Here is a 57,671-nt window from a genome sequence, read left to right on the forward strand (position 1 = left end):
TTTGTAGCCTGGTAAGCTTTCTTTCTCTACTAATTTGTACTTTCCTACAGATAAGTCTGAGATTTTTGCTTTACCATTTTTATCTGTTTTTACTTCCGTTACTACTTTGCCTTGTTCGTCTTGTACTTCGAAGACTACGCCTTCTAATACTTTTTGACTATCTTTATCTACTTTTGTGATTTCTACTGAGCCTTTGTCTACTAGTTCATTCTCTACTTTTAGTGATAAGACTTCTGTCATACCTTTTTTGATTTCGAATGATACTGGTTTCGCTAGTTTTTTATATCCTGGTAAGCTTTCTACCTCTACTAGCTTATATTTTCCTACTGATAAATCTGAAATTGTTGTTTTTCCTTCTTTATCTGTTGTTACTTTCGTTACTACTTTATCTTTTTCATCTTGCACTTCGAATGTTACGCCCGCTAATACTGCGCCACTTTCTTTGTCCACTTTTGTAATCTCTACTGAACCTTTGTCTAACTGTTCGTTCTCTACTTTCAATGATAAAACTTTCGTCATACCTTTTTTAATTTCAAACGATACTGGTTCTGTTAATTTTTTGTAGCCTGGTAAGCTTTCTTTTTCTACTAATTTATACTTTCCTACTGATAAATCTGAAATTGTTGCTTTTCCTTCTTTATCTGTCGTTACTTCTGTTACTACTTTGCCTTGTTCGTCTTGTACTTCGAAGACTACACCTGCTAATACTTTTTGACTATCTTTATCTACTTTTGTGATTTCTACATTTCCCTTGTCTAACATTTCATTTTCTACTGTTAAAGCAAGAGATTTTGTCATGCCTTTTTCAATTTGGAAAGTAATCGGATCTACTAATTGTTTATATCCTTTTGGTGCTTTTACTTCTACTAACTTGTATGTGCCAACTGATAAATTAGTAGCTTGTGCTTGTCCTTTTTTATCTGTCGTTATTTTAGCGACTACTTGTCCTGCTTCATCTTGAATTTCAAAGACTGCATCAGCTAAAGCATCTTTCGTTTCTTTGTCTACTTTTGTAATTTCTACATTTCCTGTATCCACTAATTCATTTTCTACTGTTAGCTTTAGCGCTGTTACTCTACCCTTTTCAATTTCGAATGAAATTGGCTTTTCTAGTGGTTTGTATCCTGCCGGTGTTTCTACTTCTACCAACTCATACTTCCCGATAGATAAATCTGAAACGTTTGCTTTTCCTTCTTTATCCGTTTTTACTTTCGCAACTACTTTTCCTTTTAAATCACGTACTTCAAATACAACATTTTCTAATGGAGCTTTACTATCTTTATCTATTTTTGTTATCTCTACATTCCCTGTATCCACCATTTCATTTTCTACTTTTAATGATAGGACTTCGGTCATGCCTTTTTTTATTTCAAATGATATTGGTTTTTCTAACTTTTTATAACCAGGTAAACTTTCTACCTCTACTAATTCATACTTTCCTACAGGTAAATCTGAAACATTTGCTTTTCCATCTTTATCTGTCGTTACTTTTGTAACTTCATTACCCTTTTCATCTTGGACGATGAATGTTACTCCCGCTAACGGTGCTTTATTATCTTTATCTATCTTTGTAATTTCTATATTTCCCGTATCTACCATTTCATTTTCTATTTTTAATGATAGAACTTCGGTCATGCCTTTTTTTATTTCAAATGATACTGGATCTGTTAATTTCTTATAGCCTGGTAAACTTTCTTTCTCTACTAATTTGTACTTTCCTACTGATAGATCTGAGATTTTTGCTTTACCATCTTTATCTGTTTTTACTTCCTTTACTACTGTTCCAGCTTCATCTTGCACTTCAAAGACTACGCCTTTTAATACTTTTTTGCTGTCTTTATCTACTTTTGTAATTTCTACTGAACCTTTATCTAACTGTTCATTTTCTACTTTCAACGATAGGACCGTTGTCATACCTTTTGTAATTTCGAATGATACTGAATCTGTTAGCTTTTTGTAGCCTGGTAAACTTTTCGTCTCTACTAATTTGTACTTCCCTACTGATAAATCAGAGATTTTTGCTTTACCATCTTTATCTGTTTTTACTTCTGTTACTACTTTGCCTTGCTCATCTTGCACTTCGAAGACTACGCCTTCTAATACTTTTTGACTATCTTTATCTATTTTTGTAATTTCTACTGAGCCTTTGTCTAACTGCTCATTTTCTACTTTTATTGCTAAAGCTTTTGTCATACCTTTTTTTATTTCAAATGGTACTGGTTCTGTTAGCTTTTTATAACCCGGTAAGCTTTTCGTCTCTACTAATTTGTACTTTCCTACTGATAAATCTGAAACGTTTGCTTTTCCATCTTTATCTGTTACTACTTTTCTTACTACTCCATCTTTCTCATCTTGGACTTCAAATTCGACACCCGCTAATACTGCCCCGTTTTCTTTGTCCACTTTTGTAATTTCTATATTACCTTTGTCTACCATTGCATTTTCCACTTGTATTGGAAATATGCCGTCCCCTGTTACATTTACTTCGAACTCTATTTCTTTTAATTGGTAGCCTTCAGGCGCTTTCGTTTCTTTTAAAATATATTTTCCTAGTGCTAACGGTTTAGAAGTTGCCTTACCATCTTTATCTGTAACAATATGTTCGACTACTACACCGTCTTTTACTATATCAAACTCTGCATTTGCTAATGGTTTTTCACCATTTTCCGAATCAATTTTCTTTACTTCAATTTGACCCTTTTGCATAGTATTTTTAATTTCAATTGTTTTTGTTTCTCCAGCTTGAAGTGTAACCTCTACTGGGCTTGTTAATTTTTGATATCCTTCTGGTGCTACTGTTTCATAAACTTTATACGTCCCAGGAGCTAAAGTTTGAGGTACTGAAAAACCTTTTTCGTCCGTTTTCAGTTTTGCAACAACTTCATTTGCACTATTTCGAACTTCAAATTCGGCACCTTTTAACCCTTTGTTCGGATTCTCAGAATCTATTTTATGAATCGATACTGTACCATCTTTTGGAGCTTCAGGCGGCGTAATAGTTACTTCTTTTGATGTTAATGTTTTATCATCAAAATGTAATTCCGCTTTATTAGGAATCTTCTTATCTACGTAAGAAGATAAGTCTGCATCATTTTTAATTTTCGCCTTGATACTGAGATTAATTATCTGGTCTTCATATGACTTATAGTCAAAATTCTCACCAAACGTAAATGTTACTTCACTTCTTTGTTTATCTATATTTAACGTTCCTTTAGATGTAATATCTTGGCCATTTTGATCATACACTTTTGCCTCTAATACTTCTAAAACATCTTCTAAATCATCACTAATTACCATTGATGTGTATTTAAGAGGATCTTTTGGTATATGTGTACCAACTTGGTATTGAATAACTTGATCCATTTGTGTTAGCTGCTCATTCTCTACAAGCTTGCCATTCTCATCAACTATATTTTTTTCAATACTAGGTGGATTATCGTCACCTGAACCGGATCCTCCCCCACCACTTACAAATACTTGTCCTACTTTTTCTTCAGTTACAATATTTTTACCTTCTAATTTCACAGTATTTTTATGAGGCTTTGCAGCAGGATTTGTAACCTTTGTTTTATATCTCAAAATATAGCCTTTTGAACTGTCTGGAAATTCAATTGTAAATCCAGTCTTTGTTGCATTAATTTTAATGTTAGATAAATCTGCTGGCTTAATATTTGTTGGTGCATAACCATCTTCAAATACAGCCTCTTCTAATACTACGCTGTCTGTAATTAACTCATGCCCAGGTCCTAATGTATCTGTTAATTTAAGATCTTGCATTTCTGTTCCAGTTGCATTTACATATACAAGCCAATCAGCAATTGAAGGATCTTCTTGATTATAAGAACCCCATTTCAATAAATTTTCCGTATTGGGCTGTGGCTTCGGTCTCTCTGTCGTATTATTTACACTTACTTCTTTATTGACGATTTGACCATCAACGTTAAATTCTAATGGAATTTCTTTAACACCATCATATGCTTCTAGACCAAAGTAGAATTCTACGAATAAAGAACCTTTAATGTTATTCTTTCCTTCTACGTAATCACCCATAGTACATGTTAATAAACCCTTTTTCATCTCACATGTACCAACTGTTTTTCCTTCAGCATCTTTTAAGGGAAAACTCATATTCATAAGGTCTTTTCGAAACTCTTTTGGCATATCAATTGTGAACTGATCTCCACTTTTTATTTTTTCTTTAGCTGACCACTTCACTTCTACTTTCATTCCATCTGAGGCTTGATACGGTTCAGATGTCGTGCCATCAGTACGGGAAATATTAATTTCGTCCACTGGACTTTTCATCACAGCAGCTTGAATAACTGGAGCCCATACATTCAGCACTGAAAATAATACTAGAAAAACTAATGAAACCATTGAAATGTGCCTTTTAGTACTTTTCATTTGCATAGTTCCCTCCTAAATTTTTATATTTATATAACAAAAAAAGATCGTCCGGTTGCATCAAAAATGTGCAACCAGACGATCTTAGTAACCAATATGTATTACCGTAGACTCTAAGCTTTGCGGCCTATCCTTTCGAATAGTGTGCTAAAAATATCTTTTATTCTTTTTTTGTTTCATTTTCCTCTTAAACCAAATATTACTATACCGTCTGGACGGTTATAATTCAATACTCTATAAAATTGTTCTATTTTTCTAATAAAAAAAATAATTCACCACTACATTAAAGAAGCAATGGTGAATTATTTTAAAATTATATAGTTCGTATATTCTATTTATATGAATTACTAATAAGAGCTTGAATCACTTTTTCTCTTAACTCTGGCCTTAGTCTTCCAACCCCTAAATATTCCGAATACCATAATCCATCTGCTGCTAATCTAATAATTGTTGCACAAACTGAATCTATCTCATCATTTTCTATATTCTTTTGCAGTTGCTGAAATGATTGTTGTAACGGCTCAAGTAATTCAGGTTTTAACATGAGTGCTGCCATCATACTGCTAGACAACTCTTCTGTTCTTCTCTCATTACTTAATCTTTCCTCTACAAAAGAGCGAACCCATCTCCCTTTCCTCTCTGAGTCTTCCGCTACTTTATTGTAAATGGCCCCTTCATAATCCTCTACCCCTCTGACTATCATACCTTCTATTAAAGCTTCTTTATTTGAAAAGTGATACAATAATCCACCTTTACTTAAACCCGCCTCTTTTGCCACTGCTTCTAAGGTTAATTTAGCAACCCCTTTACATTGTACAATTTGAGAAGCAGCTGCTAAAATCTTTTGCCGCGTTATGCTTATACTCATTCCTTTTTAAAACCCCATTTCTACTAAATTTATATAAATACGAATCTTATTTTTAATATTGTTGATTACTACTAAGTATTTTCTTTATACAACAAAAGCTGCATTACCTTTGAATTTTTAGTTACTTATTCTATTAAAAATTTCCATATCATTCAATATGATAACATTAAATACACAAAGTTGACTATACATCTATACTTTTGTATTTATCGAAAATATATCCATTAATAAAATTTACCGATTTAGTCCTTCTTATTACTTTAAGACGGCAGTAATTCTTTCAGCACTAAATAAAAAATGTTATTACCCCCATTGAATTGAGTAATAACATTTTACTTAACAAATTCGCTGCCAACTAGCATCCTTCACTAGTCGGTTTTCTAACTGATCCAATAAAACATTCCTCGCAAGCACCATATGCAATAAAATTTTTCTGTGCTTGCCTTAACGAGACTTCATTTGCCCCACCTTCATAGTCATGATTTTCAAATTGAACCGGATCATCTTCCCAATAACATATATTACAAATTTCATATGTACCTGGTGGTTCTTCTTCTAATGTTTTACCCCGCATTAACGGGCAGTAAAACTCCCACCTCAAAATTCAGCTAGAACAAAGGAGTTAGGCGGGGGCGGGCTGCCCATAAATGCCCGATTGGTGAGAACTAATAATTAGTAGGGAATGAACAAAATCCCCACTGATTAAAGTTTCACTTTATATCCGCAACATAGATAAGTATATTTCATTTCTGTTACTCCTTTTATTTTTCCTAAAAAGAATTATACCTATTTATTAGACGAATTCCTCAAAAAAGAAAACCACCTATCCCCTAAAGAATATAGGGAACAGGTGGTTTATATGTTTTATTAGAAAGTAGTGCTCACTTTTTTATAATATTCTTTTGAAATCTCTTCATAAAATGCTGCCGATGTCGAGTAGAAATAAGGTACTAACCATAAGAAACCAATTCCTACAGTAAGAATACTTAAAATGAACCACCCTAAGAAACTTAAGCATAGTAAAAAGTAATCCATTTTATGTCCATTCATCATATGACGACTCTCAGTAATCGCTTGATTCGCTGTATATTCTGGATGATCATTCAAAATAAAATATGTCATAGAATAAGAAAATGATTTAATAATACCTGGGATAATAAGAAGTAATGTCCATAGAGTCAAGTATACATACATTAGTAAATATGTTAAAAACGACTTCATCAACTTACTTCCATCGCTAAACCATCTAAATATATGACCAATGCTAGCATCAGTCCCACGAATTGCATTTAAAACAAGATAATAGGCACCTATTGTTAATGGACCTATAACAAGCATTACAATAATACTTACTGTAAATGAATCACTTGCTTCTTCCCAACCCCAAAATATCGAGAAAATACCTGTTGTTAGCATTTCAACAACGCCAATAAGGATTCCAATTAATAAGGTTGCCCCTACCGCTAATCCCCATCTTCCTTTTAATGCATCAAGTGCTTCTCTTTTCAACTGACTTATCATATATAACCTCCTAATACTATTTCCATTTTATTATACCATTTATATCAAAAATCCCACATATTTTCCTAAAACAGAAGCATATTACCTTTTTTCATACGTATTGGTACATGTGTGCTGTAGTTGTACTGATATATGGATTAAACCACTCTTTTCCCTATAACCAGAGAAAGCTTGCCCTTCATAATAGGCAAGCTCTCTCTGGTTATTTCTCATTTATTTTCTTCTTATACCAATCCTGCATTCTCTCCGCATCTTCTACTCTCGTATGCTCTATTTTGTAACTAGATGATGCACTCGAAAACTTATACGTACATAAATCCGCACGGCGCTGGAAATATGATTGTGTCTTCTCCATTGATTGGACGTGTCTTCTTCTAATAAGTCCTGTATATTTTCCGACGCTACGATAGACAAGTGTAATTTGTTCTCCGTTAACACTGTAACCATTTGTTTTAAATGTTGCGTAGCCAAGTGTAAAGATAAGGATTGCGAGCGGTAGTAATGCCCACATGATGTAATACTTTTCAAAGTATATGCTTATTCCAGTAAGCGGGATTGCGAGCATAGCGAAAAAGATTAAACTATCAATGAGATAGCGGCGTAATGCTGCTTTTGGTAATGAAATAATATTTGTATCCAGTTCGTATGGTAGTTGTAAATGCGCGAGTAACTGTTGTACTCGATCTTTTCGAATGATTGGATGCAGTGTAACTTTTTCTTTTTCATCATCCGTTCCCTTACTTTGAATCACTTCTACTTGCACAGCACAATAGCCGAATGGCTGACGTAAAATACTTTCTTTTATGGTAATACCTTGAATACGGTGCAATTTTAGTACGAGTTCTTTTTTCTCAAGTAATCCTTGCGAAATGCGGACTTCATCATTTCTTCGATTCACTGTGAAATCTCCATGTTTTAGCGCATAACCGATTGTAGATATAATCCACGAAAGGACGAGCAAAATAGCTACCATGAAAATCCAGCCATATATATCATACTCCATTACATATGACTTTACGCTATTCTCTATCCATTTCGGAATGTACTCCTGTACTTGGTGATACACGAAAAAGATTAACGAGAATAATAGTCCAAACTGCCCCGATGTAACAGAGGCTAGTAAAATTTCTTTCCAAGTCAATTTATATTCTGTCGTTTGTTTTTCTTCTGTAACGATTTCTTTTTCTACTTCATGTTCCGTTTTTTCGTCTAGCGTTCCTTCTGCTTTCACTTCTGGAGTTGGCTCATTTAGCAAAGCAATAAGCTCAGTTGCCTCTTCTACTGTAATACCGGCTAAGCTAACCTCCGCATCATCGCCCCCACCAGCTGTTTCAATTTGGATTTTCTTTAAGCCAAGCATTTGATATAACACGTTAGAGCTTGTATTGATTGTTTGAACACGTTCTTTATTTAAGTAGCTCTCCTTTTTCACAAAGAGACCTTGCTTCACATGTAATACGTTATTTTCAACCCAGTATGTTGTGTAATACCATTTTTCAAACGCTGAAAAGACAGTGAGTAAACCAAATGCAGCGGGAATTAAGTACCAAAACGGGAATTTTCCATTTAAGCTAAACATGAAAATAAAGAGTGGTATAAAATCTCTTATTTTTAATTCCAATAACATCGTGATTGGATGCTGCCTCTTATACATCCTCATCACTCACTTTCGCTAATTCTGCGATTTTTGTTTTCAACATTTCTGCTTCATACATCGTTAAGCCTGGGATGCTGTGAGAAGTTGCCGCTGTAGAAATATGTAATTCTGCTAAGTCATATTTTCTCATAATCGGTCCTTGTTCAATTGTCACGTGCTGCACACGAATCATCGGTACTAATACGCGCTTTACGACGAAAAGACCGTGCTGAATTTCAAGCTCTTCTTCATTTAATTGATAACTGTAATAACGTTGACGTAGTTTCGGGAATAAGAAGTACGAAAATGGTGCGAACACAACTGTTAGCCCAATCATCACATACAAAATCCATGCCCACCAATCAAACTTTATCATGAGGAAAAGGTAAGCTAAAATGACGAGAATACCGATCCCTTCTTCAATTACAGCACGAACTTTCCACACCTTGACCATGTCAGGGTGAATTTCATTTTTCAATGGCTCCATGTAACCACTCCAAATCTAGTAATCTAATATATGAATACTCTTAATCTATATTTTACGTAACTTTACAGAAAATTGAAATTCAATCTTCTTTCTTCTCAGGAATAAAATATCCGAACCAAAGTAGCCAAATGAAACCGATTAACTTCATCCAATTTCCATCCGCTTGAAAAGCTTCAATCATACCTGGTATTTTATAAACCCCAATAAATCCAAGAAAACCGAGCCACCAGTTTTTTTGCATTTTCATTTTTACTCCTCCTTCATTACGTTTTTCACATTTCGAATCCAAATTTCTTTATACTTTAACTGGAATCCCATGAGCATATAGTTGCTCATATTATCGATCACGAGTGCTAGCGTATGAGCATTTTCTTCCGTTTCATGTTGTAACACAACGCCCAGTCTCGCGCCTTTCTTCAATAAATCGTGGAAACCATGTAAGAAATCCTCTTGTATTTCAAATAAACGTTTCTGGTACTTTTCATTTCGCGATGCAGTTACGATAAATTCATTGATAACGCGTAGTATTCCTTCTTGCCCTTCATACTCAGAGAGCATATGTAAACCATCTGTGATTAGCTTTTCTGCAAAGTTTTCTTTCGTATACTGCTCTTCATCGAAGTAATTTGCGAAATGATAATCAGAAAAAATCTCTTCAAATAAAAAATCAACTAACGCTTCTTTAGAAGAAAAATGATAGTAAATAGCCGGTTTTGAAATACCTACCTCTTTCGCAATCATGGAAAGACTCATCTTCTCAATGCCGTGTTCTGCCATAAGTTTAAATGATGCCTCTACAATGTTCTGCGATGTTTGTAAATTCTTCGTCATACTGTACCTCACTTATTTTTACTTACCGGTCGGTAAGTAAATTATAAAACAAAACGAAATGATTTTCAATTTAATTAGTACTACATAAGGTATTTATAGGAAAATACCGAAAATTATAAAGTAAAAGCAATATATAACAATAAAGAGGATATCGTATGGGACTTGGTGGTAATGGGGTAGTGGGGGTAATGGCGGCGGTGAAGCGGGACAAGCTGGTAAGAGCGGATTTTCATTAATCATTGTACTTTTTATCGTATTGATTATAGTTGGAGTTAACTATATCGGACTTGGCTTCTAAGAAAAGGCGTCCCACATTACACATGTAGGACGCCTTCTTTTTAATCCCTATTCAGCAATCGCATACGATAACAATTCATCGTCACTTCTCCAAGTCTTTGCAGCAATTGATAGTTCGCATATGCGCCGACTGGGGCACCGATTACTGGTACGAGCTGAAGCATTTTCGCTAAATCAATATAGTCTCGGTACTCTGTTTGGAACTTTTCCCAGTCCATATGATTTTCTTTTTCTGTATCCCACGTTTCAATTGCTTTCCATATTTCTTTTCTATGATCATCACTTGAAAAGGCGAGTTGGAAAACGTGAAGGATAAAAAGACGTTCTTCTTGTTTACTCGTATCAAATCCGTACAACGTTGCTGCATCGAATAAAAATTTAATTTTAATTGTAAGTAAAAGCGGAAAGTCAGCAAGACCGAGGAGAATACCGCCAGCCCCCGTCCCTGCTCCTTCTGCCGCTGCTATTTTTTTGTACTCATCCATTTTTTTACGCACTTCATCGTCACGTCTTTGCAGTGACCATGTCGTCTCTTTTAGCTTCGGCTTTATAAAGTTTGACCCGGCGCTGATCGTTTGCACCATCATACGAATCGTCTCTGTTAGTACCTTTTGTACTTTCGCCGGAATGAGCTGTTGCACTTTCGTCTGCACTTTTTTGGAGAACCGTGTCATCATAGAAGAATCTTTCATGAATGTAGCTTTCCACTGCTCCAATTCTTTTATAACCTTCTCTTCGTATGTAATCATAGGTTCATTCCTTTCAATTTAAACGCTCAATGCGCTTCGCCCCGTATTGGTAAACGAAACCGATACTAAATAATATGCTTACGATAAGTAAAATTCCTGTCATCATGAAATCTTTCGTTGCTAGTGCAAATATAACTGTAAAGATTACGCTCCCGATGATTAGAATCGCATTTAATAAAGTAAGAAAATCTTTCTTCTTTTCATCTACCTTTACTGGATACAAATCAAGCCAAATTTTCATACGGTGATGTTTCCATAAAGTTAATAGCTGATAACCGATTAAGTATAGGAAAATAAAACTTACGATAAATCGCCCGTATAAAAATGGAATGAAGTACAAAATAACTCCTCCAAGAGCGAGCAGACGCACATATAATCCAAAATAGTTACCTGATCTTAAAAACGTTCTCGTATATAAGTATAAATATGTACGCTTTTCGCCGATTATCGAAAGAATGAAATCAAGCCATTTTCTGCGTGCTACTCTCTCTTTTAATGCTGGTACATCAACGAACATATTCGCAATGCGGTACAGCAACATCATCTTCTTACCTTCTTCAGAAATTAAATACTCCCAGTTTAGCGGCTTTCCCTTTACCATTTGATGCATGATAGCCAGGTATAAAACCATGAGAAGGACGATTCCACCAATGAAAAGAACTGAAGTACGTTCTACAAGGAAATATACAAATAAACCGTTTAGGATAAAACGAACAAACCAATCAGCCCTTTGTATATTTTGATCTGTTAAAAATGACTTTTCCCACGCTACAAATAAATTCCACGCTTTTACAATGACAAATGCGAGTACGATCCATATGTAGCCAGCTCCTGTTTGCTTCATTTGTTGGAAGTATAACGGAGCAAGCGCAGCTGCTACGATTGCGATTATGTATAACTGAATCATAAATGTAAAAAGAAATGCCTTTGTGAAGTAAGGTTTTAACTTTTCTTCAACTGGCAGTAAGTAAACGAGATCCGCTTCTTTTAATAATGTTTGAATGGATCCAGCCGTTAACACGAGTCCAATTAATACTGCCATTACGAGCGCAGTTGGAAACGAAGTTGTTAACGTTTGTAACCATTGCTGGTAATAATACGCTCCCGCACCGATGATGAACACGAAAATAAATTTCAAATGATCATTAAATACGTATTTACTATATGTACGAACTTCTTTTAGAAAGTGACGAAATCGTTCTTTCCATAACGCTGTGCTATTCATAATCTTCTTCCTTTGTTAGCGCGATGTAAATATCATCTAACGTTGCACCTGGCATATGAAACTGTGATTGCAGTTCAGATAACGTTCCCTTCGCCCTTACTTCACCTTGATGCAAAATAATGAACGAATCACAGTAACGCTCTGCCGTCGCTAAAATATGTGTACTCATTAAAATACCCGCGCCACTCTTTTTCATTTGGTCCATCATTTGAAGAAGCGATTGAATCGCTAACGGATCTAATCCAACGAAAGGTTCGTCTACTATGTAAAGAGATGGCTCCACTAAAAATGCGCTCATAATCATTACTTTTTGTTTCATCCCTTTTGAGAAATGAGATGGAAACCATTTTAAACGATTTTTCATACGAAACTCTTGTAGTAGTTGTCCTACACGTTCTTCATATTGTTTTTCATCAACACCATACGCCATAGCTGTTAATTTCAAATGCTCTTCTAACGTTAATTCATCATATAATACCGGCGTTTCTGGAATGAATGAAAAGCTGGAACGGTACGCTGTCATATCATCACGAATTGTTTTCCCATTAATTGTGACAGTTCCTTTTTTCGGTTCCATTAAACCGATAATATGTTTAATCGTCGTACTTTTACCAGCTCCATTTAAACCGATTAAGCCGACAAGTTCGCCTTTATTAACAGAGAACGAAACGTCTTTTAATACAGGTCGTTTCGTATATCCTCCTGTAACATTTTCTACACGCAATAACTCGCTCATACGACACCACTTTCTTCATTAGTATTCATTCTATATTCATCTTACCAAAAATTATGCCGTACTACATAGTATCCATGTACTCAAAAAAATTTTTTAAATTTATTAGCATATATTTTTCCGAAAGCGGACATCATAATTATTGAAGAAGGAACACATTGAAAAAGCAACCACCAATTGATGAGTACAACAACATAGTGAAGTCATCATGAAATGGGGTGTCCAAGTTGGACAATGAAATTTACACATAACCAGATCATTTGTTTCATTTTCGAAACGGGGTGTCTCTGAAAGAGCATATACTGTTTTAAAAAATAAACAATTTCATTTTAAAAAAGATTGCAATTCATTTCACTTGAAAATGGGGTGTCTACGGCAGAAACTTTAGCCGATTTACCGTGCATTTCTTAAATAAATGAGGTGTCTGCGAAACGTAAATTACGATAATGCTTTTTCAATCCCTCTTCAGAAAACAGGAAGCTGAGTCAGCTTCCTGTTTTTCGTGTTTGTTCTCTTATGTAATTATGGTAAAATACGGCTAAGGATATTTGAAAGGATGAGATCAATGAATCATACAGCAGACAATTGTATTTTTTGTAAAATCATTGACGGGCAAATCCCTTGCTCAAAAGTATACGAAGATGAACATGTGCTTGCATTTTTAGATATTAGTCAAGTAACAAAAGGACATACTCTTGTTATTCCGAAAGTTCACAAACAAGACATTTTTGCGTTAACGCCAGAAATCGCATCACACATTTTTTCTGTCGTTCCAAAAATCGCAAATGCGATTAAAGCAGAGTTTAATCCAGTTGGCTTTAACCTACTTAACAATAACGGTGAAAAAGCTGGACAAACTGTGTTCCACTTCCACCTTCATTTAATTCCACGCTACGGTGAAAAAGATGGTTTCGGTGCTGTTTGGAAATCACATCAAAATGAATACACTATGGAAAATTTACAAAACATCGCAAGTACAATTGCAAATAGTGTGAAATAATGACACTATAAGAAGGCGTAATACATAACAAGCCACTTCCCTGAAGTCATCAAATTCCGCATGGCTTGTTTCTTCACTTAAAATGCTCAGGGATGATTGTTTGTGCATAGCACATATAAGAAAGATATGCATATTTTTTCCATCATGAATACGAACAAAAAATAAGGAGGTCTCCTTTTATGTCAAAAGCTAAATCCTTTATTACAGGTGTTATTTGCGGCGGAGCAGTTGCTGGACTAGCTGTTCTTTTCTCAACTCCTTCTTCTGGTAAAGACATGCGCGGCAAGTTAAAAGAAAAAGGAAATGATATTAAAAAGACTTTAGCTGATATTACAGCTGATACGAAATTATTAAAACGTCAAATCGTTGAAACTGCTTCAGAAGGTAAAGAAGTGTTTCAAGAATTAAAAGACGATATGCACGATACACTTTCTAACTGGAAGCAAGATATTTCTCAAAACAAGCGCCATATTGAGAAAGAAATTTTGGACATCCAAAAGTCAATTGAGAAACTACAAGAAGCTGTTCCAGAAAAAGCGTAAACAAATTCCTGCTTAGTTTTTTGCATATAACAAATATTTTTTATATAAATTGACCTTGACACGGCATATCGTATAGATATGCCGTGTTTTTATGCATTTACAATATATGTTATCACTTAACATGTAAGGACAACGTATGTATTCACGACTCATAAAACGCTTCCATAGTTATGCATGATTTGTATAGAATGTCATTTTTCCGAAAAATTTTCACAATTCTCACAAAAAGACTTTATTAATTTTTATTTTACTGGCATAATAGATAGTAATGAAAAAAGAATGTTAAAGTGGGTGAGTAAATGAAAAGTGGAGAAAAAGATTACTCGGTAAAAGAAGCGATGATTTTCAGCCAACGCATTGCTCAATTATCGAAAGCGTTATGGAAATGTGTAGAGAAAGATTGGCAGCAGTGGATTAAACCTTACGATTTAAATATTAATGAACATCATATTTTAACAATCGCTTATCATTTAAAAGGGGCTTCTATTTCTGAGATTGCTAAGTTTGGAGTTATGCACGTATCAACAGCGTTTAACTTCTCGAAAAAGCTGGAAGAACGCGGCTATCTTGTATTCTCAAAAAAGGAAGATGATAAACGAAATACGTACATTGAAATTACAGACAAAGGGGAAGAATTACTACTTCGCTTAATGGAGGAGTATGATCCTGAAAATAATTCAGTGTTTAATGGGGCTCTTGCACTTCGTAATTTTTATGGGAAGTTCCCAGAAAATATCGAACTGATTGCAATCCTGCGTAATATTTACGGACAAGACTTTATCGATATTTTTGAGAAATCATTAGAAGATATTGAAGAGAACTTTACAGAATCCGATCAAAAGTTAGTTAAGAAATAATCTATTTATTTTTTCGCAATCATGCTTAAGAATTCATTCATAAGCGGCTTAAATAAACCTTGTTTTGCTAGCGCTTCCGCAGTTTCGTGTACTTCGAGCTGATGTGGAAGCGCTTTTTCAAATTGATCTAACAGCGCATCGAACAAAAGAAGCCCTTCTGCTTTCTCCACTACATATTGCTCGTTCAGTTTTTCACAAAGATTTAGTATACGTTCAATATCTTTCTTACGAGCTTTTTTCTTTATGATCAAAGAATAAAATGGACACTTCTCTTCATCAATCATTTTAAATAGTAGGTCTACATAGTATTCAGCTTGTTCTAATCTTCTAACAACGTCCATTTTCTCCCTCACTTTCTAACACAAAGTCTTCTATTTCTGAATTTTGTAACACGAACAAAATATCGTGTGATACAATATATGTATATGTATTTTAGCCAAAAGGAGGTCTCGCCTCATGACACTTATAACAGTTGTTTTTGTCGCATTCGCACTTCTTGTTATATTTTACACGAATTTCATGACACATACACTGTGTGAACGAAAACAAATAGCTGCGAGCCGCCAGCCCGGTGTCTTTCGGGTTATTAATGTATGTATAACAATTTTATTAATTTCTAGTTATATAGAAATTATATTTCATGGAAAGTGAGGAAGGAAAGCCCCTTCCTCACTTTTTTCCTCTATAAGCAAATTATACCTACAATAACCAATAAAATAAACAGTACAAGTAATAAAATAAGTTGAGAATTCATCCCCATCCCCTCCTCTATTCTGTATATGCGGCATGCGCCCAATATGGCACACTTTCAAAATCTGACACGTGCTGGTTAATTTTTCTTTATCAATATGAAAACGGTTCGAAATATGATATATTAAATTTTGTACATATTGCTTATACTATAGAACAAAACATTCATCAAAACTTTATCCTCAGCCACGGTAAGCCCTGTTAAGCGCGCTTTACCAATATAAAAAAGCAAAAGTATCAGTGAGACTTAATCGGGCTCTTATGAATCAAAATTCATTGGTGTAGGATAAATTAAAAATACATAATAGTAGGAGTGTTTATTGAATGAAGAAAGCTATGCTTGCCTTAGCCGCAACAAGTGTAATCGCATTATCAGCATGTGGAACATCATCATCAGACAAAATCGTTACATCTAAAGCTGGTGACATTACAAAAGAAGAATTCTACGATCAAATGAAGACACAAGCTGGTAAACAAGTACTAAACAACATGGTTATGGAAAAAGTACTTATTAAAAACTACAAAGTTGAAGACAAAGATGTAGACAAAAAGTTCGATGAAATGAAAAAACAATACGGTGATCAATTCGATACACTATTAAAACAACAAGGTATTAAAGAAGAAACTATAAAAACTGGTGTGCGTGCTCAATTAGCTCAAGAAAAAGCTATCGAGAAAACAATCACTGATAAAGAACTAAAAGAAAACTACAAGCCTGAAATTAAAGCAAGCCACATCCTTGTAAAAGATGAAGCTACTGCGAAAAAGGTAAAAGAAGAACTTGGACAAGGTAAATCTTTCGAAGAGTTAGCGAAACAATATTCTGAAGATACTGGTTCAAAAGAAAAAGGTGGAGACCTTGGCTACTTTACTGCTGGTAAAATGGTTAAAGAATTCGAAGATGCTGCTTATAAACTGAAAAAAGATGAAGTAAGCGAGCCTGTAAAATCACAATTCGGTTACCACATCATTAAAGTAACAGACATTAAAGAACAAAAACCATTTGATGAAGTAAAAGGCGACATCAAAAAAGATCTAGTTCAGAAGAAAGCACAAGATGCTGCATTCATGAATGATCTTATGATGAAAGAAATCAAAAAAGCTGATGTAAAAGTTGACGATAAAGATTTAAAAGATCTTTTCGAAGAGAAAAAAGCTGACGATAAAAAAGAAGAAAAGAAATAATGCAGTAAAAAGCTTGGGCTTAGGCCCGAGCTTTTTTTATCCCCTCTTCTCCCGGTAGTTATATCTAGATTCGGTAAATGAAATTATATCGGCGATTTTTCAAATATATCGGCGATTTTCAAAATATATCAGCGCAACTCCAATTATATCAGCGATTTTCGAAATATATCGACTTACCGACAAAAAACGACAACAAGCGTGACTCCCTCTTCAAACACAAAAAAACCTTGATCCACGCCACGTAGAACCAAGGTTTATCTTATTATCATTGATTAAATGAAAAAACTATGTTAAATTAGAACAGAAACACGTTTCACAAAACAAAAGGAACGTATTTATCCGTATCTTAATTGTACACCAAAATACATCTTCAGTCAACCTCTATTTTTCACTTTTAAAGGAGTGCTTACCGTATGAACAAAAACCTTGATTTAGAGCAAAAACGTTTGGATACCGTAATTGAAACAATTACGGAGCAAATTGATAAACTGGAAAACGAAACTGGCAGACGCCGGGCAGAAGTAATCAATATTCGTAAACACTTTTGGGATGACGTGAAAGTGAATACTGATACTTTCGATGATTATCTTGAAACAGTTATCAACTTAAGACAACAAGCTCAGTCACTAGCTGTCACACAAATTACCCATAAGCACACCTTTAATCGACTTGCCGCATTAAGACGCATGCATAAAGCACCTTATTTCGGACGAATTGATTTCAAAGAAGAAGGAGAATCTGCCGCGGATCAAATTTATATCGGCGTCGCTACACTTACTGATGCAAGCGGAGAAAACTTCCTTATATATGACTGGCGCGCACCTATTTCGAGTGTGTACTATGATTATCCACCAGGACCTGCTGAATACAGTACACCAGGCGGCGTAATCCACGGTAATGTGGAGAAAAAATTACAATACATTATTCAAAATGGCGAGATTGATTCTATGTTCGATACGAGCCTTACAATTGGTGATGAAATCTTACAACAAGCGCTTGGAAAAGGCACGAACAAACATATGCAAAGCATCGTTGCTACGATTCAGCGCGAGCAAAATGAAATTATCCGTCACGATGAAGGCCGACTCCTTATCGTGCAAGGAGCCGCTGGTAGTGGTAAAACATCAGCTGCATTGCAACGAATCGCCTACTTACTATATAAATATCGCGAATGGCTAAAAGCAGATCAAATTATTCTCTTCTCTCCTAACTCTATGTTCAATAGCTACGTTTCTAACGTACTACCTGAACTCGGTGAAGAAAATATGCAGCAAGTTACATTCCAAGAATATTTAAATCATAGACTAAGTAAGTCATTTGAAGTTGAAGATCCTTATGAGCAATTGGAATATATGTTAACTGAAACGAATAGCCCTACCTATAAAACGAGAAATGCGAGCATCCGATTTAAAGCATCCACTCAATTTTTCGAGATGATTAGAGCGTACAGACAATCTCTTGAATCTTCAGGTATGCTATTTAGAGGAATGAAATTTAGAGGGAAACTAATCGTCTCAGCTAAAGAAATTACAGAGCAATTTTATAATACTGACTCCTCCCTCCGCTTCCATAGTCGAATTGAGAAGTTAACGGATTGGCTAAATAAGCAAATAGATGCACTTGAAAAAGCAGAACTGAAAAAACCTTGGGTAGAAGAAGAAATTGAATTACTTAGTAAAGATGAATACCAAAAGGCTTATAAATATTTACAGAAAAAAGGCGAGTTTGACGACAACTCCTTTCATGATTTTGAAAAAGAAACGAGAGTACTTGGACGTATGATTGTCCGTAAAAAAATGAAGCCACTTCGTAAAGGCGTTCAAACATTGCGTTTCATCAATTTCACAGGCATATATAAACAGCTCTTCACAGATGCATCATGGGTTACTGGGGAAAAACCGAAAGAGTGGGATGACATTTGCTCATTAACAGTAAACATGCTCGATGAAGGAAAACTATATTACGAGGACGCAACTCCATTTTTACTTTTAAAAGAGTTAATTGAAGGCTTCCAAACGAACAGATCGATTAAACACGTACTCGTAGACGAAGCGCAAGATTATTCGCCGTTTCAGTTCGAGTTTTTAAAACGTCTCTTCCCTGCCGCGAGAATGACAGTACTCGGCGACTTTAACCAAGCGATATTTGCTCATGCGAGTGAAACAGTTAATTTCGATACACTTACAAATTTATACGGTCCAGACGAAACAAACGGCATTAACTTAACTCGTAGCTATCGCTCCACAAAACCGATTATTGAATTCACACGCGCTCTCGTACCGGAAGGCAAGAACATTCACGCCTTTGAACGTGACGGCGAGAAACCCACAGTGACGAAAGTAGCGAATGAGAGCGAACTGCACGAACATATTACTGCCAAAGTTGCTGAACTACAAAAAGAGCAGCACAATACAATCGCAATTATATGTAAATCCGCAGCTGAAAGCGCCGCTGCATACGAAGCACTTAATCATATCGATAATATTAAGCTCGTGAAGAGTAACTCAGCCGAGTATGAGCAAGGCATTGTCGTGATCCCTGCTTACTTAGCGAAAGGTATTGAATTTGATGCTGTTATTATTTACAATGCTTCTAAAGATGTGTACAGCGATGAGAGCATTCGTAGATTGTTCTACACTGCTTGCACACGCGCAATGCATGAGTTGCACCTTTATAGCGTTGGTGAGGTTAGTCCTTTTGTGCTTGGGGCTGATTCGTATAGTTTTGAGCTAATAACTAAAACACCTTGATGATTATCAAGGTGTTTTTCTCATTCTAAAAGGAATATCTTTACGTCGATATACACTTAACACAATTCCCATTATAAATGCATGAAACAGAGTTGGTATCAATCCGTAGCTAATAAATGGTAATGATATAGAAACACGTGGTAATATCCCGAGGGTCATGCCAACGTTACAAATAAAATGGATTACAAAAAGAGTCACTCCGCCAACGAGAAGCAATTTACCATAACCATCATTTATTTTATAAGCTATGTTCATTATTCTTACTGCAAAAAGAGAAAGAATCACGACAAGAACTAGCGCAAGTACATATCCATAATAGTAAGTCAAACTTGCAAATACAAAATCAGTATGGGCAGCACGGATAGACTTTATATTTTCATATGTACCAAACCAACCTGCTGAAGACATCGCCTCTTTTAAACGTAAATACCATAGATCATGCTCTGGATTTAACATTCCTAAAATTCTGGCCATACGGTATTCTTTTACAGCAGACCAGGAAAGTAGATCCCTAATAATCAATGGTACAATAGGTAAAATCGTAATGAGCCATGCCGTTTTCTTTCCTAACTTACTCCACCAAAGCATAACAAATACCATCGTGATATAGATGAACAGTGGTAAAAGAGTTGATGTAGTTAGAAATAAATATAAAGAAAATAAATACAACATGAGAAGATGTATAAACTTTAATCTACTGTTATTGAAAAAAGAAGCCCAGCCTAGAAAAAAGAATGGTATTGTCATTAAACAATCAATTATGACGGAACCAATTTTTAGTAATGGTTCTCCATTCAAAGAAGCAGTCGGAAAACATTTTATCATTAACAAGATAAGTACACCAATTGTATAAAACAGCCACCCAAGTCTCTCTAACTTCCGATAATCAAATAGCATCATCCCAATCGCTGTTGTAACACCGAGAATTACAAATATCACCTTATTCATTAATAAGTCAGCATGTCCAAGCGCTATAACTGGCAAAAAACCTAGCCCCATCGCAGCCACTAATAAACCAATTAAGAACCAATCAACCTTTGGCTTATGTAGTTTATTAAGTTCCTGGCCAAGCTTAATTGGACTTCCCATTTGTTCAACAGCCTTATCTTCAGCAACTTCCTCACTTAAGCCTTTCTCTATCCACATATTCTTCGTCTGTTTCAAGTGAAAATCTAGTTCCGTTGCTACTAAGTCCTTCGCTTCTTTTGATTTAATATGATTCGTAACTTCTTTTAAAAAACGCTCCCCTTTTTTATTCAATTTTTTCTCACTCCTGTACTAATCCTTTTAATATAAATCGTGCCTTCGTAGCATTCTTCTCTGCCTTTCGCAGCATCTTGTTTCCTTTATCATTTAATTGATAATATTTAGCTCCTGCGTGATCCCAGCTAGATTGGATAAAGCGATTCTGTTCTAGACGATGTAATAAAGTGTATAGAGACCCTTCATCACCTTCGAATTTTTGAATCCCTCTCCCTCTTAGTAACTGCATCAATTCATAACCTGTTTTTTCATTCATAAGAAGTTGTAACACTGCTAAAAGGATATCTTCTTCCTTTTCGGACGATTGCTTAATTTTTTCGCGCACCTGCTTCTGGTGTTGATCAGAAAAACTCAAATGTTTAAACGTTGTGTTCTCCATTGATTTTCGCAAGCCTTTTAATCGATCTTCCATTTGATTATCCCTCCAATCCTTTCTTCAAAAGCTCCTTCGCTTTTTTCAGTCTCGTTTTTATCGTGTTTTCTTTCACGTCTATTACAGTAGCAATCTCTTTAATTGATAATTCTTCATAATAAAATAGATAAATGATTTCTCGGTATTTTATCGGTAAATTCATTACCGCAGAAGCGAGCTCACGATCCTCCGCATTTTGCATAACAGTTTGTTCGACACTATCATTTTGAACCCCCATATAAGCAGATTCATCCTCTGTCACGATCACCTTTTTGTTATACCAACTTTTTATATAGTCCTTACATTGATTAATCGCAATTCTCCATAACCACGTTTTCACATTCGACTTCCCTTTGTATGTATGAAGAGACTTATAACATTTCACAAATATATCTTGCGTTACATCCTCAGCGATTTCTTTATTGTTTACATATGAATACACAAGCTGCAGGACTTCTTGTCCATACTTGTTCATGATTTCATCGATAAGGAGTTCCTTATCTTCTATTTCAAACGCTTCTACCGTTAATTCATCCACATCATTTCCTCCTTCCCATATATTAGACGACGCACTGTATGAAAAAGTTTTATAAATTTATAAAAAATACGGACGGCAATCACGTTTTTTATAAAACACTTTCCAGCTACTTACATATAATAAACCGAATAGTCGTTACAATACATTCACTTAAAGAGCGCCTCTCTCCCAAGGCGCTCTTTAAGTTTACAATAAGGATTTTGTCTTAGTTTTATATCGCCAAGATTCCCCTCATCGCTAAATTAAAAAGAGAACCGATTTAATCGAGTCCTCCTTCTTTCTAATGCTCATTTAAAGAATCTAATATATCATGGCCATACAAAGATGGATCGATAATATCAAAACCAATACATTCTTCATACAAGTGTAGCATTTAAACTTCTATACATAACGCAATTGAATGAAAACCTTAACTTGTAGGAAACTCATAAACAGGTTATACATGATAAACCACAATTTACACAACCACCATTTAAAACTAGGGCTTTTCATCCATATGTCTTGTTCCCTATTTTAAAACATAATACAATGAATACGTAACTTAATACGCTATAACTAGTAGGTGTGGCAATCATCTCCTCCATTTTTAAAAAAGGGGGAGGTGATAATATGATCGCGATGTTTGTAATTAAATTAGTGTATGGTATCCTAACCGGAGCTGGCGTTGTCATCGGTAGAAGATACGTCGGTCCGTGGCTAATTTCTGTATACAAAAAAGCGAGAACCACCCTGCTTCGTGGAAAAGGTAAGGGCGGTTCTCGGCTAAAACGTTAATGTAATTGTCTTATAACCGCACCTACTACCACCACAATAGCAAGTTAGGTTACACAAGGCAGAAGTTTCTCAGGCTTCTGTCCTCTTTATTTTATGCAAAATTCATACTACATACTCTATCATTATTGTAACACATTTTATTTATTTTTAGTCAAGAGAAAAAACCACCTAAAGGCTCCCCTTCAGGTGGTTCTCTATTTTATGCTAACGCAGCTGCCTGTTCTTGTTGATCTAGACTTTTTCTAGTTCAGCTGTGCCGCTCTCATCATTTATAGCACCAATAAAGACGGATTATGTACCCGCTTCATAACAGTATGAGTAAACAAGGAACAACACCTATTACGAATATAAAAAATCCTCTCACTATATAGCACCTATGTTTTCAGCAATACTCTATTACCATCAAACTAAATTTTTATAATTTAAACTACAGAATAGCAAGCTAATTTTCAAATATCTTCTTGCGCATTATCCTAAATTTATTATCTATTTGTATCATGCTTATAAATAAAAGATATCCTACCGACGCACCGAGCATATTTATAGCAATCCGCCACACATCAAAAACATCAGACAAAGTTAGTAAATGTAATATCTCCCAAACAAGAAAGGTCATAACATACCACTTACGAGCTTTCTTGTAGTTAGTCACTTTATTAATAAGCACTGGAACGAAAAATCCAAATGGAACTACTAATATTATATGTTGTAAAACGCTTAGCCAATAAGTTGAGTTTCCCCAAGGACCTGGATGTGCAATAAAATCTTCAACTTGCCAAAGTGTTATTCCAAAAAGTTGTAATAACGTTTCTAAATCAGATATATGTAAAAATTGCTGCCAAAATTCAATGGGATGATAGACAGTCCCACCTGTCAAACTGCGAACAGAGTCAAATGTAGAAGTTGAAATAAACGTTCCTAAAAAGACAATAAAACAAATGATTATATAAGGAATACATAAAATTTTTGATAATACCTTTAATGACCTAGGAACTTCGTATACCGATTTATTAATCTCTACGCCAATAACTTTTGATTCTCCAAAACTTTGAATCGCTTTATAAATCGCTGCTTTTTCATTCATACCTTGTTCCATATATTCTTCTTTCAAGCTGTTCAAGTGATCATACATTTCTAGAAATAACTCATCCTGTTCAATATCACTAAGTTCTGAATAGGCTAAAATAGACTTAATATACTCATCAAATTCACTCATAAATAACTCCTTTCTGACAAGCTTGAATTAATGCTGTTACACTCTCCCAAGAGTTCACTTTCTTCTGCAATTCTTTTTTCCCTTTATCTGTAATAGTATAGAATTTCCTTTTCATCCCATTCTCAGATTCATTCCAATAAGATTCAAGAAACTCCTTTTTCTCTAATCTCTTTAAAGCAGGATATAAAGTTCCCTGCCCCATACTATACAAATCTTCACTTGCATCCTTTAAACTTTGAGCTATTTCATATCCATATGTATCACGTTTTGCAATGATAGAAAGTAATAAAATATCTATACTTCCCTTCAAGATTTCTTTGTCCAACAATACCACCACCTTATATACATCGTATAACAACATATGTTGTTATGCAATATAGTTAGAAGAATATTCCATAAAAAAACCACCTAAAGGCTCCCCTTCAGGTGGTTCTCTATTTTATGCTAACGCAGCTGCCTGTTCTTGTTGATCTACAGGAATTACAGCGTCTGTTAATGCTTTTTCTAGTTCAGCTGTATATTTCATTTGTTCTTCTTTGCTCCAGCCTAGTTTCGCAGCCATGTAGTTGATTACTGCTTCTTTCCACTCGTATACCCAGTGGATGTTGAAGAATACAGCGCCTCTACGGCGTACGAAGAAGTCAACTGGTTTTGCTGTCATTTCGTAATCCATTGCGTATACAAGCGGGATTAGAACGTCAAGCGGCATGTTGTATTCTTTCGCTTCGTCTTTATGTTTTTTCGCTAAGTCAAATAGTACGTCAACGTTAGAGCCGTAGAATTTCGCGAATTCTTCTGCTTGTGCTGTTGTTAAACCATATTTCGTACCTTCGCCAGCTTTTTTCGCAACGAATGCTGGGAATCCGTGTGAACCATCTACATGTCCACCAGAGATTGGCATATGTTTCGTGTCGCTCTTCGGATATGCGCTATGACCTTCTTTTTGTAGTAAGTTCGTTACGTAGTCTACTACCATTTCAGCCATTTTGCGGTATCCTGTTAATTTACCACCTGCGATTGTAATTAAGCCAGATTCAGAAGTCCAAATTTCATCTTTACGAGAAATTTCAGATGCACTCTTACCTTCTTCGTAAATTAACGGACGAACACCAGCCCAGCTTGATTCAATGTCTTTCTCTGTAATTTTCACGCTTGGGAACATGTAGTTAATCGCATTAATGATGTATGTGCGATCTTCTGTTGTCATTTGTGGTACAGCTGCGTCTTTATCATAGAACGTATCTGTTGTACCTACGTATGTTTTTCCGCCGCGAGGAATCGCGAACACCATACGTTTATCTGGTGTATCGAAGTAAATTGCTTGACCTAATGGGAAACGTTTTTGGTCAATTACTAAGTGAACACCTTTTGATAACTGAAGTACTTTTCCTTTTTTCGAGTTATCTTTTTCACGAAGTGTATCTACCCAAGGGCCAGCTGCGTTTACAATTTTCTTACCGTACACTTCATATACTTCACCGTCTAGTAAATCGATTACACGTACACCGCATACTTTTCCATCTTTATATAAGAAACTGTCTACTTTTGCGTAGTTAACAGCTTTTGCGCCGTGCTCAATTGCTTCTTTCATTACTTCAATTGTAAGACGCGCATCATCTGTACGATATTCTACGTAGTAACCGCCGCCTTTTAATCCTTCTTTTTTTACAAGAGGCTCTTTGTTTAATGTTTCTTCACGGTTAAACATCTTTCTGCGCTCGCTTCGTTTTACACCTGCTAAGAAGTCGTATACACGAAGACCAATTGATGTACTAAATGATCCGAACGTACCGCCTGTATGGAACGGAAGTAACATCCACTCTGGTGTTGTTACATGGGGACCGTTCTCATATACGATCGCACGCTCTTTACCCACCTCTGCTACCATTTTCACTTCAAGTTGTTTTAAATAACGTAGACCACCGTGTACAAGCTTCGTTGAACGACTTGATGTACCTGCTGCAAAGTCCTGCATTTCAAACACAATTGTTGATAACCCGCGTGTTGCTCCATCTAATGCAATACCAGAACCAGTAATACCTCCACCAATTACGATCACATCTAACTCTTGTTTATTTACTCCGTTTAATACGTCTTTACGTTGTTTACTTGAAAATTTCATGGTAATTCCTCCCTTTGATAACGAAAAAAGAGACCACAAACTCCGCTATAGATTTCGCCTCTATAGCGCGTTGTGGTCTCTCCAAATCTCCTACCGAATTATTAACTTGTCACCATTATAACACTGTTTATGATTATTTGAAAGCTTTTGTTGCTTCAATTGCTTTTTTCCATCCAGCATATAGCTCTTCGCTTGTTTTCGCTTCCATCGTTGGCTCAAAGCGTTTGTCCATATGCCACTGTTCTTTAATTTCATCTTGGTTTTTCCAATATCCAACTGCAAGACCAGCTAAGTATGCTGCACCTAGAGCCGTTGTTTCGTTGATCACTGGACGCTCTACAGGAACATCTAAAATATCACTTTGGAACTTCATTAAGAAGTTATTTTTAACCGCTCCGCCATCAACGCGTAATGTTTTCAGTTCAATACCTGAATCTGCTTCCATTGCGCATAATACATCTTTCGTTTGGTAAGCTAAAGATTCTAGCGTTGCACGAATGAAATGCTCTTTCGTCGTACCGCGTGTTACACCAAACATAGCGCCGCGTACTTCACTATCCCAATAAGGTGTTCCTAGTCCAACGAATGCTGGTACAACGTATACACCATCAGTTGATTCAACGCGATTCGCATACACTTCACTCTCACTTGCATCTTTAAACATGCGCATTCCGTCACGTAACCACTGAATTGCAGAACCTGCTACGAAAATACTTCCTTCTAATGCGTAGTTTACTTTACCATCTATACCCCATGCAATTGTTGTTAATAGACCGTGCTCAGAAGCTACTGCTTTTTTACCTGTGTTCATTAACATGAAGCAACCAGTTCCGTAAGTATTTTTCGCCATACCTTCACCGAAACAAGCTTGTCCAAATAATGCTGCTTGTTGGTCACCAGCTACACCTGCAATCGGTACATTTTGACCGAAGAAGTGGTAATCAATTGTTTCTCCGTAAATTTCAGATGATGGACGTACTTCTGGAAGCATGCTCTTTGGTACTGTTAACATTTCTAGAAGCTCATCATCCCACTGTAAGTCGTGAATGTTAAACATTAACGTACGTGATGCGTTTGAGTAATCTGTTACGTGTGCTTTACCACCAGATAGTTTCCATACAAGCCACGAATCAATTGTTCCGAATAATAGATCGCCGTTTTCTGCTTTTTCTCTTGCACCTTCAACGTTATCTAAAATCCATTTTACTTTCGTTCCAGAGAAGTATGCATCAATTAAAAGACCTGTTTTTTCGCGAACCATTTCGCTATAACCTTTTTCTTTTAACTCATCACAAATTTCAGCTGTTTGGCGAGATTGCCATACGATTGCGTTGTAAATTGGTTTACTAGTCGTTTTATCCCAGACAACCGTTGTTTCACGTTGGTTCGTAATACCGATACCAGCGATTTGTTCTGGTTTTACATCTGCTTCGCTTAAGCAAGTTGCGATAACTGCTAAAATAGATCCCCAAATTTCTTGTGCATTATGCTCTACCCAGCCCGGCTTTGGAAAATGTTGTGTAAACTCTTTTTGAGCTGAATGAACAATTTCACCTTTTTTATTGAATAAAATTGCGCGTGAGCTTGTTGTTCCTTGGTCTAATGAAAGAATATATTTTTTCATATCGGTTTCCCCCTTATGCTACTTTTCTACTATTTGTATTGCTTCCGCTTTTTTTACTTGTCATATAAGAGATTGCTAGTACAATCACAGTTGCGATAATCACATAAATAAGTGCTGAATTTTGTTTTCCTTCAAATACAACTTGATGGAATAAACCTGCAAGTGATCCACCTAAAATTGGACCAACTACTGGAATCCATGCATACTTCCAGTTTGAACCGCCTTTTCCTGCAATCGGAAGGAAGAAGTGTGCGATACGCGGACCTAAATCACGTGCTGGGTTAATTGCGTATCCTGTTGTCCCACCTAATGATAAACCAATACTTACAATTAAGAAACCTACGATGAATGGATTTAATCCATCTGCAAATTTATTTGCACCAATTGCTAATATACCAAATACTAAAACGAATGTTCCAATCATTTCACTTAAAAGGTTTGCAAATGTGTTCGGAATTGCTGGACCTGTTGCAAATACGCCTAACTTTGTTCCTGGATCTTCTGTTTCTTTCCAGTGTGGTAAGTAATGTAAATATACGATAACTGCCCCGATAATTGCCCCAATCATTTGTGCTACGATATAACCTGGTACGTCACTCCATGGGAACGCTCCCTTAAATGCTAGTCCTATCGTTAAAGCTGGATTCAAATGTGCCCCACTAATTGATCCAACCGCATACGCTGCAACTGCTACTGCTAAGCCCCAGCCCATTGTAATAACAATCCAACCTGAATCTTTCGCAAACGATTTCTTTAAACTTACACCAGCACAAACGCCGCCACCAAGTACGATTAACAACGCAGTCCCTATTAACTCTCCTAAAAATGCTGACATAGTATCCCTCCACAATCAATTTAAACGCTTCCAAATGTGATAGAGGTAAAATGAATGGCCATTCGTTTTTGTCAAAAGAAAAAGACCCACAGCTTTGCACGCTTCTATATAAATTTATATAGAAACAATGAAATGTGGATCTCTACTTTTCTCCGTCACGTTTATTAACTTGTCTATAATGTTAACCGTAAATGAAAGCGGTGTCAACGAAAAAATTCACATTTCCGTCACTTTTTTTGGTAATGTTTCCATAGTTCGCGTTTTGATGTCGTAATTGCTGTCGCACCAGCGTTTAAAGCTCTTTCCACATCTTCTACAGTACGAATAAAACCACCTGCTAAAATCGGTACACCAGTACGCTCTTTCACTTCAGCGATAACGTCCGTTAATGCTCCAGGAAGTACCTCAATATAATCCGGTTTCGTCTTATCTAAAAGATTGCAGCTCTTCTCCATTGCACTCGAATCGATTAAAAAGATGCGTTGTATTGCCACAACACCTTTTTGCTTCGCCTTCATAATAACGCTCGCCTTTGTTGAAAGTAACCCGTACGGTCTAAACTCCTGACATAAATATTCCGTCGCATGCCCATCACTCTGCAAACCATGAATTAAATCCACATGTAAAAACACCTTTTTACAATATTGCTTCGCAAGTGATATAACACTCTTCAATTGACCGACATGAATATCTAAAATAACGATATATTCATACGAACTATGTAATAGCTTTTCCAAATCTTTAATTTGCCTCACTGCCGGCAAAATCTTCTGTTCATGAAATTCCATTCTATATGTCCCCTTCTTTATGTCATCCTATCCTTTATAGTACACAATTTAAGTGAAAAGAACAGCTAGTGTTGGGGATTTCTTTCAAATCTTTCTCTTATCTATATATTTTCTTCAACTTATCGGAACCTATACCACCTATAATCATTAGTGCAAGGGGCAAAAGATTCATTACATATGGCGCATCTGCTACAATTGTAATACTTGCTCCAGCAAACTTATTTAGCATCCATACAACGATTTTTGCAATAAACAACAATACTCCTATCATAAATAGACTATCAAAAAACACCTTCCATTTTGGATACGCCAATTGCTTACTATCTTCAATTACTTTCTGCGTCAATTCTTCATCACTCCTCAGCAGTTCATCAATTGTAATACCGAACAGATCACTTAAATGAATAATAATTTCAATGCTCGGATAGTTCTTTCCCGTCTCCCATTTCGAAACAGATTGCCTGCTCACATGAAGTTTTTCAGCCAAATCATTTTGCGACCAATTTCTTTTTTCCCTTTCTTCTTTTAAACGCTCACTAAAAATCATACTGTGTTTATCACCTCTCTATGCCCATTATGTTCAAATAAATGATGAAGAGTAAAGCGAGTTATCGTTGCATTTCCTGCGCAACTTATGCGTTACAGCTTATAATGGCGCTATTTTATATGTATCTTCCCTATACTATGCTCCAATAATAATTTCCCGAACAATAATACAAAGGACGGATACTAATAAATTGAAACTTTAATCAGTGGGGGTTTTGTTGATCCCCCACCTAACTTCTTTGCTTCCGCTGAATTTTGAGGTGGGGGTCTTACTGCCCGGCAAATAGCGGGATAAAGACTAGATTAGGCATAAAAAATACGCCATCCCTTCTTATCAGTCTCCAGAAAGAATAACGCAAATTTTCATTTTTACTCATCATTTTTCGGACTATATAAAAACCCCGGATATTTCACAACAGGCCACTTCTCCTTACGCAGGGAATCCATTACTTGCGGGCCAACATGTATATTACTCTCCACTATTTCTTTAGGAGTCAGTGCCATCCATTGATTTAACGATACATCTTCAAAACGATTACTTCTGAACATCTCTAAAAACCATAATGTTTCGGTACCTGTATTTTGAATATAATGCCCCGTCGCAAACGGTACATATCCGACATCGCCAGCTCTATAATCAAATGTACGAGCGGTACCATTTCCAAGAAACACAGTCATTCTCGCTTCCCCTGTCAAATAATATTGCCATTCATCATTATTCGGGTGCCAATGAAGTTCTCTCATTCCGCCAGGCTCAACCTCAACGAGCGCTGCTGCGATTGTTTTGGAAATAGGGAAATTTGTAGAATCTACAATTCGAACGCTACCACCAGGAGTCTTAATCGGCTTTTGTTTTAACAATTCATGTTTAAATGTTAAAGGAACTTCTCCTTTAGGTGATTGAATTTCCTGACTTTCAAGCGAACCTGGCACCTCTCCTTGATAAATATAAACTTGATCTGAAGGAATAGAACGAAAAGCACTCTCAGGTACTCCGAAATTAGCCGACAACACTTCTTTTGGCGTATGCGCAAACCAATCAGAAATAGCTAAAGTAGATAAATCAGAAAAATGCCCATCATCGAAAACGAGTAGAAATTCACAATGTTCCAATCCTTGAATGGAATGCGGAATACCAGGAGGAAAATACCAAAGATCACCTGGCCCAACATCAGCAATAAAATTACGCCCATTTTGATCAACAGCCGTTATGCGCGCCCGTCCTAAAAGCATATACGCCCATTCTGCCTCTTTATGCCAATGTAGTTCTCGTACTCCACCGGCCGTTAAACTCATATTCACTCCCGCAATCGTCGTCGAAACCGGTAGTTCCCGAGCAGTAATCTCCCGAGACCACCCGCCTTGTTTCAAAATCATAGAAGTGTCCGAGAATGAAAACTTCAAGTTAGGAACTAACCCTGCATCCGTTATAGGCGGAACAAGCATATTCGGATTTTGAATATCCCGCATAACATTACGAGGTCCAAAATCAATCGCACCAGCTCCGTCGCTGCGGATTGGTTGTGGCACATTCCCTCCCGCTTCATTAACAGTACATTTCTTCATGATTACACTCCTTTTTCATCCGATTAGTAAGTAAAAAGCCTCCATCATAGTGTATGAATTGGGCTTTAGATGGTTACAGTTACATCGTGAGAAAGGTTTGCCTATCATTATCGTTTTGTTCATTTCTCAACTTATACTAGTATGCTTAGCGCTTAGGAAGACAAAAAAATAAACTAGAACTAACAAAAAACCCTGTAAAATTTATTACAGAGTTTTTCACCAATTATTTATTGTTTTACATATCGAATACGAACATTATCGTCCATTTGATAAATTTGTAATGTGTTTCCATAACTAATTCCTAACTCTTCACTTGCACCAACTGCACCCACAAGTACCCCTTAAAATAATTTATTCTTAGTTGGTTTTACTACCGATACTCTTCGCTGCCTCTTCAAACAGTTTCGAACCTTCTTGTGCTTTACTTAATGATTGATGCATTTTACTTTCGTCTTCTTGGTCCAATGCATCAAATAGAAGTTGAAAACAATCCGCATATAGTTCCATCGACTGCTTTATCTTCGCCTGTTCTCCCTGTAACTCAGGAGGCGCTTGTAGGTTCTTCAGTTTCGTTGCAGTTGCCTTTGCTCCACCTAAACTCAGTTGTACTTCACTTTTCTTTTGTTTGTATGATTTTACGTCTGAATCTGCTATTCCTTCAATTAATTTCATTGTATCTTCAATTTGAGTAGCACTATTTATGATATCTGCCTTGTACCTTTCAACATCTGAACCAGTTACCTTACCAGTTGAAGAACTAGAAGAAGTTGAATTATTTGAAGAAGAACTTGGTTGACTACTTGATGAACTACTATTTGTACCTTCACCTTTCGCTACAGATAAGCTATCCTCTTTCTTGCTATCAGTTGACTTACTCTCTTTTTCAGAAGTCTTATTCTCTTTCTCTACCTTTTGCGTTTCTTCTTTCGTTGGTTCAGCTTTCTTACCATCAGTTTCAATTGTAATACAACCACTCAATAACATAACTGGTAGCGCTAAACTTACTAATTTCTTTGCTTTCATGATTACTAATACCCCTTTATTTGTAAAATGTAGTGCAAACAAGTTAATATACTTAACTAATAAATTTCCCTTGAATAATTTATTAAAATCTATTATCCATAGATTTCCTGCATATTCATAATATTTCCATATATAACATTTTACAAAGAATTACATATTTGGTCAAAGGGATTTATGTAGTCCTTAAAAGAAAATTTTAATCATAAAGAAAAGAAGCTAACAATAAATTGTTAACTTCTCAGCTTAAGGAAAAATAGTATCTTTCCTTATCTTCTAATATCTAGGTTGTGATTGAATATTTGTAAGGTGAACATCATACATATCAATGATTTCAAGAAATCTATCAGCTTCACGGAAAACATGGTCTGCTAATAATGGATGAATGATACTCTTTATTTTACATTGCTCAATTAAATCACGTGCTGTTTTCTTAAAATCCCGAAGAGATGCAACCGACACGCGATTTTGATCTAAAAATTGATCTAAAAGAGGAGCTGTTTGGGATTGTGGTTTCATAGATTCTAAGTCAATTGCTTGATACATCAATTCATCAAAATCATTGCTAAAATTTCGTGCTGTATCTACAAGCTTTCTTTCCGATGGATCAAGAAGATGACCAATAAATTTAGCATGGTCTGCCATAATCCGTAAAAAGAAAACATTTTCTTTAATAATAGCATCAGGAAGCGCATCTAATTTACCTTCATTTAATTGTATTAAACGTTTTCTAAAATAATCAGCTTCCCTACTTGTATGGTCAACTAAAAGTGGAAAGTTATTTTGTCCTGGCAATTTACATGTGAGAATTAATCCTAAAATTTTTCGTTTAAATCCCCAAATATTAGTTGCGGCTTGTTGTACTTCTGCATTAAATCTTTTTATTTGCTCAGGATCTGTTTCATTTGTATAGGAATGCGCTATTTGTTCAATATGTTCAAACAATCGATAAAATTGATTCGCCTCTTCGATTAATTGCGTATCCTCGCATCTAAACCCTAAGCGAAGAAAAAGAGAATGCTCTTTCATGATTCTAGACCAAAAACGAATTTCATTTAATGAACGCTCAACAAACATTACAGATGTAACACCTGTATCAGGATGTAATGAAGTTTCATCCCTATGCATTGTTAATCCCCCCCAGTAAAATCCCTACTAGTTCCATTCTTATGAGTAAAAATATATATAAATACCATCAATAAAAGTTTATGATGACTCTCTTATACATGTAAAATTAAACTAATATAACCTTAGCTTGATGAACATATACTGCTCCCGCAGAAGAAAAAAAGCTACCACCTAGATGTAAAATCCTACTAGGTGGTAGCCTTTCAAAATTTTTATTAAAGCAATACCGAATCTTTATCACTATCCTGATTACGTTTCTCGCGTTCTTCTTCTAAGCGCTTCATATATACTTCGCCTTCTTTTTCAATAAACTCATTATCCATATCTTGCTCTTTTTTCGAAGTATATAAAACCATGTAGCCACTTAGTACAATCCCGACAATCACAAGATACACCCACCATGGTAAAGTTTCCAAATCACTTCATTCCTTTCCTTAGACAAGCCTTATTAGTTTCACTTTATGAGGAAAGAAGTGAATTTATGCTTAAAATTTTTATTGTGGATGCTTCGCGAAAAATGCTTGTACATATTCCATAAACTCAATTGGTTCTTGACGAAACGGTGCGTGGTATCCTTTTTCAATAATATGAAACGTACTATTTGCAAATAGCCCATGATACAGTTCACCATTTTTCCAAGAAACGCTCTTATCATGTCGTCCCCATATAATTAAAGTAGGCACCTTAATTTTATCAGCTTCCATCGCAATGCGGCGCTCTCTCATTTTCGTAAGCTGATCATAATGCTCTTTATCATCACGACTATTTTTCACTTCATTTTTATTATACTTTGTAATCTCAGTTACAGTTTGTAAGTCCGTCGATAGCGGTGGTACTTCATAACTGTCTTTTTGCTGGAAAGACTCTATCCCTGTAGCATCCGCCAAGATGAGATGCGTCACTGCATCCGGATATAAATACGCTAAATTAAGGGACATCTCTCCGCCCATCGAATGACCGAGCACCGCAAACTGATCGTATCCGAGCTTCTTCATTAACTTATAATATAAATTCACTTGCGCAGGAAACGAATACTGAAAATCAACTGGCTTAGAAGAACGCCCAAATCCTAAAATATCAACCGCTATAATCGTGTGATCCTTTACAAGTTCCGGATAAATATCACTAAACCCATCAGATGAACCACCAAACCCATGAAGCATAAGTAAAGGCGGCTTCCCCTCTCCAATTTGCTTAAAATAAATTGTCTGCCCATCAATTTGCGCCATACTCTCTTTCGTATGCAGCTTCATCATAACAGTATCTTTCACTTCTCCAACCTTCGCAATCGGCTTATCGACGAAATTACAAACAATTAACAAAACGAGCACAATACCGCTAATCATATAAAACTTAAACCTTTTCAAAGTTCCCGTCTCCTTTCTCGAATGGCTATTTAAAGTTTTTACATTTTTTGGTTATTTTATGTTCTCTTTTTAATTGTAACTAAAACAGTTACAATTATACTAAAAAAATATAACTCACTTCTATTACTAATGGTTATTCTGTAACTATTATAGTTACATATTTAAAGTAAGTCAATTCTTTTCTCTACATGGCCTGAAAATAGAAAAAGGGACTTCATGTTGAAGTCCCTTTCTTTGTTATTATAGTTGGCTTACTCCGCCGTCGCCTCTATTATCTGCTGGTGCTCCTCCTGTGTCTCCAATGTTAACGTAGTCTGGTCTTGCTGGTGCTCCTCCTGTGTCTCCTATATTAACGTAGTCTGGTCTTGCTGGTGCTCCTCCTGTGTCTCCTATATTTACAGCTTGATTTGTAAAAGAACTATTGAACCCAATTGATAATACCCCTACTAATGCAGTCCCAACAATAGCCAAACGAAATTTCTTCATTATTTTAACGCTCCCTTTTCCAATATATTTTTTTGAGCCTTATTATTCATATAAAAATATTTACTTGCCTTAACATGATCATCAAATTCATAAAATTTCAGTGCTAAAATTTCAGTGTATTCTTGAATACAATCCCATAATCTTTCTCTCTCAAAATAAGAAAGTCCTTCTAAAATTACATCTTCAATAATTGATACTGAAGATTTTCCATTGAGTTCTTTCAAAATTTTAAACCGATGTTGAAATTCTTTTTCTCCTAAATCAACACAAATATTTAAACCTTTTTCAACAATTGGATTCGCTAAATTATATTGTCCTAATTTGTAATGTTCATGTGCTTCTACAAACAAGGCTTTAAAGTGTTCTGGGTAATTTTTGGTCACCTCAGATATATGACGAATCGCTAATTCTGAAAGATTTTGACTAGCATAAAGCCAAGCTAAATTATGCCGAACCATTAGCATATATTTTTTTTGATCTGCTTTTTGCAATACTTCCATAGCAGAATTAAAGTTTTCTTCCGCTAATTCATAGTGATCTATGTCTACACAACATAGTCCAAAAGCATTTTCACATAATCCTACTTTTATTTCATAGCCTGGATATTGTAAAAATGCTGCTTTTGCCCTATTCAAGTAATCTATTGCATGAACTTGGTCATATTTTTGATAATAGAAATTCCCCATCCGATAATTAAACTCCGCATGTTCTATCGGATCGGCAATATATTTCAATAACTTCTCAGCTTGCTCATACTGTTCTTTCGCTTCATTATAATTTGAAATTAATGTGCAATGAAACCCTTTAAAAAAGTGATAGTAATAAGCTAGAACACCTTCTGCTGGGATTTCAAAAGATTCCACTTTATCAAAACTATCTTCTCTAACCCCAATCCAATCAACTAATGCATCATATCTAAAATTCAACAACGCATGATAAAGCAATACATCCTGATCTACGTCCAACCCACTAATCTTACTTTCAATCTCCTCTTTCATTTCCGTAGCTTTCTCTATATTTTGCTGTAACATTACACGATACCAATCATCTAAAGAATGTTTCATTTGCTCCCGCGTTACTACATCTGCTCCCATACACTCGCATCTCCTTTTCTCAAACTTACAAAATTAGTATTTTTATACAATTATCAAAATTGTATATTACCACTCCTTTTCTATGCATTGAAAAATAATTATCAGAAAATTTAATATTTTGATTAATTATACCAAAGTTTTCCTTTTTAATAACTTGAGAAAGAATTGTCAGAAAACTTACTAGGATAAATAAAAAAGCAAGCAGTTCCAGCACTCCGCTAAAACTACTTGCTCTCCTACTTACTATCTCTATTTTTACTCTTTAATAAATTCCTTCGTACTTCTCACTGTATCAATTGGACGAACTAATTTTTCAATTTCTTCACGTTTTGGCTCTAGGAATGGAGGTAAAGATAATTTTTCGCCAAGTGTTTCGTATGGCTCATCTCCCATAAATCCTGGGCCATCTGTTGCAAATTCAAATAAGATTTGTGGTGCAACTCTTGCGTATAATGATTCGAAGAAGTGACGGTTTACATAGCCAGATGAAGGAAGTCCTACGCTACTGATTCTCTCAATCCATTCTTCTAATACAGCGCGATCTTCTACGCGGAATGCCGCATGGTGCACTGTACCAAAACCTTGTTGTGCTTCAGGAAGAACTGTATTATGTTCTACAATGACAGAAGCACCGTTTCCACCTTTATTCACTTCAAATAAATAGAATTCTCCTTCTTGCGCAACCTCTTTAAATAACAAAACTTTTTCTAACACTTCTTTGAAGAAACTAAAGTTTGCAATACGGATAAATACAGGGCCTAAACCAGTAATTGCATATTCTAATGGAACTGGTCCGTTTTGCCATGGTGTACCTGATTCGATACCTTTATCAAGTTCATCTGAGATTAATTGATAGTGTTGGTCATCAAAGTCAACGAAAGAAAGAGTTTTCTTACCAAATTGCTCTTTAATTCCTGTATGTTCTACTTCAAGACGGTCAAAACGTTTCACCCAATATGCTAACGCTGCATCAGTTGGCACTCGGAATGAAGTTTTTGAAATTTCATTCGTACCGTGTACTCCTTTCGGAACACCTGGGAAATCAAAGAATGTCATATCTGTTCCTGCACTACCTTTATCATCTGCAAAGAATAAATGATACGTTTGAATGTCATCTTGGTTTACTGTTTTTTTAACTAAACGCATTCCTAAAACGTGAGTGAAAAACTCATAATTCTTTTCTGCACTACTTGTAATCGCTGTAACGTGGTGAATTCCTTTTAATTGGTTCATTTTATATTCCTCCAATGGGTTTCATTTATATGTTAAAGTTGTATATTTTCTTCTATTACTTCTCTTCAATAGGTGCTAAATTCGCTTCAATCTCTGCACGCTGATCTTCTAAGAACAGTGGTAAATCAAGTTTTTCTCCTAAATGTTCCACATCTCCATCAACTGTAAACCCTGGTCCATCTGTCGCAATTTCAAAAAGGATTCCGTTTGATTCACGGAAATATAAGCTTTTAAAGTAGAAACGGTCAATGATTCCTGAAGAATGGAAGCCTCTTTGTTTCACTTGTTCTTCCCAATAGGCAAGCTCTGCATCGTTTTTCACACGAATTGCTAAATGGTGGATGCTACCGCGGCCGGGCTTTTCAGTAGGACCATCTAAATATTTCACAACGATTTCTCCAAAAGCCTCTCCTTTAATGGACTGAAAAATTGCTTCCTCTTCGCTGCGGCTAACCTCTGTATAACCAAACATCTCTGTAAGTGTACTCGCCATTTTATCAAGTCTACGAACTGTCATTTCTACAGAACCCATTCCTTGAATTTGATGCTTTGCAGGAACTTCTGATTTCTCCCAAGTTTCCCAGTGCTCTACTTTTTCCCCGTTTGAAACGAGTAGTACTAAGCGAAGACCTTCCGCATCCTCAAATTGTAAAGCAGGACGATTTGCATATGTTGTCATTTCACTATGTTTCACATCAAATTTCTCAAATCGTTCTTTCCAGTAATGTAAGCTTTCCTCTGAAGGAACGAGTAATCCAATTCGAGTAATCGCATTTGTACCGCGATATGTTCTTCCTACTAATGGAATTTCAAAAAATGATAACTCTGTACCCGGACTTCCTGTTTTATCTCCGTAAAATAAATGGTACATTGACGGATCATCTTGGTTTACTGTCATTTTCACACGACGTAATCCAAGCACATTTTTATAAAAGTGATTATTTTCATTTGCATTTTTCGTAACCATTGAAATGTGATGATGCCCTTTAATTTCATACATTGATAATTCCTCCGTTTCATTTTACTAGTCAAGTGATAACTAAAAAATAATATGCTTCTTAGCTTTTCAATTTATTCTCATTATGTTTTTGTAAATTCATCTTAGTTTTTACTAAATAAGTTACTTCGTTTTTTAATCGAAAACAACTGAGTGTATGTTTTTCATATGGCTCAATTGCTTTCGTTACTATCACTTTACAACTCAAGTGATTAAAAAGCAAGAGATTTATCTCAAATTCGAGATATTTTTTATAAAGTCTTATGTACTTCCTATAAAAACAGCTGTGCAGAAATAATATAGTTGTTTAAAAATCCTTATTCCACGAACGGAGCAGGTTCGTGGAATCTATGGTAATTAGGTTTGGCTGGGAATTTTGTCGATGATATTAAAAAAGACACCGAAGTGTCTTTTTTTTCAAATTAAGCATACCGATAAATTAAAATTTAATTACTTAACATTATGCTTATCTTGGGAGCGAGGTATTTTATCGGTGAGTGTATACAAACCATGTAATGCTTGCTGTTAATAATGCTGACGAAATCAAAGCTGTAAGAACACTATATGTTTGCCACATAAGTATTGTTGACCAATCGAAAGCACAGCACAGTATACCTAGGGCAATCGTAGCAGTCAGGAAAATAACTGTTACGGTTATTCTCTTTTTTGTCATTGGCTGCCGCTCATTCGTTCTCCTTCTGCGTAATCCTAAGAGAAATAGCAAAACGGCCAATAGGCAAAGAATAATTGTGATAGACGACAAAATGATATCCAAAAGCTGTGTGCCGCTTATTTCATATGACTGAGTGAGATTGCCTTCTAATATATCTTTAACTTTTAGTACCATGTTTGTATTGGTATTTGCGCCGTTGCTCAGCAAGGAGACGGCTGTTCGTTCATTTGGCAGTATGACTACTTCGGTTCTGAAATTTGGATTGCCCCCAGTGTGTTCTATAATCGTTTGTTCGGCGTTTACGGACCAGCCTGCCGCATAATACATACCGTTGACAGCCGAAACAGACATATCACCCCTATGTGATTTTTCGATAACCATGTGAAATATTTCGGGTATGTCCTGCACGATCCCCATCTGTATGCCCATCCAACGCGCCATATCTTTTGTATTAGAAATGATGTAGCCTGCGGGTTTATTCCCAGCATAATCCGGAGCTTTAAATGGAGTTGTCATAAAAAAGGAAGAACGGTAGCCCTGTGCCAACTGTCCAGTGGCTTGAGCAGCTTCTTTATAAACATACGTCTGGTGAAGACCTAACGGCTGAAATACCTGTTCCTTCATAAAGTCTTCATAGCTTTGTCGCGACACAATCTCAATAACCAAACCCAATACGTCATAATTAACGGTTCCATAGTTATACTGTTCACCGGGAGGGAACGCCAATTCAGCATCCACGAGCATTTCTACAGTCCTTTGCAACATATCTGGTGTATTGCCTTGTGGAATATTTTGAAGATGCCTAATATTTGTTAGACCACTGGTATGGTGAAGAAAGTTATTTAGTGTAAGACTTTGCATATCAACAAGTTTCCCTTGATACTTTAATGTAAACCAAGGTAAATATTTTTGGACAGGGTCAGTCATTGAAAGCAGCCCTTGCTCTTCCAATAGCATAATACCCATACCGGTAAAAGCTTTACTGACCGAGGCTAACTCATAGAGTGTATTTTCACTTGCAGACAACCCCTTTTCACGGTCTGCATACCCTGAAGAAAAGTAGAACACTTCATCATCAGCAAGTATTGAGATTGACATTCCCGGCACACCTGATATACGACAGGCATCATCTAGCAACGCTTGTATTGCCGCAGATTGAGAATCTGACAACGCATAACTTTGTGTTGCAAATCCTGAGAATAATATAAATATCGTTAATACAAAAACAATAATCTTTTTCATAAACTCTCCTTTTTGGAAAATTATAAGAGAATAATATAAATAACCTCCTTTTACAACTACGAAACTAAATTTTAATTCATCTTTCTATTCACCTGTATAATATCAAATAATTACGAATAGTTACACTTGAACGAACAGATGGATGTAATTTGAAACAACTTTAAAGAGCCTTGCTACGTAGAATGTAGTAAGGCTCTTAGCTTTTTAATAATCAAAATTCAATAACTTTATTATCATTATACAACAGCCTCACTAAGCATATTAACACTTAATGAGGCCACTTTATTCACACTATTAATTATGAAACGACGGCTTATAGAACGAACGATTATCAAGTGCAAAGACACGTTCTGTGTATTCGCCTGGTTTCGTGCGTCCTAATGCACGGTCCATCATGTTCATTTTTGCATCTAAGTTATCGATGTAATGCAGAATTTCTGCTTCTTTTACTAATGGTGGTTTTGGGCTACCCCATTCTGCTTTTCCGTGGTGAGAAAGCACGATGTGTTGAAGAATTAATACTTCTTCTGCATCGATTTGCAGCTCATCTGCTGCTTTCCCAATTTCGTTCACCATAATCGAAATGTGACCTAGTAAATTTCCTTCTAACGTATACGTTGTAGAAATTGGGCCAGATAATTCGATTACTTTACCAAGGTCATGTAAAATAACGCCTGCATACAGTAAGTCTTTATCTAATGATGGGTATAGATTTGAGATAGCTTTCGCTAAATCAAGCATCGATACGACGTGATACGCTAATCCAGATACGAACTCATGATGGTTCTTAGTCGCTGCTGGATAGTCTAAAAATTCGTTTTGATGCTTATTTAATAAATGTCTTGTTAGACGTTGAATGTTCGGGTTTCTCATTTCAAATATGTATTGCGTAATTTTCTCGACCATATCTTCTTTTTTCACTGGTGCTTTTTCTACGAAGTCCGAGATATCTGTTACTTCATTTTCATTCGCAACTCGAATTTGTTTCACACGTAATTGAATACGGCCTTTGTAGTTTAAAATATCTCCAGCTACTTTCACGATTGTTTCCGCTACATATTGTTTCTCAACTTCTGGTGATACGTCCCATAGCTTCGCTTCAATATCTCCACTTGGATCTTGTAAGATTACTGTTAAAAATGGCTTTCCATTGCTTGCGATACCTTTTGTCGCTGTTTTAATTAACAAGAAAATATCGACTTGTTCACCAACTTCATATTCTGCAATTTTCTTTTTCATTCGAATTCCTCCACCAAATCAGTTACTTTTAGTATAGCACACTACAACTCATTTTCTTTACGCATATGTGTTAATTTTATAATCTGTTTTTCTGTAAAATACGCGAGTAAATGCGCATGACATGTAAAGAATATGACTTGTCTATCCTTTGCAATTTCCTTTATAAGTTCAATCGTTCGATTCGTCCTTACCGCATCAAAATGCACGAAACTATCATCAATAATAAATGGATAATCATGTTCGAATGTTTTCGCGAGTGCAAATCTCAGCGATAAATATAACTGCTCCGCTGTCGCTTGGCTTAGTTCATGACTGTAAAAACGCATACCATCGTTACGTTCAACGATAAACGGTTCTGCCTCTGACGGTGAAAAGATTTTACTATATCGTCCGCCTGTTAAATAGACGAAATACTCTTCTGATTTTTGTAAAATACGAGGAAGATGTACTTCGTGATAATATTGCTTCGTTTTCGTTAACACCGTTTTTGCGGCCGCATAAGCAGCCCACTTCTTCACTTGTTCACGCACTTGCGCTTTTTTCATTTCCCATTCATGCATTAAATCGCCGTATGTACTACCTTCTTCTAAATTCGCAATTTCCATACGATGTTTCGCAATACGCTCTGTCAGTTCTTTCTCTTCCGTAAGACAGTTTTGCACGACTGTCATTTCTCTCTTTAATTTCTCTTCATAACCGTCAGCTTCATAATGTTCAGCTAATGATAAGTTCGTTAAACGCTGTTCCAACAGATCAATTTGCGGTAATAAACGCCCCACTTGTTTCTCAGCATCTTCACGTTTTTCCGCTAGTTTACCTACTTCTAAAAACATCTCTTCATCTGTAGCCTCTGCAATATGCCATAAACCATCTCGTTCTACTAACAGATGTTTCAATCGTTCTTGCATAAACTCATATTCTTCTTGCCATTCCGCCAGTTTTTCTTTTAACTGCTTACAAGTTTGGCGCTTCTCTTTCTCATTTTGCATACGGCTTTGTGCCTCGTGTAGCTTACTATACTCCGCACTACCGATAACAGTTTCTAGTTTATGTTCAAATTGCGAAATCATTTCAAATAATGAAGATTTGCGCTCACTTTTCTTCTCTAAATCACGATATAATTGCTGCATTTTTTCCATACGCTCAAACGCCGGCAATATGTGTGCATACGTATAAAATTCAGGAAACATATAGCGCGTTTTATATGCATCGACTTGTTCTCCCGCCTGGAACGTTTCTCTCTCCCATTCCTCATACGATGAAACGACTTTATCATACGCTCGTTCCATTTGCTGTAACTTATATGACTCACGCTCAAATAGTTTACGTATCTCTTCATCTTTTTCTAACTCATAGCGCACAGACATCGCTTCTTCACTTTGTCTCCCGCCAGCACTTTGCTGAAGTGTAAGGAGCTCTTCTTGTAATCCACTTGATGGATCTTTATATAAAACAAGGGCGAGAACAATCCCTACAAAAACAATGACACTAATAAATAAGAGCGCTCGGTTATCTATAAATAAGCTTGTGAATAAAACGCCTGTGTTAATAAGAAGTAATAGAAGACAAACTCTTTGCCACTGCTTTTTCTTTTGCTTAGCTGTTCCTGCTTTTTCCTCATACTTGCGCTTCATTCTCTCTGCGCCTATACCGATAAACGCCGCATCTTGGAACGATTTCTCTTTCTCAACTAACACATTTCTCTCTTCATCCACTAACATTTGTTTCTTAATCTGCCTTATATTTTCTTCTTGTTCTTCTAATTGCTCTTGCGCTACTTTAAAACGATCATCGAGCTGTGCTTTTTGCGTTTCTAATTCGCGCGCCTTTTGCACTGTTTGCGTAATTAACTCTTTCGTTGCCAAACTCATATCAAATGAAAGAACTGTTTCCTTTTCAAAAGTAGCACCAATTTGTTGTTCCAGTTCTGCGATTTCTTCTTTTATATTCGTAATACTTCCTGTCAGATCACGCATTTCTTGGCGTGCATTTTCGTAAGACATATGCTGCATTCGAAGTTCTTCTACATAACTTTCTTTTTGCAAAAACTCTTCATCTATTTGAATCGATTCCATTTCAGATTGCACATTCTCAATTTTTTTATGAAGTGAGTCCACTTGTAATTGAAGCGGCTCCATCTTCGCCTTAATTGCTTCATAACGCGCCATTCCGTTTACAGGAAACTGCCCGCTCTCGTTCTCTAACACTTTCTCATGCGCACGCTTTTCAATAACGAGTGGCTCAAGCGCTGCTAATATTTCATAATCTTGCTTTCGTTTTTCTGCACTCTCTTTTTCCCCGCGAACAGAAGCAAGCTTCTCTTCACTTTCTTTTAACTGCTCCACTTGCTTTTCATACGTGCCAATTTTCCCTTGCCACTCTTTCATCTTCTCTTCAAGTTTCTTCATCTCTTGCAATGACACGTTAATTTCTGGTTTACGACCACTCGGCTTAAAGCGCTGGTCCATTTCTTTTTCTAGCTTTTTATCTAACTGCAATAGCGCATCACTCCCGACTGCACTTGCCGAAAATAAATAATTGCCAATATCCGCTTCACCAAGCTGATGAATGTTTTGAAGGCCATGCATATCAAATGAAAAGACAGATTCAAATAAACTTTCATTCATCCCGCTTAATATATCGTGTAAAATTTCCTCGCCGCCCGTTTTCCCGTCTTCAAAATAAACGGTCACCTCGCCAGCTGCCATCTTTGGCAATCGTTCAATTTTCAAACGGCCGTACTTCTCTGTTTGCACAGTCATCGCACCGCCATACTTGCCGCCTTCTTTCGGCTCATAACGGCGCTGTCCTCTCGTCGGAAAACCGAATAAAATACTTTTCATAAATGAGCGAATTGTTGATTTCCCCGCTTCATTTTCACCATATAACACTGTCAGCATTGACAGATCCATTTCCACATTTTCTAATTTTCCGTACCCATAAATATGGAGTTTTTCAATTCTCATTTCTTATCCCTCTCTTGCTGGAATAATTGTTCTAAAATAATATTTTCTGCTTCCTTTTGAATCTCTTTCTTCTCTTCCTCTGTAAAAGATTCAATACTATTACGTGCTACAGGAGATGTCCAAATCGTGCGCAACACACCGTCCATATTGGTGAAAGCTTCTAACTCCTTCAGCACACTACCGACGAAATGATTTTCTTCTTTCAAACGCTCGATTTCTGCAAAAGAGACTGTCTCATTTTTCCACTTCATCGTATATACGAAATCTTTTCGCTCTTCACCAGATGCTAAAATATGAAAAATCTCTTCTACGCGCTTTTCATCACGTAAATAAGGAGAAAGTGGCCCTTGTCCTGTAAATACGACAGTAAGTAGCGTCCCTTCCTCTTCTCTTCGGCATTCATTCATCGCACTCGATACGCTCGTCATCAGTTCATCAACAGTTTCAAGTCCATCAATATTCACTTCTATCTCATCCCACACAACATCCGCCGTATGGAAAAATGAACATTGCGATCCTTGTTTTGTAAGTTCAATAAGGTACGCACCCTTTTCCCCTGTCTCCTTACGATGACGACCTTGTATATTCCCCGGATAAATAATATACGGCTCTTCTGATAAAATTTCACGTTTATGTATATGGCCAAGAGCCCAATAATCAAACTGCTTTTCTTTCAGCTCACGAATTTGAAACGGCGCATAGCGATTATGCTCTGCATCCCCTTCCACACTTCCGTGAAGCATACCAATATGAAAAGGCGCATCACTCATTTTCGTATACTGCGCTGTCATATTATCCGTTACCGCTTGCTGCAAATAACTAAAACCGTAAATAGAAGCTAACAACTCACCATTTTTATAAAATGATTTCTCTTCTACATAAGGCTCCGTAAACACGTGAACATTTTCCGGAAACTCAATTGCTGCCCAGCTTCCCCCTAAATGATCGTGGTTACCGTGAATAATAAAAACAGGGATATCGTACTGCGAAAGTCTCTTCATTTGCTCGCGCACAAACACTTGCGCTCTCAAACTTCTCGTCTCCGCATCATACAAATCCCCGGCTAGTAATACGAAATCAACGCGCTCTTGAATCGCTTTATCAACAATACGCTCGAACGATTCAAACGTACTTTGCTTCATTCTTTCCCAAACAGACTGCGGTACACTCATCTCCATCCCTTTAAATGGACTATCCAAATGCAAATCAGCCGCATGTATAAACTTTACTTGTTTCACAAATAACGATCCTTTCTATGTTTCAAAAGTTTCACCTTATTGTAACACGCAATGTCATATATTTCTTTGCATATTCTAGTGATTTATGCCAAAATAGTTATAAGATTCTGATTTTATTATTGGAGGGAATTTTCATGGGAGTATACGTTCTAACAGTCTTTGAAAAAGATGGTTCTAAAGCATTAGACGAATCATTCGAGGCGGCAACTGAAAAAGAAGCGAAAGCAAAAGGTGAATCTATTTTAAAAGAAAAAGGATTGTATGAGAAAACACATCGCTGCACATCTTCTGCAGGTAAGCTCGTTTTATTCCAGCGCTAAAAAAAGAAGCGTCATCCGCTTCTTTTTCACTCTACTATATCTTCGTCACACCACGTAAACACCACATCTAGAATGCGATTACCGATACGTACGCGTTTATTCCATTTACCTGTTTGGATCTGATGTTGCAATTCTGCTTTCATCTTTTCCGTCCAGTCGTGAATCGTTTCACTACCGTCGTACGGATATACGCTCGGAAACTCTTTCTGCAATAGATGCAAGCTCTCTGCATCAAAATGAAAATGGAAGAAGTAGTTTGCTGTAAGCGATGGTTCTTGTAATCGTAAAAAATGATCATCAATTTGCTTTCTATTTCTATAGAAAGTAAAGATATTCACTTTACCACTCGTAATTTGGTCAATTTGAATTTCGTGCTTCTCTATAATCACGTCTTGTCCACCTCGTTGTATACTATCTTTAGTATATATGTCTTTTGCAACAAAGTTAACCATTTTCGTGCGAAATTCATTTCCTTCATTATAATTCCTGTACCTCCATATGCAATCAGGATAAATAAAAACAAAGTTGAAGGGGAGCGATCACATGTATTTCGGAAGCAAAGGTTGGTATGTAAAAGAACTTAAAAAATTAGGTATCCGTACTTATGAAGGTAAAAAACTAGAATCTTATCGTACGCATGTGTTATCTAGTTTACTTGAGAGAATGAAGAAGGCTTCGGCTTAATTGATGTAGGAAGCAACTACGGTTGCTTCCTTTTTATATAGTGGAAAAAAAGAAATAATTCTATCTTAACGTTCTATCTTTACCGTTATACTCTCTTGATAAAAACCACCCATTATTAACTGAATCTCTATTACCAAATCTCTTTCTAGATAATCATTCGTACATACTTTAAATTTCCCATACTTATTAACCCGTCCGCTTCCAACATACATATCACCACTTGTTATGACAATTGTTGAATGAGGTTCTGCACGACCCAACACAAAATTATGACCATATTCCACAGAAGCTATCGTTATTTTTTGATGCATATTATTAATTGAACCTATACATTTCTTTTTACGCAAATTAGCATTACTTTCTTCAGCCCTCGAAAACGCTAGATTCCTGTTAATCTTTTCTGAAGACGAAGCAACATTCCCCAGCCAAATAAACCTATCAAATGTAGTAATAAGTAGAAACATCTACGCTAACTCCCCCATTCTTCCTTTCCCACATTAAAAACGTCTGTGTAATGCAATTAGAGCGTTCTTAAATCTCTCATACTTTCTAAAGCATAACATGAGAAAATAATAAAAAAATCGTACAAAAGGGCAAGCCTATAATGTACGATTGGGCATATATAACGTTTTAAAAATGAATTAACTTCCTTTCAATAGATACAGCTACTGCTTCTGACCTTGAATTAACACCTAATTTATTATATATATTTGTTAAATACGCTTTTACTGTTCGTTCAGCTATTCCCATATCGAATGCAATTTCTTTATTCTTATTTCCACGCGCAATAGCTTTCAACACAAACAATTCTTTTTCTGTTAAGTTATTTTCTTCAACCTTATCAGCATATACTTCTTTCCTTTTATAATTCACTATCTTTTCCATAATATTAGGTTGTAGTAAAATCTCACCTCGAATAGCCGCTTCCAATGTTCGAAACAAATTCTCACGATCCGTATCTTTTAGCAAATATCCTTTTGCTCCTAGCTCAATTCCCTTTAACATTAATTCATCTTCGTTATAAGTTGTTAATATAATAATCGGCGTATGATTTTGTTTTTTATTTAAAGCCTCAATTGTTTCTAAACCACTCATTTTAGGCATATTTAAATCCATTAAAATAACATCAGGTTTCTTTTTTTCTATGAAAGAAAGGGCTTCTTCTCCGTTTGCAGCCTCACCTATAATTTGAAATGAATCACTCGTTTCTATTATTAATTTCAGACCTTCCCTTACAACGAAATGATCATCCACAATTAATACGTTATACTTCATCGCTATCTCCTTCATTATTAATAGGTACTTGAATACACACTTTCGTACCCTTCATCTTTTCACTCAATATATGTATTTCTCCATTAATCAATCGAACTCGCTCATTTAAGCCAATTAAGCCGTAATGTCCAGGATTCTTACCGATATATCCAGTGTCAAAACCAATTCCATTATCTTCAACTTCAATAGTAAGTTTTTCAAGGTTATCACTATATTCAACTTTCAAATTTACATCTTTTGCCTGTGAATGTTTTGCGATATTCGTTAAACATTCACTAATTACATATAAACAATGTTCCTTTACTAATCTTGAAATATGCGGGGGACTTTGAATAGTAAATCTCACATGTATAGACGTAGCCTCAGAAAAACGTTGAACTTCTTCCTCTACAGCTTTATTAAATGAATTAGTAGTATGACGCAAATCATCAATAACCAGCCTTGCGTCATGTAAAGTTTGTCTCGCTCTTATCATAGTTTGTTTCATAATCTCTTGCGATCGCCCTGTATTCCCTTTTTGCATATGGGCTTCTATTGCTTCCAATTGCATAATTAAGCTCGCTACACCTTGCGCTAACGTATCATGTAAATCCCTTGCCATTCGTTGCCTTTCATTAGCTAATGTCAATTCTTCTACTCTCATATATGCAGACTCTAACTCTTGAATGTAGCTCTGTATACGATTACGTGCATCATATTGCTGCTTATTAATATAAGAAAAAGGAATAATAATTGCTAGTACTAAAAGGAACATAGAGATAAGAATAGCTACTTTATTCACACCATAATTCATACTAATCGCAGTACAAAATATGGCATACATGAGAGTGAAAACCGCCATTACTTTAAATATATTGTTATAAACATATAAACTTTGGGCAATTAAAATAGGGGTTAATCCAACAAAAATAGCTATTGAACCATTTGGTACAATAAATGCAGCAAGAAACACAATGAAGAGTTGTACAAAAAAGAAATACAACAATTGTCTATTCTTTAATGAACTTGCATACCAATGAAAGATAGTATGAATAACAATAATTATTGTGAAGAAGAAACTATCCATTGAGAGAATATTATTACGAAATTCTAAAAGCATTGAAGCTATATATACGAGTGTAATCCATAAAACAATAAACCTTCTTGGAATAAATACCGCTTCCAATACATTTGTATCCACGTCTATATTTGAATTCACTTTTTTCATATTCGACCTCCACCATTATATTATACAAGATGCAGCTTACATTTTGATAAAGTGAAACTTTAATTAGTGGGGCTTTCTCCCATCCCCATTACAGAATACAAATATGAAATATTGCATATCGAAATGCATTGATATAATTGTAAGCGCTCACTATAATAAGCGTATAAAGATTTATTGTATCTTACCATTAAAAAAGGAGGCACTCATATGGAAATCGCAATGGCAGTTTTAAAATTTGTAGGTGGAGTAATTCCATTAGTTCAAGAACTTTTAAAAGCATTCATGTAAGGTTATCATTCAGCAATTATCTATAATAATTATCATACAAATGATCTGTATATCAAAAGCAAATTGATATACAGATCATTTGTGTGAGAAAACTTTATACGAGAACTATGTAACCTAGTAGAACAATAATAATGCATCTATCTCAAGTTAGAAAAAGACGCTCACAAGAGCGTCTTTTTCTTATATTACTACGTATTCAGAAGAAACCGATTTTATCAAATAGATAAACGAAGAATTTCTGTTCCCTTTTATTTTTTGATAACCAAATAATCACTCCAACCAAAAATGCTATAATTAATCCTATCAAACCAAGGGGGAACATTTATCGTGCACGGAAAACACATTCAATTTCACAAGTTTGGCAACCCAAAAGATGTATTACAAGTTGAATATAAAAATATAGAACCACTAAAAGAGAATGAAGTTTTGGTCCGTATGTTAGTTAGACCGATTAATCCATCTGACTTAATTCCAATAACCGGAGCGTACGCTCATAGAATTCCTTTACCTAACATACCTGGTTATGAAGGTGTTGGTATTGTAGAAGATGTAGGTGCGGGCGTTACGAGAGACCTTATCGGTAAACGTGTTTTACCGTTACGCGGAGAAGGTACTTGGCAGGAGTATGTGAAGACGTCAGCTGATTTTGTAGTCCCTATCCCTGATTCCATCGATGATTTTACAGCGGCGCAAATGTATATTAACCCTCTTACGGCGTGGGTTACTTGTACAGAAACGTTAAACTTACAGAGTAATGACGTTTTATTAGTGAATGCTTGTGGATCCGCTATTGGACATCTATTTGCGCAGTTATCACAAATTTTAAACTTCCGATTAATTGCTGTTACAAGAAATAATAAGCATACAGAAGAATTACTGCGCCTTGGTGCTGCATATGTAATTGATACTTCCACTGCCCCGCTTTATGAAACTGTTATGGAATTAACAAACGGGCTCGGTGCGGATGCTGCAATTGATTCTATCGGGGGAACGGCTGGAAATGAATTAGCTTTCTCCTTACGTCCAAACGGGCACTTTTTAACGATCGGTCTTCTATCAGGAATACAAGTAAACTGGGCAGAAATTGTCACGAAAGCCAAAGTACACGCGAACATATTTCATTTACGACATTGGAATAAAGAAGTGTCACCATATAAATGGCAAGAAACGTTTCGTCACTTAATTCGCTTAGTAGAAAATAAGCAATTGTGTTTTATGACGGTACATTCTACGTATGACTTAGCAGATGTGAAAGCAGCAGTTGATGTTGTGCAGTCCGCTGAGAAAACGAAAGGGTAACTAACTGTTACGATTTATTTAACCAATTATAACGAAAGTTAATTAAATATATCAGTAAGCCCTGCTAGTCAAGTGATTGGCTAGTAGTGAGGGTTAACTGCGGGCAATCCCTAAAGCTGATTGAACTACAACGTGGCTAGAAATAGCGAGCGTGAATGTCGCGAAAGCAGAAAAAATCAATCAGATCGTGCAAGGTTAAATCCTAAACACTAGAACAATGGGTCTTCCGCCTCGAATCATCTAAGTCAAAATGGATAAGATGAACGTTCAACGACTATCTCGTATAACTGACGAGAGTACATCACAAGCCTATGGTGGTGGAAAAATCCTCTATCTCTAAGTAGATAAACATATAGTCTGCGCTCATGTGAAAACATGAGAAGTTCATAAGAGAACTGGCTAAGGAGTTGCGCCCTTAGTTGAACGAGATAAATTTTATTGAATCTATCAAACTTTATTGATTTTATCGAACGTACGTGCTATGTTTGGTTCGATGAGGTGAGAATAATAATGAAATTTTCACGAGTTAGTCAAGTATCGGAATTAACAGGTTTGCATCCGAGTGGTCTCAGGAGAATGCTGGTGGAACACGCTACGATTCAGAAGAACAAATCTTTCATTAAAGGAGTTACATTCTGATGATATTGGCGAAGAAAGTTAGACTGATTCCAACGCCTGAACAAGAAAAAGTGCTTAGAAACCATGCTGGTGCTGCAAGATTTGCTTATAACTATTGTAAAAGAATGAGTGATAGATATTATAAGCTATTTGGAAAATCTGTTTCACAGTTAGCTTTACAGAAACGATTTACAAAGATCAAGAAGCGAAAGAAATATGAGTGGTTAAAAGACATTAATGCACAAGTTCCTAAACAGGCTTCAAGAGATTTTGATGCGGCGAGAAAAAATTCGTTCAAAAAGTACAAAAATGGTTCTCACACTTCTTATAAATCCAAAAAAGATGTAATCCAAGGATTTTATGCTAATTATGAAAGACTGATTATAGGAAAGAAAGTAGTTCACATTCAGTCTATTGGAGAAGTGAAAACAAGCCAACAACTACCAAGAAATAAAAAACCATCCAATCCAAGAGTTACCTTTGATGGTCGTCACTGGTGGATTAGTGTAGGGTTCCAAGAAGACTTTGAATTACAAGAACTAACGAATGAGTCGATTGGTGTGGATGTTGGTTTAAAAGAGCTTTTTGTAGCTTCTAATGGTATGAAAGAACGAAATATAAACAAAGATGCCAAGGTTAAAAAACTTTTGAAAAGGAAAAAGTCAGCACAAAGAGATATGTCTAGGAGATTTAAAAAAGGTGCAAAAATTCAATCTGCCGGATATGAAAAAGCGAAAGCTGAGCACCTGCGGTTATCTAGGAAAATTACGAATATCCGAACTAACCATATCCATCAAGCAACAGCTAAATTGGTGAAAACCAAACCAATCAGGATTGTTGTGGAAGACTTATCTATTTCAAACCTGTTAAAAAACAAAAAACTATCGAAAGCATTTTCATTTCAAAAATTAAACTTCTTCTTTCAATGTTTGTCATACAAGTGCGAGAAGTACGGCATTGCGTATGTAAAAGCTGATAAATGGTTCGCTTCAAGCAAGATTTGTTCATATTGCGGCGTAAAATACGACCATTCAGTTCAACCAGAAGGACAGTGGAGTTTAAAAATACGTGAGTGGTGTTGTGCTTCATGTAATAGCCATCACGATAGGGATGTAAATGCTACGATAAATTTATCAAGATGGGTAAAATAAATGCTTGATAATAGGAGGTAACGATACTGCCTCGTGTGGAGTGTTATACCCCTCGTCCCTTTGGGGCTGCGAGAACACTTTGAAGCACTAACTTGTGTAAATTTGATTGAATTGTATAGATTTAGTTAAGTTTATCGTATCGGAAAGTGTTTTTGACGAGTTATTAAATGCAAAAGAAGAAGTCTTTTGCATTTACCTTTTAAATAGACTAGATAGTACGTTTAGCAGTCTATAATTGTAATTTTTTGGTACAATTATATTGAAAGGTGAAAGGAGCTTCTAACATGTGGCTAATTTCGGCAATTTGGCCTATTATACTAGTCGGGGGGATTGTAGTATTTGTAATAAAAAGATTGGAACATAAATATAAGCACGGCAATTTGGGTAAGAAAAAATCAAATGAGGCTCAAATTTTATTAGACAGTTTAATACCAATGGCAATGCTTTTAGGGTGTTTGATCGGTATTATTGTCGGCATATTTTCTCCTGATTCTTTACTACTTTCAATTAGTTTAGGATCCGGAATAGGCTATTTATTTGGATTTTTCGCCTATGAATTTTATAGCAAGACAGCAAAAAATTTTTGTTAAGCCACAAGGAATAAGCGGGACAGTACATAGTGATCATATAAAATATGTAACTGTCCTTTATTTTTGCATCAATGTTATCAATTTTTCTTCCACATCCTATACACCTTTTTTATTGATGTTTCTCTCCTCTTTCTTTCGCATATCCGCTTTTTTGTTCTTCTCGGCTCTATAACCAAAGTAAAGTAGCGCACATGTAGTAATAGAACCTACAATGTATCCTAAAAAGCCTCCTAACCAAAACATAAAAATTGCCCCCAATCCATTATAAATTTTATGTAGTAGACATCTGTAAACCGCTCTCGGTACCTCGGTTTTTTATTACAGATTGGAAAATCCCCTTAACCATTCCATCCATGAACATTCTGTCTTCTCTATTTTGATTATTATCTATAAAGTTATTTATACCACTAATTCTTCCATTATCTCAAATAACAACTTTATTATAAAGTTTGCACTCACATTACATATATGTAGCATCACTGTTTCTTTTTTCATCTCGCCCTTACAACTGGAGTTTACTTCTATAACTTAAAAACAAAAAACCCCCTCAAAGCATAAACTTCAAGGGGTGAGCCTGTTTTTTATTTACTTATATACGTACAGCTGTACCACTTACAGCAACCATTAACATTCCATCACGAACAACTTCGTAATCTACGTCAACACCAACGATAGCGTTCGCACCTTTTTGTTTTGCAAGTTCTTTCATTTCATCCATTGCGATATCACGAGCTTCTTTTAGCTTGCTTTCATACGAACCAGCACGACCACCGACAACATCACGAACAGAAGCGAATAAATCGCGGACAATATTTGCACCCATAATAGCTTCACCATTTACAATATCGATATACTCAATAATTTCTTTACCTTGAATTCCAGACGTTGTTGTTACAATCATGACTGACACTCTCCTATAAATTATAATTTTTGATTAGCTTTCTTATATCTTTATTATGACATGGAAAAAGTAACTAATCTATTGAATTACCTTACAGGAGTGTGACAATTTTGTAATAATAAAACGCGCTTTATGTTTCATTTTAATAAAGCGCTTTAATATTGGGATACATAAACGATTCTCTATTTTCTTTCCAATCCTTTTCTACTTCTTTAAAAGTTGGTCGCCCTAATTCTTTATTATTTTCATGTTTACTAAACCATTTTTTCACATACTGATCTCCATTTTTATTTTGAACTGTACAAAGGAAACTATTACTACTATCCTTTAATATTTTTACAATCACGAATAGACACCTCTTCCCTGCTCAATATCATAATAGGACTTGATCTTTTACTATAAGCCCTTCCTCTCTTATAGTCATACGACTCCTCGGTCGCGCCAAAGTTGTAAGATCAAAAATAATATTTACTTTGTTTACATTTTATTTAAAGAAATCAGAGTTATAAGCATTATGCTTATCAAATATTTTATAGATTTCTAACTTATCATCTAATTTTGCATCTACTAAAATTAATATATTGCCATTGTAAATGTATTCTTCATACTTTTTAGCATGTTCTTCTGGAATTCCTAATCCTATAAATGCTCCTATTAAACTTCCAGCTCCTCCGCCAATACCGGCTCCTCCAATAGCTGCTGCGATTGGTCCTGCTGCTACGATTGGACCCATTCCAGAAACGGCAAGTATACCAAGACCTGTTAATAAACCACCGAGTCCGCCTGCTACTCCTCCAGCTACGAGCCCTGTCGCTGAAAAGATATCTGCTTTATGTGCAGTTTCGCTATTCACTTTTTCACCCGATTTTTCTTCCAGATGTTCAATTTCCTTTTGATCCTTTGCAATAGCTGAAATGTTATTTGCTGAGTATCCTTTATCATTTAATTCATTAATAACGAGTGCCGCATCATCAATTGTTCTAAAAACACCTACTATTTTTCTATCTACATTCATAACTATTAACCTCCTAAAGTTTTATATAATGTATCTTTATTTTTCTTCATTTCTGTATACACTAATCTTCTTATTAACATAACCATTTACGAAAAAAGCGAATAGTAAAAGCACTACAAGTGAACTACTTAACAAGTAAATTAAATCAAATGTAATATTAATCATCATTTCATTCATGTATACCAGGCTCCTTTTTATTTAAAGTAAAAGTATATTTTGATAGACTAATCTACTAAACATAGACATCTTACAATTCATCTTCAGTTAATCTCTTTGTAGTATATGTATACCCTTCCTAACCTTTTCTAAACGTAAAAAAACTATAATTATATTTTTCTTATTTATATGTTTAACATTTTTTAAAACGGGTATGTTTATATTGTTATGCTTACTATATGGAAAGGAATATTACGATGAATGTCATTCAATCTACTACTATTTCTTATAATGAAACACCTACAATAACGCAGATTCATCATTTTTATGCTTTAATGACAACATTTCAAACGAATGTATTTATAGGTAAACATGGAGCACTTACTTCTATTAAAAACTTAAGCACATTAGTATCCTTTTTCCTTACTGTCAAAAAGAAAGAACTTGTATTATTTATCTTTGAAGGAATAGATGCAAAAAAAGCTTTAAGAACACTTTTTCCTGCTTAAAAGTTTTATGATCCCCCTATTCCCTCGATTGTTACTTTTCATATATAGTTTTATATTTCAACATGATTTCCTCTATGAAAAACGAACCCCCTAATACAATAGGGGGATTTCTAGTTTGGCCTTACGAAAACTGATATAATATATATTACGTTTTCATTCTTTACGATTGAAAACTTTTAATAATCTTGAAGGTAGGAATTTTTGATGAAATCGAAAGCAAAATTTAGTATTCGTTACAAAATTATGGCTGGTTATTTAGTTATCATTTTGTTCTTACTTATTTCTTTCATTATGCTAAACAATGAGATTTCCAGTTTACAAAAATCTCGTAATTTTATTATTGAGCACGATTTTAAAGTTCTTAATTTAACGAATCAAGTGGAGAAAGATTTACTCACAATTGAAAATAAAACGAAAGGATTTATCACTTCTAATGATGCAAATTACGTTCAATCCCTTAACGCTGCGGAAAAGGATTACGAAAAACATTATCAAGATCTTTTCTCATTATTAGAGGATAACCCATCTCAGCAAGAAAAATTAAAACAGATTAACGAAAACATTACTAGTTGGATTAATAAAGAGATTCACCCACTCATTACAAATAATAATAGTAATAATGTACAAACAATCGACACGACTCAAATTCAGTCCTTACAGTCACAGGTAACTAACTTCCGTAGCACTGAGGAGCAATTAACGAAAAAAAGAGCAGCACAATTAGATACTGAAAATAATAAATTAGAGATTTGGTTATACAGTTTATTGTTCTTACTTTCTTGTATTTCTATTATCATTTCACTCTATATTTCGAATTCCATTACAAAAACGATTAAAAATGTAATTCAAGCTATTAAATCCATTTCTTCTAAAGAAAAAATTACGGAAAGAATTCATGTAAACACACGTGATGAAATAAAAGATCTAGCTCACACAACGAACCACTTACTAGACGAAATATCGAAAAGAGAGTGGTTGCAAACCGAGCTTGCAGAATTAATTTTAATGTATCAAGGTGTATCTTCTATTGAGATGTTAGGTAACAAAATTCTTAGTGGGGTTATACAAAAAACGCAAACTTCTTGCGGTGCATTTTATGTTCGTGAAGAAATTGAAGACACTGTCTACTATGTGAAGAAAGCTTCTTTCGCTGGTCAAGGTCCTGATGTTGGAAAACAGTCTATTAAAATGGGTGAAGGTTTCATTGGACAGTCTGCTTTAGAAAAGAAAAGTTTTATTCTCAGGGATATACCTGAAGAATTCCGTTACGTTACTACTGGATTATTAGAAATACGCCCTAAAAACCTACTAGTCATCCCTATCTTATTTGAGGATGAAGTAATTGCAGTAATGGAGTTAGTAAGTGTAACTGAGATTTCAGACTTGCATCAAGATTTAATTCAACAAACTGTTGATAATTTAGGTTTGACAATCCATAGTATTATGGGACGTATGC

At 35.6% G+C, this 57,671-nt stretch carries 58 protein-coding genes, 3 pseudogenes and 1 riboswitch (1 of these 62 running past the window's edge); of the genes and pseudogenes, 17 read left to right on the forward strand and 44 right to left on the reverse strand.

The features are described 5' to 3' along the window. From MR143_RS26050 to MR143_RS26085, 8 genes and pseudogenes are all read right to left on the reverse strand, one after another. Positions 1 to 4,410: SpaA isopeptide-forming pilin-related protein (locus MR143_RS26050; protein WP_242281077.1), on the reverse strand; the 4,410-nt coding region annotated here is incomplete at its 3' end. A 60-nt stretch (positions 4,411 to 4,470) separates the two neighbouring features. Next, a riboswitch (cyclic di-GMP riboswitch) is annotated at positions 4,471 to 4,563 on the reverse strand. 172 nt (positions 4,564 to 4,735) lie between these two features. After that, positions 4,736 to 5,272: a TetR/AcrR family transcriptional regulator gene (locus tag MR143_RS26055; RefSeq protein WP_000028009.1), complete on the reverse strand. Its 537-nt coding sequence runs from the start codon at positions 5,270 to 5,272 to the stop codon at positions 4,736 to 4,738. A gap of 336 nt (positions 5,273 to 5,608) precedes the next feature. Further along, positions 5,609 to 5,846 (reverse strand): annotated as a pseudogene (locus tag MR143_RS26060) (CPCC family cysteine-rich protein). A gap of 293 nt (positions 5,847 to 6,139) precedes the next feature. After that, the gene (locus tag MR143_RS26065) at positions 6,140 to 6,793 is read right to left on the reverse strand and encodes a DUF975 family protein (protein ID WP_000625406.1); all 654 of its coding nucleotides are present in this window, start codon (positions 6,791 to 6,793) and stop codon (positions 6,140 to 6,142) included. Positions 6,794 to 6,995: 202 nt separating this feature from the next. After that, positions 6,996 to 8,447 carry a PH domain-containing protein gene (locus MR143_RS26070; RefSeq protein WP_000278176.1) on the reverse strand — a complete coding sequence of 484 codons (1,452 nt, stop codon included), beginning with the start codon at positions 8,445 to 8,447 and terminating at the stop codon, positions 6,996 to 6,998. Then, positions 8,440 to 8,916, reverse strand: a complete 477-nt coding sequence (locus MR143_RS26075) for a PH domain-containing protein (RefSeq protein WP_000433536.1) — start codon at positions 8,914 to 8,916, stop codon at positions 8,440 to 8,442. Before MR143_RS26075 ends, MR143_RS26070 begins: the two co-directional genes overlap by 8 nt. A 79-nt stretch (positions 8,917 to 8,995) precedes the next feature. Then, entirely contained in the window at positions 8,996 to 9,163 is a 168-nt protein-coding gene (locus MR143_RS26080; RefSeq protein ID WP_000783813.1) for a hypothetical protein, read from the reverse strand. 2 nt (positions 9,164 to 9,165) lie between these two features. After that, positions 9,166 to 9,747, reverse strand: coding sequence for a TetR/AcrR family transcriptional regulator (locus MR143_RS26085; protein ID WP_061883865.1), 582 nt, complete (start codon positions 9,745 to 9,747; stop codon positions 9,166 to 9,168). A 155-nt stretch (positions 9,748 to 9,902) separates the two neighbouring features. Between MR143_RS26085 and MR143_RS26090 the strand changes: the two are divergent. Further along, positions 9,903 to 10,045, forward strand: a pseudogene (locus MR143_RS26090) (YjcZ family sporulation protein). 40 nt (positions 10,046 to 10,085) lie between these two features. Here the strand turns inward: MR143_RS26090 and ecsC are convergent. Genes ecsC through ecsA form a run of 3 tightly spaced genes read right to left on the reverse strand, consistent with a single transcriptional unit; the run spans position 10,086 to position 12,754 of the window. After that, a complete protein-coding gene (ecsC, locus tag MR143_RS26095) occupies positions 10,086 to 10,793 on the reverse strand; it encodes an ecs operon protein EcsC (RefSeq protein ID WP_000634142.1) in 708 nt (235 codons plus the stop codon). Between the two features lie 13 nt (positions 10,794 to 10,806). Continuing rightward, the gene (gene ecsB, locus MR143_RS26100) at positions 10,807 to 12,018 is read right to left on the reverse strand and encodes an ABC transporter permease EcsB (protein ID WP_199717865.1); all 1,212 of its coding nucleotides are present in this window, start codon (positions 12,016 to 12,018) and stop codon (positions 10,807 to 10,809) included. Then, positions 12,011 to 12,754 carry an ABC transporter ATP-binding protein EcsA gene (gene ecsA / locus MR143_RS26105; RefSeq protein WP_001292602.1) on the reverse strand — a complete coding sequence of 248 codons (744 nt, stop codon included), beginning with the start codon at positions 12,752 to 12,754 and terminating at the stop codon, positions 12,011 to 12,013. Before ecsA ends, ecsB begins: the two co-directional genes overlap by 8 nt. Before the next feature lie 562 nt (positions 12,755 to 13,316). Between ecsA and MR143_RS26110 the strand changes: the two genes are divergently transcribed. From MR143_RS26110 to MR143_RS26120, 3 genes are all read left to right on the forward strand, one after another. Further along, positions 13,317 to 13,751, forward strand: a complete 435-nt coding sequence (locus tag MR143_RS26110) for an HIT family protein (protein ID WP_001016835.1) — start codon at positions 13,317 to 13,319, stop codon at positions 13,749 to 13,751. 179 nt (positions 13,752 to 13,930) lie between these two features. Next, on the forward strand, positions 13,931 to 14,293 hold the full coding sequence (locus tag MR143_RS26115; RefSeq protein ID WP_000030300.1) for a YtxH domain-containing protein: 363 nt from the start codon (positions 13,931 to 13,933) through the stop codon (positions 14,291 to 14,293). A gap of 299 nt (positions 14,294 to 14,592) precedes the next feature. Continuing rightward, positions 14,593 to 15,150, forward strand: a complete 558-nt coding sequence (locus MR143_RS26120) for an HTH-type transcriptional regulator Hpr (protein ID WP_000834924.1) — start codon at positions 14,593 to 14,595, stop codon at positions 15,148 to 15,150. Between the two features lie 5 nt (positions 15,151 to 15,155). Here the strand turns inward: MR143_RS26120 and MR143_RS26125 are convergent, their stop codons facing one another. After that, the gene (locus MR143_RS26125; RefSeq protein ID WP_000383655.1) at positions 15,156 to 15,491 is read right to left on the reverse strand and encodes a DUF1878 family protein; all 336 of its coding nucleotides are present in this window, start codon (positions 15,489 to 15,491) and stop codon (positions 15,156 to 15,158) included. A 115-nt stretch (positions 15,492 to 15,606) separates the two neighbouring features. Here MR143_RS26125 and MR143_RS26130 point away from each other — a divergent pair, with 115 nt between their 5' ends. From MR143_RS26130 to helD, 3 genes are all read left to right on the forward strand, one after another. Continuing rightward, positions 15,607 to 15,801, forward strand: coding sequence for a hypothetical protein (locus MR143_RS26130; protein WP_000172690.1), 195 nt, complete (start codon positions 15,607 to 15,609; stop codon positions 15,799 to 15,801). A gap of 423 nt (positions 15,802 to 16,224) precedes the next feature. Continuing rightward, positions 16,225 to 17,085, forward strand: coding sequence for a peptidylprolyl isomerase PrsA (gene prsA, locus MR143_RS26135; protein ID WP_000710058.1), 861 nt, complete (start codon positions 16,225 to 16,227; stop codon positions 17,083 to 17,085). Between the two features lie 413 nt (positions 17,086 to 17,498). Further along, positions 17,499 to 19,835, forward strand: a complete 2,337-nt coding sequence (gene helD, locus MR143_RS26140; RefSeq protein WP_199717866.1) for an RNA polymerase recycling motor HelD — start codon at positions 17,499 to 17,501, stop codon at positions 19,833 to 19,835. A gap of 6 nt (positions 19,836 to 19,841) precedes the next feature. Here helD and MR143_RS26145 read toward each other — a convergent pair whose 3' ends face one another. Genes MR143_RS26145 through MR143_RS26155 form a run of 3 tightly spaced genes read right to left on the reverse strand, consistent with a single transcriptional unit; the run spans position 19,842 to position 22,048 of the window. Further along, a complete protein-coding gene (locus MR143_RS26145) occupies positions 19,842 to 21,095 on the reverse strand; it encodes an FtsW/RodA/SpoVE family cell cycle protein (RefSeq protein WP_199717867.1) in 1,254 nt (417 codons plus the stop codon). Between the two features lie 7 nt (positions 21,096 to 21,102). Next, the gene (locus MR143_RS26150) at positions 21,103 to 21,510 is read right to left on the reverse strand and encodes a PadR family transcriptional regulator (protein ID WP_000390149.1); all 408 of its coding nucleotides are present in this window, start codon (positions 21,508 to 21,510) and stop codon (positions 21,103 to 21,105) included. Between the two features lie 4 nt (positions 21,511 to 21,514). Next, positions 21,515 to 22,048 (reverse strand): sigma-70 family RNA polymerase sigma factor, encoded by a 534-nt coding sequence (locus MR143_RS26155; RefSeq protein ID WP_199717868.1) that lies wholly within the window; start codon positions 22,046 to 22,048, stop codon positions 21,515 to 21,517. A gap of 609 nt (positions 22,049 to 22,657) precedes the next feature. On the opposite strand from MR143_RS26155, the gene MR143_RS26160 reads away from it, so the two are divergent. Beyond that, positions 22,658 to 22,822: a hypothetical protein gene (locus MR143_RS26160; RefSeq protein ID WP_000561154.1), complete on the forward strand. Its 165-nt coding sequence runs from the start codon at positions 22,658 to 22,660 to the stop codon at positions 22,820 to 22,822. A 442-nt stretch (positions 22,823 to 23,264) separates the two neighbouring features. On the opposite strand, the gene MR143_RS26165 is transcribed toward MR143_RS26160, so the two are convergent. From MR143_RS26165 to MR143_RS26260, 20 genes are all read right to left on the reverse strand, one after another. Continuing rightward, positions 23,265 to 24,038, reverse strand: coding sequence for a VanZ family protein (locus MR143_RS26165; RefSeq protein WP_001288371.1), 774 nt, complete (start codon positions 24,036 to 24,038; stop codon positions 23,265 to 23,267). Further along, the gene (locus tag MR143_RS26170) at positions 24,031 to 24,363 is read right to left on the reverse strand and encodes a PadR family transcriptional regulator (protein WP_000356630.1); all 333 of its coding nucleotides are present in this window, start codon (positions 24,361 to 24,363) and stop codon (positions 24,031 to 24,033) included. The genes MR143_RS26165 and MR143_RS26170 overlap by 8 nt, the downstream gene beginning before the upstream one ends. A gap of 114 nt (positions 24,364 to 24,477) precedes the next feature. Continuing rightward, positions 24,478 to 26,160, reverse strand: a complete 1,683-nt coding sequence (gene glpD / locus MR143_RS26175; protein ID WP_000672831.1) for an aerobic glycerol-3-phosphate dehydrogenase — start codon at positions 26,158 to 26,160, stop codon at positions 24,478 to 24,480. A gap of 133 nt (positions 26,161 to 26,293) precedes the next feature. Next, entirely contained in the window at positions 26,294 to 27,784 is a 1,491-nt protein-coding gene (gene glpK, locus MR143_RS26180; protein WP_242281078.1) for a glycerol kinase GlpK, read from the reverse strand. A gap of 13 nt (positions 27,785 to 27,797) precedes the next feature. Then, complete coding sequence (gene glpF, locus MR143_RS26185) at positions 27,798 to 28,619, reverse strand: glycerol uptake facilitator protein GlpF (protein ID WP_001272200.1); 822 nt, start codon at positions 28,617 to 28,619, stop codon at positions 27,798 to 27,800. A gap of 227 nt (positions 28,620 to 28,846) precedes the next feature. Next, positions 28,847 to 29,407 carry a glycerol uptake operon antiterminator GlpP gene (gene glpP / locus MR143_RS26190; protein WP_000394285.1) on the reverse strand — a complete coding sequence of 187 codons (561 nt, stop codon included), beginning with the start codon at positions 29,405 to 29,407 and terminating at the stop codon, positions 28,847 to 28,849. 97 nt (positions 29,408 to 29,504) lie between these two features. After that, a complete protein-coding gene (locus MR143_RS26195; protein WP_199717869.1) occupies positions 29,505 to 29,954 on the reverse strand; it encodes a helix-turn-helix domain-containing protein in 450 nt (149 codons plus the stop codon). Between the two features lie 368 nt (positions 29,955 to 30,322). Further along, the gene (locus tag MR143_RS26200; protein WP_242281079.1) at positions 30,323 to 31,519 is read right to left on the reverse strand and encodes an oxalate decarboxylase family bicupin; all 1,197 of its coding nucleotides are present in this window, start codon (positions 31,517 to 31,519) and stop codon (positions 30,323 to 30,325) included. 357 nt (positions 31,520 to 31,876) lie between these two features. Further along, positions 31,877 to 32,542: a DUF7018 domain-containing (lipo)protein gene (locus tag MR143_RS26205; protein ID WP_199717870.1), complete on the reverse strand. Its 666-nt coding sequence runs from the start codon at positions 32,540 to 32,542 to the stop codon at positions 31,877 to 31,879. Between the two features lie 273 nt (positions 32,543 to 32,815). After that, entirely contained in the window at positions 32,816 to 33,667 is an 852-nt protein-coding gene (locus MR143_RS26210; protein WP_000554486.1) for a DUF2935 domain-containing protein, read from the reverse strand. Positions 33,668 to 33,882: 215 nt separating this feature from the next. Next, positions 33,883 to 34,083: a sporulation YhaL family protein gene (locus MR143_RS26215; RefSeq protein ID WP_000449223.1), complete on the reverse strand. Its 201-nt coding sequence runs from the start codon at positions 34,081 to 34,083 to the stop codon at positions 33,883 to 33,885. 78 nt (positions 34,084 to 34,161) lie between these two features. Beyond that, positions 34,162 to 35,034: an alpha/beta fold hydrolase gene (locus MR143_RS26220; RefSeq protein WP_000819476.1), complete on the reverse strand. Its 873-nt coding sequence runs from the start codon at positions 35,032 to 35,034 to the stop codon at positions 34,162 to 34,164. Between the two features lie 240 nt (positions 35,035 to 35,274). Next, positions 35,275 to 35,520 (reverse strand): Phr family secreted Rap phosphatase inhibitor, encoded by a 246-nt coding sequence (locus MR143_RS26225; RefSeq protein ID WP_000714518.1) that lies wholly within the window; start codon positions 35,518 to 35,520, stop codon positions 35,275 to 35,277. After that, positions 35,520 to 36,614: a response regulator aspartate phosphatase gene (locus MR143_RS26230; RefSeq protein ID WP_000500588.1), complete on the reverse strand. Its 1,095-nt coding sequence runs from the start codon at positions 36,612 to 36,614 to the stop codon at positions 35,520 to 35,522. Before MR143_RS26230 ends, MR143_RS26225 begins: the two co-directional genes overlap by 1 nt. 255 nt (positions 36,615 to 36,869) lie before the next feature. Beyond that, complete coding sequence (locus tag MR143_RS26235; RefSeq protein ID WP_199717871.1) at positions 36,870 to 37,847, reverse strand: ring-cleaving dioxygenase; 978 nt, start codon at positions 37,845 to 37,847, stop codon at positions 36,870 to 36,872. Positions 37,848 to 37,902: 55 nt separating this feature from the next. Then, the gene (locus MR143_RS26240) at positions 37,903 to 38,847 is read right to left on the reverse strand and encodes a ring-cleaving dioxygenase (protein WP_199717872.1); all 945 of its coding nucleotides are present in this window, start codon (positions 38,845 to 38,847) and stop codon (positions 37,903 to 37,905) included. 484 nt (positions 38,848 to 39,331) lie between these two features. Next, the gene (locus MR143_RS26245) at positions 39,332 to 40,759 is read right to left on the reverse strand and encodes a serine hydrolase domain-containing protein (protein WP_000720968.1); all 1,428 of its coding nucleotides are present in this window, start codon (positions 40,757 to 40,759) and stop codon (positions 39,332 to 39,334) included. A 294-nt stretch (positions 40,760 to 41,053) separates the two neighbouring features. Continuing rightward, positions 41,054 to 41,998 (reverse strand): 3'-5' exoribonuclease YhaM, encoded by a 945-nt coding sequence (gene yhaM, locus MR143_RS26250; protein ID WP_000726638.1) that lies wholly within the window; start codon positions 41,996 to 41,998, stop codon positions 41,054 to 41,056. A gap of 41 nt (positions 41,999 to 42,039) precedes the next feature. Continuing rightward, on the reverse strand, positions 42,040 to 44,964 hold the full coding sequence (locus tag MR143_RS26255; RefSeq protein WP_001217627.1) for an ATP-binding protein: 2,925 nt from the start codon (positions 44,962 to 44,964) through the stop codon (positions 42,040 to 42,042). Further along, the gene (locus MR143_RS26260; protein WP_000815731.1) at positions 44,961 to 46,202 is read right to left on the reverse strand and encodes a metallophosphoesterase family protein; all 1,242 of its coding nucleotides are present in this window, start codon (positions 46,200 to 46,202) and stop codon (positions 44,961 to 44,963) included. The genes MR143_RS26255 and MR143_RS26260 overlap by 4 nt, the downstream gene beginning before the upstream one ends. 134 nt (positions 46,203 to 46,336) lie before the next feature. On the opposite strand from MR143_RS26260, the gene MR143_RS26265 reads away from it, so the two are divergent. Further along, positions 46,337 to 46,522, forward strand: a complete 186-nt coding sequence (locus MR143_RS26265) for a YhzD family protein (RefSeq protein WP_000539547.1) — start codon at positions 46,337 to 46,339, stop codon at positions 46,520 to 46,522. A gap of 26 nt (positions 46,523 to 46,548) precedes the next feature. On the opposite strand, the gene MR143_RS26270 is transcribed toward MR143_RS26265, so the two are convergent. Then, positions 46,549 to 46,911 carry a hypothetical protein gene (locus tag MR143_RS26270; RefSeq protein WP_000582785.1) on the reverse strand — a complete coding sequence of 121 codons (363 nt, stop codon included), beginning with the start codon at positions 46,909 to 46,911 and terminating at the stop codon, positions 46,549 to 46,551. Positions 46,912 to 47,065: 154 nt separating this feature from the next. Here MR143_RS26270 and MR143_RS26275 point away from each other — a divergent pair, with 154 nt between their 5' ends. After that, positions 47,066 to 47,206, forward strand: coding sequence for a YflJ family protein (locus MR143_RS26275; RefSeq protein WP_000273536.1), 141 nt, complete (start codon positions 47,066 to 47,068; stop codon positions 47,204 to 47,206). 65 nt (positions 47,207 to 47,271) lie between these two features. Here MR143_RS26275 and MR143_RS26280 read toward each other — a convergent pair whose 3' ends face one another. The 3 genes from MR143_RS26280 to MR143_RS26290 form a co-directional block, all read right to left on the reverse strand. Continuing rightward, positions 47,272 to 47,670, reverse strand: coding sequence for a hypothetical protein (locus MR143_RS26280; RefSeq protein WP_000479289.1), 399 nt, complete (start codon positions 47,668 to 47,670; stop codon positions 47,272 to 47,274). A gap of 166 nt (positions 47,671 to 47,836) precedes the next feature. Next, positions 47,837 to 48,481, reverse strand: coding sequence for a response regulator (locus MR143_RS26285; RefSeq protein ID WP_000876838.1), 645 nt, complete (start codon positions 48,479 to 48,481; stop codon positions 47,837 to 47,839). Further along, entirely contained in the window at positions 48,471 to 49,688 is a 1,218-nt protein-coding gene (locus tag MR143_RS26290) for a sensor histidine kinase (RefSeq protein ID WP_000757599.1), read from the reverse strand. The genes MR143_RS26285 and MR143_RS26290 overlap by 11 nt, the downstream gene beginning before the upstream one ends. A 103-nt stretch (positions 49,689 to 49,791) precedes the next feature. Between MR143_RS26290 and MR143_RS33290 the strand changes: the two are divergent. From MR143_RS33290 to MR143_RS26305, 5 genes and pseudogenes are all read left to right on the forward strand, one after another. Further along, positions 49,792 to 49,976, forward strand: a pseudogene (locus tag MR143_RS33290) (hypothetical protein). A gap of 327 nt (positions 49,977 to 50,303) precedes the next feature. After that, positions 50,304 to 51,275 (forward strand): zinc-dependent alcohol dehydrogenase family protein, encoded by a 972-nt coding sequence (locus MR143_RS26295; protein WP_000546058.1) that lies wholly within the window; start codon positions 50,304 to 50,306, stop codon positions 51,273 to 51,275. Between the two features lie 510 nt (positions 51,276 to 51,785). Next, positions 51,786 to 51,914, forward strand: a complete 129-nt coding sequence (locus MR143_RS33060) for a hypothetical protein (RefSeq protein WP_000672782.1) — start codon at positions 51,786 to 51,788, stop codon at positions 51,912 to 51,914. Then, complete coding sequence (locus MR143_RS26300) at positions 51,914 to 53,044, forward strand: RNA-guided endonuclease InsQ/TnpB family protein (protein WP_000599319.1); 1,131 nt, start codon at positions 51,914 to 51,916, stop codon at positions 53,042 to 53,044. The genes MR143_RS33060 and MR143_RS26300 overlap by 1 nt, the downstream gene beginning before the upstream one ends. 284 nt (positions 53,045 to 53,328) lie before the next feature. Further along, the gene (locus tag MR143_RS26305; RefSeq protein ID WP_000266257.1) at positions 53,329 to 53,634 is read left to right on the forward strand and encodes a hypothetical protein; all 306 of its coding nucleotides are present in this window, start codon (positions 53,329 to 53,331) and stop codon (positions 53,632 to 53,634) included. Positions 53,635 to 53,730: 96 nt separating this feature from the next. Here MR143_RS26305 and MR143_RS26310 read toward each other — a convergent pair whose 3' ends face one another. The 5 genes from MR143_RS26310 to MR143_RS26330 all read right to left on the reverse strand — a co-directional run bounded on the left by MR143_RS26310 (position 53,731) and on the right by MR143_RS26330 (position 55,727). After that, positions 53,731 to 53,877 carry a hypothetical protein gene (locus MR143_RS26310; protein ID WP_000498642.1) on the reverse strand — a complete coding sequence of 49 codons (147 nt, stop codon included), beginning with the start codon at positions 53,875 to 53,877 and terminating at the stop codon, positions 53,731 to 53,733. Positions 53,878 to 54,223: 346 nt separating this feature from the next. Further along, the gene (locus MR143_RS26315; RefSeq protein ID WP_000637511.1) at positions 54,224 to 54,535 is read right to left on the reverse strand and encodes a YbjQ family protein; all 312 of its coding nucleotides are present in this window, start codon (positions 54,533 to 54,535) and stop codon (positions 54,224 to 54,226) included. A gap of 142 nt (positions 54,536 to 54,677) precedes the next feature. Next, entirely contained in the window at positions 54,678 to 54,881 is a 204-nt protein-coding gene (locus MR143_RS26320; RefSeq protein ID WP_000635853.1) for a DUF4028 family protein, read from the reverse strand. 138 nt (positions 54,882 to 55,019) lie between these two features. Then, positions 55,020 to 55,550, reverse strand: a complete 531-nt coding sequence (locus tag MR143_RS26325; RefSeq protein ID WP_001100094.1) for a general stress protein — start codon at positions 55,548 to 55,550, stop codon at positions 55,020 to 55,022. A 36-nt stretch (positions 55,551 to 55,586) separates the two neighbouring features. Continuing rightward, positions 55,587 to 55,727, reverse strand: a complete 141-nt coding sequence (locus MR143_RS26330) for a hypothetical protein (protein ID WP_001004571.1) — start codon at positions 55,725 to 55,727, stop codon at positions 55,587 to 55,589. 236 nt (positions 55,728 to 55,963) lie between these two features. Here MR143_RS26330 and MR143_RS26335 point away from each other — a divergent pair, with 236 nt between their 5' ends. Both MR143_RS26335 and MR143_RS26340 read left to right on the forward strand, forming a co-directional pair. Further along, positions 55,964 to 56,215 carry a hypothetical protein gene (locus MR143_RS26335; RefSeq protein WP_001100943.1) on the forward strand — a complete coding sequence of 84 codons (252 nt, stop codon included), beginning with the start codon at positions 55,964 to 55,966 and terminating at the stop codon, positions 56,213 to 56,215. 204 nt (positions 56,216 to 56,419) lie between these two features. Further along, on the forward strand, positions 56,420 to 57,671 hold the 5' end (the start) of the coding sequence (locus MR143_RS26340; protein WP_000836702.1) for an ATP-binding protein. It continues 1,439 nt past the right edge of the window; the window shows 1,252 of its 2,691 coding nt (coding positions 1-1,252); its start codon is at positions 56,420 to 56,422; the stop codon falls past the right edge of the window.

The sequence above is a fragment of the Bacillus cereus group sp. BfR-BA-01347 genome (assembly GCF_022663835.1).
GTDB lineage: Bacteria > Bacillota > Bacilli > Bacillales > Bacillaceae_G > Bacillus_A > Bacillus_A thuringiensis_K.

Excerpts from the sequence above, each read along its gene's own strand:
- MR143_RS33060 (WP_000672782.1), top strand. The coding sequence starts at position 51,786 with ATGAAATTTTCACGAGTTAGTCAAGTATCGGAATTAACAGGTTTGCAT.
- MR143_RS26165 (WP_001288371.1), bottom strand. The coding sequence starts at position 24,038 with ATGAGTGAATTTGATGAGTATATTAAGTCTATTTTAGCCTATTCAGAA.
- MR143_RS26245 (WP_000720968.1), bottom strand. The coding sequence starts at position 40,759 with ATGAAAAAGATTATTGTTTTTGTATTAACGATATTTATATTATTCTCA.
- MR143_RS26065 (WP_000625406.1), bottom strand. The coding sequence starts at position 6,793 with ATGATAAGTCAGTTGAAAAGAGAAGCACTTGATGCATTAAAAGGAAGA.
- MR143_RS26305 (WP_000266257.1), top strand. The coding sequence starts at position 53,329 with ATGTGGCTAATTTCGGCAATTTGGCCTATTATACTAGTCGGGGGGATT.
- MR143_RS26080 (WP_000783813.1), bottom strand. The coding sequence starts at position 9,163 with ATGAAAATGCAAAAAAACTGGTGGCTCGGTTTTCTTGGATTTATTGGG.
- MR143_RS26280 (WP_000479289.1), bottom strand. The coding sequence starts at position 47,670 with ATGTTTCTACTTATTACTACATTTGATAGGTTTATTTGGCTGGGGAAT.
- MR143_RS26200 (WP_242281079.1), bottom strand. The coding sequence starts at position 31,519 with ATGAAGAAATGTACTGTTAATGAAGCGGGAGGGAATGTGCCACAACCA.
- MR143_RS26275 (WP_000273536.1), top strand. The coding sequence starts at position 47,066 with ATGTATTTCGGAAGCAAAGGTTGGTATGTAAAAGAACTTAAAAAATTA.
- MR143_RS26210 (WP_000554486.1), bottom strand. The coding sequence starts at position 33,667 with ATGCATAGGGATGAAACTTCATTACATCCTGATACAGGTGTTACATCT.
- MR143_RS26205 (WP_199717870.1), bottom strand. The coding sequence starts at position 32,542 with ATGAAAGCAAAGAAATTAGTAAGTTTAGCGCTACCAGTTATGTTATTG.
- MR143_RS26255 (WP_001217627.1), bottom strand. The coding sequence starts at position 44,964 with ATGAGAATTGAAAAACTCCATATTTATGGGTACGGAAAATTAGAAAAT.
- MR143_RS26300 (WP_000599319.1), top strand. The coding sequence starts at position 51,914 with ATGATATTGGCGAAGAAAGTTAGACTGATTCCAACGCCTGAACAAGAA.
- MR143_RS26130 (WP_000172690.1), top strand. The coding sequence starts at position 15,607 with ATGACACTTATAACAGTTGTTTTTGTCGCATTCGCACTTCTTGTTATA.
- glpP (WP_000394285.1), bottom strand. The coding sequence starts at position 29,407 with ATGGAATTTCATGAACAGAAGATTTTGCCGGCAGTGAGGCAAATTAAA.
- MR143_RS26335 (WP_001100943.1), top strand. The coding sequence starts at position 55,964 with ATGAATGTCATTCAATCTACTACTATTTCTTATAATGAAACACCTACA.
- MR143_RS26285 (WP_000876838.1), bottom strand. The coding sequence starts at position 48,481 with ATGAAGTATAACGTATTAATTGTGGATGATCATTTCGTTGTAAGGGAA.
- MR143_RS26085 (WP_061883865.1), bottom strand. The coding sequence starts at position 9,747 with ATGACGAAGAATTTACAAACATCGCAGAACATTGTAGAGGCATCATTT.
- ecsB (WP_199717865.1), bottom strand. The coding sequence starts at position 12,018 with ATGAATAGCACAGCGTTATGGAAAGAACGATTTCGTCACTTTCTAAAA.
- MR143_RS26120 (WP_000834924.1), top strand. The coding sequence starts at position 14,593 with ATGAAAAGTGGAGAAAAAGATTACTCGGTAAAAGAAGCGATGATTTTC.
- glpF (WP_001272200.1), bottom strand. The coding sequence starts at position 28,619 with ATGTCAGCATTTTTAGGAGAGTTAATAGGGACTGCGTTGTTAATCGTA.
- MR143_RS26265 (WP_000539547.1), top strand. The coding sequence starts at position 46,337 with ATGGGAGTATACGTTCTAACAGTCTTTGAAAAAGATGGTTCTAAAGCA.
- MR143_RS26230 (WP_000500588.1), bottom strand. The coding sequence starts at position 36,614 with ATGGGAGCAGATGTAGTAACGCGGGAGCAAATGAAACATTCTTTAGAT.
- prsA (WP_000710058.1), top strand. The coding sequence starts at position 16,225 with ATGAAGAAAGCTATGCTTGCCTTAGCCGCAACAAGTGTAATCGCATTA.
- MR143_RS26150 (WP_000390149.1), bottom strand. The coding sequence starts at position 21,510 with ATGGAAGATCGATTAAAAGGCTTGCGAAAATCAATGGAGAACACAACG.
- MR143_RS26125 (WP_000383655.1), bottom strand. The coding sequence starts at position 15,491 with ATGGACGTTGTTAGAAGATTAGAACAAGCTGAATACTATGTAGACCTA.
- MR143_RS26110 (WP_001016835.1), top strand. The coding sequence starts at position 13,317 with ATGAATCATACAGCAGACAATTGTATTTTTTGTAAAATCATTGACGGG.
- MR143_RS26315 (WP_000637511.1), bottom strand. The coding sequence starts at position 54,535 with ATGATTGTAACAACAACGTCTGGAATTCAAGGTAAAGAAATTATTGAG.
- MR143_RS26240 (WP_199717872.1), bottom strand. The coding sequence starts at position 38,847 with ATGTATGAAATTAAAGGGCATCATCACATTTCAATGGTTACGAAAAAT.
- MR143_RS26195 (WP_199717869.1), bottom strand. The coding sequence starts at position 29,954 with ATGATTTTTAGTGAGCGTTTAAAAGAAGAAAGGGAAAAAAGAAATTGG.
- yhaM (WP_000726638.1), bottom strand. The coding sequence starts at position 41,998 with ATGAAAAAGAAAATTGCAGAATATGAAGTTGGTGAACAAGTCGATATT.
- MR143_RS26115 (WP_000030300.1), top strand. The coding sequence starts at position 13,931 with ATGTCAAAAGCTAAATCCTTTATTACAGGTGTTATTTGCGGCGGAGCA.
- MR143_RS26070 (WP_000278176.1), bottom strand. The coding sequence starts at position 8,447 with ATGTATAAGAGGCAGCATCCAATCACGATGTTATTGGAATTAAAAATA.
- glpK (WP_242281078.1), bottom strand. The coding sequence starts at position 27,784 with ATGAAAAAATATATTCTTTCATTAGACCAAGGAACAACAAGCTCACGC.
- MR143_RS26290 (WP_000757599.1), bottom strand. The coding sequence starts at position 49,688 with ATGAAAAAAGTGAATTCAAATATAGACGTGGATACAAATGTATTGGAA.
- glpD (WP_000672831.1), bottom strand. The coding sequence starts at position 26,160 with ATGAAATTTTCAAGTAAACAACGTAAAGACGTATTAAACGGAGTAAAT.
- MR143_RS26225 (WP_000714518.1), bottom strand. The coding sequence starts at position 35,520 with ATGAAGAAATTTCGTTTGGCTATTGTTGGGACTGCATTAGTAGGGGTA.
- MR143_RS26075 (WP_000433536.1), bottom strand. The coding sequence starts at position 8,916 with ATGGAGCCATTGAAAAATGAAATTCACCCTGACATGGTCAAGGTGTGG.
- ecsC (WP_000634142.1), bottom strand. The coding sequence starts at position 10,793 with ATGATTACATACGAAGAGAAGGTTATAAAAGAATTGGAGCAGTGGAAA.
- ecsA (WP_001292602.1), bottom strand. The coding sequence starts at position 12,754 with ATGAGCGAGTTATTGCGTGTAGAAAATGTTACAGGAGGATATACGAAA.
- MR143_RS26330 (WP_001004571.1), bottom strand. The coding sequence starts at position 55,727 with ATGAATGAAATGATGATTAATATTACATTTGATTTAATTTACTTGTTA.
- MR143_RS26235 (WP_199717871.1), bottom strand. The coding sequence starts at position 37,847 with ATGAACCAATTAAAAGGAATTCACCACGTTACAGCGATTACAAGTAGT.
- helD (WP_199717866.1), top strand. The coding sequence starts at position 17,499 with ATGAACAAAAACCTTGATTTAGAGCAAAAACGTTTGGATACCGTAATT.
- MR143_RS26310 (WP_000498642.1), bottom strand. The coding sequence starts at position 53,877 with ATGTTTTGGTTAGGAGGCTTTTTAGGATACATTGTAGGTTCTATTACT.
- MR143_RS26325 (WP_001100094.1), bottom strand. The coding sequence starts at position 55,550 with ATGAATGTAGATAGAAAAATAGTAGGTGTTTTTAGAACAATTGATGAT.
- MR143_RS26055 (WP_000028009.1), bottom strand. The coding sequence starts at position 5,272 with ATGAGTATAAGCATAACGCGGCAAAAGATTTTAGCAGCTGCTTCTCAA.
- MR143_RS26160 (WP_000561154.1), top strand. The coding sequence starts at position 22,658 with ATGATCGCGATGTTTGTAATTAAATTAGTGTATGGTATCCTAACCGGA.